43 protein-coding genes and 1 pseudogene (1 of these 44 running past the window's edge) are annotated in these 48,166 nt (G+C 69.7%); 23 read left to right on the top strand and 21 right to left on the bottom strand.

Annotated features, from left to right (window positions below; all coding sequences use genetic code 11):
• Together acs and ML01_RS14550 are read right to left on the bottom strand one after the other, a co-directional pair.
• On the bottom strand, positions 1–978 hold the 5' portion of the coding sequence (acs, locus tag ML01_RS14545) for an acetate--CoA ligase (protein WP_058556126.1). It extends 969 nt beyond the left edge of the window; the window shows 978 of its 1,947 coding nt (coding positions 1–978); its start codon is at positions 976–978; its stop codon lies off the left edge, out of view.
• Between the two features lie 147 nt (positions 979–1,125).
• Positions 1,126–2,196, bottom strand: a complete 1,071-nt coding sequence (locus ML01_RS14550; RefSeq protein ID WP_058556127.1) for a hypothetical protein — start codon at positions 2,194–2,196, stop codon at positions 1,126–1,128.
• A 179-nt stretch (positions 2,197–2,375) separates the two neighbouring features.
• Here ML01_RS14550 and gltX point away from each other — a divergent pair, with 179 nt between their 5' ends.
• The 8 genes from gltX (at position 2,376) to ML01_RS14585 (ending at position 11,531) form a co-directional block, all read left to right on the top strand.
• Positions 2,376–3,791 (top strand): glutamate--tRNA ligase, encoded by a 1,416-nt coding sequence (gltX, locus tag ML01_RS14555; protein WP_058556128.1) that lies wholly within the window; start codon positions 2,376–2,378, stop codon positions 3,789–3,791.
• Between the two features lie 113 nt (positions 3,792–3,904).
• Complete coding sequence (locus ML01_RS14560) at positions 3,905–4,864, top strand: MoxR family ATPase (RefSeq protein ID WP_305825881.1); 960 nt, start codon at positions 3,905–3,907, stop codon at positions 4,862–4,864.
• Positions 4,865–5,325: 461 nt separating this feature from the next.
• A complete protein-coding gene (locus tag ML01_RS14565; protein WP_058556129.1) occupies positions 5,326–6,297 on the top strand; it encodes a DUF58 domain-containing protein in 972 nt (323 codons plus the stop codon).
• The gene (locus ML01_RS14570; protein WP_058556130.1) at positions 6,294–6,809 is read left to right on the top strand and encodes a DUF4381 domain-containing protein; all 516 of its coding nucleotides are present in this window, start codon (positions 6,294–6,296) and stop codon (positions 6,807–6,809) included. Before ML01_RS14565 ends, ML01_RS14570 begins: the two co-directional genes overlap by 4 nt.
• Positions 6,803–7,864, top strand: coding sequence for a VWA domain-containing protein (locus tag ML01_RS14575; RefSeq protein WP_058556131.1), 1,062 nt, complete (start codon positions 6,803–6,805; stop codon positions 7,862–7,864). The genes ML01_RS14570 and ML01_RS14575 overlap by 7 nt, the downstream gene beginning before the upstream one ends.
• Complete coding sequence (locus ML01_RS14580; RefSeq protein WP_058556132.1) at positions 7,854–9,611, top strand: VWA domain-containing protein; 1,758 nt, start codon at positions 7,854–7,856, stop codon at positions 9,609–9,611. The genes ML01_RS14575 and ML01_RS14580 overlap by 11 nt, the downstream gene beginning before the upstream one ends.
• A gap of 182 nt (positions 9,612–9,793) precedes the next feature.
• The gene (locus ML01_RS29990) at positions 9,794–9,943 is read left to right on the top strand and encodes a hypothetical protein (RefSeq protein WP_173865180.1); all 150 of its coding nucleotides are present in this window, start codon (positions 9,794–9,796) and stop codon (positions 9,941–9,943) included.
• Positions 9,944–10,091: 148 nt separating this feature from the next.
• Entirely contained in the window at positions 10,092–11,531 is a 1,440-nt protein-coding gene (locus tag ML01_RS14585; protein ID WP_058556133.1) for a BatD family protein, read from the top strand.
• A gap of 251 nt (positions 11,532–11,782) precedes the next feature.
• On the opposite strand, the gene ML01_RS14590 is transcribed toward ML01_RS14585, so the two are convergent.
• On the bottom strand, positions 11,783–12,238 hold the full coding sequence (locus ML01_RS14590; RefSeq protein ID WP_371258217.1) for a DUF882 domain-containing protein: 456 nt from the start codon (positions 12,236–12,238) through the stop codon (positions 11,783–11,785).
• Positions 12,239–12,610: 372 nt separating this feature from the next.
• Between ML01_RS14590 and ML01_RS14595 the strand changes: the two genes are divergently transcribed.
• Positions 12,611–13,318: a transglycosylase SLT domain-containing protein gene (locus tag ML01_RS14595; protein WP_058556135.1), complete on the top strand. Its 708-nt coding sequence runs from the start codon at positions 12,611–12,613 to the stop codon at positions 13,316–13,318.
• Positions 13,319–13,559: 241 nt separating this feature from the next.
• Here the strand turns inward: ML01_RS14595 and ML01_RS14600 are convergent, their stop codons facing one another.
• Positions 13,560–15,890: a DUF1631 domain-containing protein gene (locus ML01_RS14600; RefSeq protein ID WP_058556136.1), complete on the bottom strand. Its 2,331-nt coding sequence runs from the start codon at positions 15,888–15,890 to the stop codon at positions 13,560–13,562.
• Positions 15,891–15,958: 68 nt separating this feature from the next.
• The gene (locus ML01_RS14605) at positions 15,959–16,177 is read right to left on the bottom strand and encodes a hypothetical protein (RefSeq protein ID WP_058556137.1); all 219 of its coding nucleotides are present in this window, start codon (positions 16,175–16,177) and stop codon (positions 15,959–15,961) included.
• Positions 16,178–16,720: 543 nt separating this feature from the next.
• Here ML01_RS14605 and sat point away from each other — a divergent pair.
• Positions 16,721–17,911, top strand: coding sequence for a sulfate adenylyltransferase (sat, locus tag ML01_RS14610; protein ID WP_058556167.1), 1,191 nt, complete (start codon positions 16,721–16,723; stop codon positions 17,909–17,911).
• A 216-nt stretch (positions 17,912–18,127) separates the two neighbouring features.
• Positions 18,128–19,627 (top strand): DASS family sodium-coupled anion symporter, encoded by a 1,500-nt coding sequence (locus tag ML01_RS14615; protein ID WP_058556138.1) that lies wholly within the window; start codon positions 18,128–18,130, stop codon positions 19,625–19,627.
• 81 nt (positions 19,628–19,708) lie between these two features.
• On the opposite strand, the gene ML01_RS14620 is transcribed toward ML01_RS14615, so the two are convergent.
• From ML01_RS14620 to ML01_RS14640, 5 genes are all read right to left on the bottom strand, one after another.
• A complete protein-coding gene (locus ML01_RS14620; protein WP_058556139.1) occupies positions 19,709–20,905 on the bottom strand; it encodes a class I SAM-dependent rRNA methyltransferase in 1,197 nt (398 codons plus the stop codon).
• Between the two features lie 107 nt (positions 20,906–21,012).
• Entirely contained in the window at positions 21,013–23,199 is a 2,187-nt protein-coding gene (locus ML01_RS14625; protein ID WP_058556140.1) for a GNAT family N-acetyltransferase, read from the bottom strand.
• Between the two features lie 54 nt (positions 23,200–23,253).
• Entirely contained in the window at positions 23,254–23,634 is a 381-nt protein-coding gene (locus ML01_RS14630) for a type II toxin-antitoxin system VapC family toxin (protein ID WP_058556141.1), read from the bottom strand.
• Complete coding sequence (locus ML01_RS14635; protein WP_058556142.1) at positions 23,631–23,900, bottom strand: AbrB/MazE/SpoVT family DNA-binding domain-containing protein; 270 nt, start codon at positions 23,898–23,900, stop codon at positions 23,631–23,633. Before ML01_RS14635 ends, ML01_RS14630 begins: the two co-directional genes overlap by 4 nt.
• A 224-nt stretch (positions 23,901–24,124) precedes the next feature.
• Entirely contained in the window at positions 24,125–24,685 is a 561-nt protein-coding gene (locus tag ML01_RS14640) for a hypothetical protein (RefSeq protein ID WP_058556143.1), read from the bottom strand.
• A 327-nt stretch (positions 24,686–25,012) separates the two neighbouring features.
• Between ML01_RS14640 and ML01_RS14645 the strand changes: the two genes are divergently transcribed.
• Both ML01_RS14645 and ML01_RS28810 read left to right on the top strand, forming a co-directional pair.
• Positions 25,013–25,246, top strand: a complete 234-nt coding sequence (locus ML01_RS14645; RefSeq protein ID WP_082674302.1) for a ribbon-helix-helix protein, CopG family — start codon at positions 25,013–25,015, stop codon at positions 25,244–25,246.
• A 145-nt stretch (positions 25,247–25,391) separates the two neighbouring features.
• On the top strand, positions 25,392–26,606 hold the full coding sequence (locus ML01_RS28810; RefSeq protein WP_156427733.1) for a hypothetical protein: 1,215 nt from the start codon (positions 25,392–25,394) through the stop codon (positions 26,604–26,606).
• A gap of 79 nt (positions 26,607–26,685) precedes the next feature.
• Here the strand turns inward: ML01_RS28810 and ML01_RS27405 are convergent, their stop codons facing one another.
• Positions 26,686–27,114 carry a type II toxin-antitoxin system VapC family toxin gene (locus ML01_RS27405; RefSeq protein WP_216819188.1) on the bottom strand — a complete coding sequence of 143 codons (429 nt, stop codon included), beginning with the start codon at positions 27,112–27,114 and terminating at the stop codon, positions 26,686–26,688.
• Positions 27,111–27,362, bottom strand: a complete 252-nt coding sequence (locus ML01_RS14655; protein WP_058556145.1) for a hypothetical protein — start codon at positions 27,360–27,362, stop codon at positions 27,111–27,113. Before ML01_RS14655 ends, ML01_RS27405 begins: the two co-directional genes overlap by 4 nt.
• Before the next feature lie 215 nt (positions 27,363–27,577).
• Here ML01_RS14655 and ML01_RS14660 point away from each other — a divergent pair, with 215 nt between their 5' ends.
• Both ML01_RS14660 and ML01_RS14665 read left to right on the top strand, forming a co-directional pair.
• A complete protein-coding gene (locus tag ML01_RS14660) occupies positions 27,578–27,787 on the top strand; it encodes a hypothetical protein (protein WP_058556146.1) in 210 nt (69 codons plus the stop codon).
• A gap of 26 nt (positions 27,788–27,813) precedes the next feature.
• Positions 27,814–28,098 (top strand): type II toxin-antitoxin system PemK/MazF family toxin, encoded by a 285-nt coding sequence (locus ML01_RS14665; protein ID WP_058556147.1) that lies wholly within the window; start codon positions 27,814–27,816, stop codon positions 28,096–28,098.
• A gap of 52 nt (positions 28,099–28,150) precedes the next feature.
• On the opposite strand, the gene ML01_RS14670 is transcribed toward ML01_RS14665, so the two are convergent.
• Positions 28,151–30,382, bottom strand: a complete 2,232-nt coding sequence (locus tag ML01_RS14670) for a xanthine dehydrogenase family protein molybdopterin-binding subunit (RefSeq protein WP_058556169.1) — start codon at positions 30,380–30,382, stop codon at positions 28,151–28,153.
• 17 nt (positions 30,383–30,399) lie between these two features.
• Complete coding sequence (locus ML01_RS14675; protein WP_058556148.1) at positions 30,400–30,867, bottom strand: (2Fe-2S)-binding protein; 468 nt, start codon at positions 30,865–30,867, stop codon at positions 30,400–30,402.
• A gap of 427 nt (positions 30,868–31,294) precedes the next feature.
• Here ML01_RS14675 and ML01_RS14680 point away from each other — a divergent pair, with 427 nt between their 5' ends.
• Entirely contained in the window at positions 31,295–31,519 is a 225-nt protein-coding gene (locus ML01_RS14680; RefSeq protein ID WP_058556149.1) for a DUF2061 domain-containing protein, read from the top strand.
• A gap of 256 nt (positions 31,520–31,775) precedes the next feature.
• Here ML01_RS14680 and ML01_RS14685 read toward each other — a convergent pair whose 3' ends face one another.
• Positions 31,776–32,696 (bottom strand): alpha/beta fold hydrolase, encoded by a 921-nt coding sequence (locus ML01_RS14685; RefSeq protein ID WP_058556150.1) that lies wholly within the window; start codon positions 32,694–32,696, stop codon positions 31,776–31,778.
• A 34-nt stretch (positions 32,697–32,730) separates the two neighbouring features.
• Positions 32,731–34,179, bottom strand: coding sequence for a pyruvate kinase (gene pyk / locus ML01_RS14690; RefSeq protein WP_058556151.1), 1,449 nt, complete (start codon positions 34,177–34,179; stop codon positions 32,731–32,733).
• A 257-nt stretch (positions 34,180–34,436) separates the two neighbouring features.
• On the opposite strand from pyk, the gene ML01_RS14695 reads away from it, so the two are divergent.
• Positions 34,437–35,192, top strand: a complete 756-nt coding sequence (locus ML01_RS14695) for a 20S proteasome subunit A/B (RefSeq protein ID WP_058556152.1) — start codon at positions 34,437–34,439, stop codon at positions 35,190–35,192.
• A 30-nt stretch (positions 35,193–35,222) separates the two neighbouring features.
• Positions 35,223–35,372, top strand: a pseudogene (locus tag ML01_RS31390) (Cys-every-fifth RiPP peptide CefA); the annotation flags it as partial.
• 21 nt (positions 35,373–35,393) lie between these two features.
• On the opposite strand, the gene ML01_RS14700 reads toward ML01_RS31390, so the two are convergent.
• The 4 genes from ML01_RS14700 to ML01_RS14715 form a co-directional block, all read right to left on the bottom strand.
• A complete protein-coding gene (locus tag ML01_RS14700; RefSeq protein WP_058556153.1) occupies positions 35,394–36,026 on the bottom strand; it encodes a flavin reductase family protein in 633 nt (210 codons plus the stop codon).
• 52 nt (positions 36,027–36,078) lie between these two features.
• The gene (locus ML01_RS14705) at positions 36,079–36,504 is read right to left on the bottom strand and encodes a universal stress protein (protein WP_058556154.1); all 426 of its coding nucleotides are present in this window, start codon (positions 36,502–36,504) and stop codon (positions 36,079–36,081) included.
• 131 nt (positions 36,505–36,635) lie between these two features.
• Positions 36,636–37,388, bottom strand: a complete 753-nt coding sequence (locus ML01_RS14710; RefSeq protein ID WP_058556155.1) for a TerC family protein — start codon at positions 37,386–37,388, stop codon at positions 36,636–36,638.
• Positions 37,389–37,448: 60 nt separating this feature from the next.
• Positions 37,449–38,051, bottom strand: a complete 603-nt coding sequence (locus tag ML01_RS14715; protein ID WP_058556156.1) for a hypothetical protein — start codon at positions 38,049–38,051, stop codon at positions 37,449–37,451.
• 227 nt (positions 38,052–38,278) lie between these two features.
• Here ML01_RS14715 and ML01_RS14720 point away from each other — a divergent pair, with 227 nt between their 5' ends.
• Positions 38,279–39,175, top strand: a complete 897-nt coding sequence (locus tag ML01_RS14720; protein WP_058556157.1) for an EcsC family protein — start codon at positions 38,279–38,281, stop codon at positions 39,173–39,175.
• Entirely contained in the window at positions 39,172–39,678 is a 507-nt protein-coding gene (locus tag ML01_RS14725) for an invasion associated locus B family protein (protein ID WP_058556158.1), read from the top strand. Before ML01_RS14720 ends, ML01_RS14725 begins: the two co-directional genes overlap by 4 nt.
• Before the next feature lie 248 nt (positions 39,679–39,926).
• Here the strand turns inward: ML01_RS14725 and ML01_RS14730 are convergent, their stop codons facing one another.
• Positions 39,927–41,885, bottom strand: coding sequence for a serine/threonine-protein kinase (locus tag ML01_RS14730; protein WP_058556159.1), 1,959 nt, complete (start codon positions 41,883–41,885; stop codon positions 39,927–39,929).
• 343 nt (positions 41,886–42,228) lie between these two features.
• On the opposite strand from ML01_RS14730, the gene ML01_RS14735 reads away from it, so the two are divergent.
• The 3 genes from ML01_RS14735 to ML01_RS14745 form a co-directional block, all read left to right on the top strand.
• Positions 42,229–43,128 (top strand): OmpA family protein, encoded by a 900-nt coding sequence (locus tag ML01_RS14735; protein ID WP_058556160.1) that lies wholly within the window; start codon positions 42,229–42,231, stop codon positions 43,126–43,128.
• A 239-nt stretch (positions 43,129–43,367) separates the two neighbouring features.
• Positions 43,368–45,197, top strand: coding sequence for a ShlB/FhaC/HecB family hemolysin secretion/activation protein (locus tag ML01_RS14740; protein ID WP_082674304.1), 1,830 nt, complete (start codon positions 43,368–43,370; stop codon positions 45,195–45,197).
• Positions 45,198–45,296: 99 nt separating this feature from the next.
• On the top strand, positions 45,297–48,166 hold a 2,870-nt coding region (locus ML01_RS14745; RefSeq protein WP_156427734.1), incomplete at its 3' end, for a filamentous hemagglutinin N-terminal domain-containing protein.

The following is a 48,166-nucleotide window of genomic DNA, read 5'->3' on the forward strand; positions in this document are numbered from 1 at the left end:
CGAGATGGCGCCGTTGGCGAGCGGGCCATAGACGATGTAGGTGTGGCCCGTGACCCAGCCCACGTCGGCGGTGCACCAGTACACCTCGCCGTCCTGGTAGTCGAAGGTGTACTTGTGCGTCATGGCGGCGAACACGAGATAGCCGCCGGTGGTGTGCAGCACACCCTTCGGCTTGCCGGTGGAGCCGGAGGTATACAGGATGAACAGCGGGTCCTCCGCGTCCATGGGCTCGGGCTCGCAGGTGTCGTCGGCGGCGGCGACGGCCTCGTGATACCAGATGTCGCGGCCCTCGGTCCAGGCGATGTCGCCGCCGGTGCGCTTGACGACGATGCAGGTGTCGATGCTCGGGCACTCGGCGAGCGCCTGGTCCACATTCTTCTTGAGCGGCACGTTGCGTCCGCCGCGCACGCTTTCATCGGACGTGATGACGAGCCGGCACGCGGAGTCCTGGATGCGGTCGCGCAGCGAGTCCGGCGAGAAGCCGCCAAAGACGATGGAATGCACCGCGCCGATGCGGGTGCAGGCCAGCATGGCGACGGCCGCCTCCGGGATCATCGGCAGGTAGATGCAGACGCGGTCGCCCTTCTGCACGCCGCGGGCCTTCATGGCGTTCGCGAGCTTGCACACCTCGGCGTGCAACTGGCGATAGGTGATGTGCTTGTCCTCTTCGGGATTGTCGCCTTCCCAGATGATGGCGGTCTGATCGCCCCGGGTGTCCAGATGGCGATCCAGGCAGTTGTAGGACACATTGAGCTTGCCGCCCTCGAACCATCGGATGTGCAGGTCGTCGGCGTCGAAGCTGTAGTCCATGACCCGGTCCCATTTCTTGAACCAGGTGACGAACTTGTCCGCGTACTCAGCCCAGAAGCCCTCGGGGTCGTCCACCGAGCGTTTGTACATGGCGCGATAGCGCTCATCGTCGATGTGTGCCTTGGCGGCAATGTCTGCGGGGACTTCATAGATCTTGACGTCGGACATAGTGAGCTCCTCTTAGTGTTATCCCCGGGGTGGCCGGAGACGACAAGGCGGCATCCGGGGTTATGTAAACGGCAGAGTCTAAACCCAAGCCCCAGAGCCCGCTACCGGGGCTCGGGGGCTTGCGGGGGCTTGCCGGCTTGGTGCAGATCAGGCGGCGACTGTGCCGCCGGGGCGCTGCGCCTCCCGCGGCGGAAACAGAAAGCCGCCCAGGACGAGCAGCAGCACCCCGGTGAGCGAGATCCAGTACCAGCCCGCGAAGCCCGCGTCGCCGAAGCGGTAGACGGCACCCGCGCTCAGCATGACGCCGTCCTCAAAGGGCACGATCCAGCTCACGCCGAAACTGAGGCCATCGTCGGGCCCGGCGACCGGCTCCGCGTAGGCGGCGGCGCTGACGCCGGCGTCATCCTCCACCAGATCGACCCGGTAAAGCCCATCGTCGCTGCCGATCCAGAGCCGCTCGCGGCCGTTGCGGGCCGGCTCCAGATGCAGCGATAGCATCCGGCTCCGCTCCAGCCCCACATCGAGGGGTTGCCAGGGCTGCATCGGCGCTGCCTGCCAATGCAGGCCCTGACTGCTGCCGGCGACGAGCCGGCCGCGCTCGGTGATGACGAAGCTGAACACGTTGGCCTCCGGCGGCAGCCCGTCGCTATTCGGCGCCCAGGTGGCGAGGTCCGCGACGGCGGCGGTGAAGACGCCCTGGTTCACAGTGCCCGCATGCAAATACTCGGCGGCGTCCGCGGTCTGCGGCTCCAGCCGGTAGACATAGATGCCGGGGAGCTGGCGCTGCCAATTGCCGCCGCGCTCCACCAGCAAGCCGTCGGCCGTGGCCACCACCAGGCCGGCCGCGGTGGCGGCCTCGTCGCTGACCCGCTCGGTCACCGCCGGCAGACCCGAGGGACCGTTCACCAGCCCGCCCGCGGTGCCGATGGGGCCTTCGCTCGGGTCGCCGGACAGGTCCGCCTCCAGCGACGTCACGGGGTGCCCGCCCAGATCGATGTCCACGCGCTGCCAGACGCCGTCCGTCAGCCGCCACAGCTCGCCCTTGCCCGTGCCGGCGAGGATGCTGCCGTCGTCGGCGCGGGCGAGGTCGGTGACGTGGCCGATGCGCGGCGGGTCGTTCGGAACCAGGCGCTCGCCGCCGGGCAGGAGCGGGCCGGCGACGATGGCGATGAGCCCGGCGGCGATCAGGGCCAGGGCAAGCGGGCGATTGGACTGCATGCTCGAATCCTCAGTGGCTTGATGTTTCGTCTGGAGTTTCGTCTGGAGTTTGGTCTGGTATTTGGTCTGGTTATCGTCGAGGTCGGGTGGCCGCGCCCGACGCCGGCCGCGCCGGGCAAGCGGGCCACCCTCTGCTAGAATGCCGCGTCACATTATCCGCTGCCGAAGAACCCACGCCGATGACCGTCCGCACCCGCTTTGCCCCGTCGCCGACCGGCTTTCTGCACGTGGGAGGGGCGCGGACCGCGCTGTTCTGCTACCTGTTTGCGCGCCGCCACGGCGGCGAGTTCATCCTGCGCATCGAGGACACCGACCTGGAGCGCTCCACCGCGGAGTCCGTCAACGCGATCCTGGAGGGCATGGCCTGGCTCGGGCTCGACTACGACGAGGGTCCGTTTTATCAGACCCAGCGTTTCGAGCGGTACAACGCCGTCATCGACGAGCTGTTGGACAAGGGCCTGGCCTACCGCTGCGACTGCCCCAAGGAGCGCCTGGACCGCGTCCGCGACATGCAGATGGCGGCCAAGATCAAGCCGCGCTACGACGGCCACTGCCGCGGCCGCCACGTGGACCCGGCAGCGCCGCACGTGGTGCGCTTCAGCAACCCCGCGGACGGCGCCGTGGTGGTTGACGACATGATCCGCGGGCGCATCCCCTTTGCCAACGACGAGCTGGATGATCTGATTATCCGCCGCAGCGACGGCTCGCCGACCTACAACCTGACCGTCGTCGTCGATGATGCGGACATGGGCATCACGCACGTGATCCGCGGCGACGATCACGTCAACAACACCCCAAGGCAGATGAACATCCTCGCCGCCCTGGGCAAGGCGCCGCCGCGCTATGCGCACGTGCCCATGATTCTCGGTGCCGACGGCGCGCGGCTCTCCAAGCGCCATGGCGCGGTCAGCGTCATCGCCTACCGCGACCAGGGCTATCTGCCGGAGGCGCTGATCAATTATCTGGTGCGCCTGGGCTGGTCCCATGGTGATCAGGAGGTCTTCTCGCTGGACGAGCTGATTGAGGTGTTCGACATCACCGATGTCAACAAGGCCGCGTCCGCGTTCAACAGCGACAAGCTCGACTGGCTGAACCAGCACTACATCCAGCACGCCGACCCCAAGCGCATTGCGCGGCTCCTGAGCCCGCATTTGGGGCACATCGACATCGACCCGAGCACCGGCCCGGACCCCGTGGACGTGGTGCAGGCGCAGGCGGCGCGGGCCAAGACGCTGGTGGAGCTCGCTGAGATCAGCGCCTTCTGCTGGCGCGACTTCGACGACTACGAGCCCGCCGCGGCCAAGAAGCACCTGCGCGCCGCGGCCCACGAGCCGCTCGCACGCGCGCGTGCCGAGCTCGACATGCTGGCGCTGGAGGACTGGACCGACGCGGGGCTGCATCGTGTCATCGAGCGCGTGTCCGAAGCGCTCGGTCTCAACATGGGCAAGGTGGCGCAGCCGCTGCGGGTGGCCGTCGTCGGCCGCGCCGCGTCGCCCGGCATCGACGTCACGCTGCGCTTGGTCGGCAAGGAAGCGACGCTGCGGCGCATCGACCGCGCGCTGGACTACATCGCCGCCCGGGCGCCTGAGGCCTAGCGCGCGTATTCTCCGCCGCCGCCCGCATCTGCGCGGCCGAGTCAAGCCAACCGCGAATCCGAGCCATGCCCGACACGCAGCGAGCGGCCCTCCGCGACAACGCCCCCGAGGACTTGGTCCACGCCGAGCTCATGGCGTTGCGCCGGCGCATGGGCGCGCAGATCCTGGGCCAGCAGACCCTCGTGGACAGGCTCCTGGTGGCGCTGCTGGCCGACGGGCACCTGCTCGTGGAGGGCGCCCCGGGGCTCGCCAAGACCAGCGCCATCAAGGCGCTCGCGGCCGGTATCGAGGCGGACTTCCACCGCGTCCAGTTCACGCCGGACCTGCTCCCGGCGGACCTCACCGGCACCGAGATCTATCGCCCCGCGGACGGCTCCTTCCGCTTCGACCGCGGGCCGATCTTCCACAACCTGGTGCTCGCCGACGAGGTCAACCGCGCCCCGGCCAAGGTGCAGTCGGCGCTGCTGGAGGCGATGGGCGAGCGGCAGGTGACCGTTGGCCGCGAAACCTTCGAGCTGCCGCAGTTGTTCCTGGTGATGGCGACGCAGAATCCCATTGAGCAGGAGGGCACCTATCCGCTGCCGGAGGCCCAGCTCGACCGCTTTCTGCTGCACGTGCGCGTGGGCTATCCGGACATCGCCACCGAGAAGGCCATCCTCGCCCTCAACCGCGCCGCCGCGCTGGCCGACGGCGAGGCCCCGCCCGGGCGCCGCGTCAGCGAGGCGCAGGTGCTGGAAGCCAGGCGCAGCGCGCTTGGCGTCTACATGGCGCCGCAACTGGAGGACTATCTGGTCCATCTGGTCATGGCCACGCGCGAGCCGGGCCGCTACAGCGCCGCCCTGGAGGGCTGGCTCCGGTTCGGGGCGAGCCCGCGTGCGACGCTTGCCCTCGACCGCTCCGCCCGCGCCTTGGCGTGGCTGGACGGGCGTGACTTCGTGACGCCGGAGGACGTGCAGGAGCTGGCGCCGGACTGCCTGCGCCACCGCCTGTTGCTCGACTACGAGGCCGAGGCCGAGGGGCGCCGCGTGGACGATTTCCTGGACCTGCTGCTGGCCCGGGTGCCGGTGCCCTGAGGCGGCCGGTGCCTGCGCGTCCGCCGGCACCACGCCCTAGATTGCTTGACGGCGCCTAATGTTTAGCAGATGAGTCAAGTTGCACGACGACATGGCGGTGGCAGGCGAAAGGGCCGAGGGCCGAGGGCCAAGGTCGGCCTCCTTGGCCCTTGGCCCTTGGCCCTCGGCCCTCGGCCCTTGGCCCTTGGTTCAATGCGCCAACGAGCGCGCGGCGCAAAACGTTCCGTGCCCTGGTTGGTCTGAGGCTCTGCCTCGCTAGATTGCTTGACGGCACGGAATGTTTAGCAAATGAGTCACATTTCACGGCGACAAGGCGCTTGCAGGCAAAAGGGCCGAGGGCCGAGGGCCAAGGGAAACCTCCTTGGCCCTTGGCCCTCGGCCCTTTGGTTCACTTGCCGCAACGAGCGGACGGCGCAAGACGCTCCGTGCCCTGCTTGGTCTGACGCCCTGCCTCGCTAGTCATGCCTGCCGACGCATCGCCCGACGCTGTGCCGACCGCCGCTGCCCCCACCGACGCCGCCGACGGTGTCGCGAGCCTCTCGCTCAAGCGCCTCATCGCCTGCCGGGCGGAGGCGCGGCGCCTCGGCCTTGCGACTCGGGGCCGGGCCTTGGCGACGCGCGCCGGCACTCACCTGTCGCCGTTTCGCGGCCCGGGCATCGACTACGACGAGTCCCGCGTCTATGTGCCGGGGGACGACCCGCGCACGATGGACTGGCGGGTCACGGCCCGCGTTGGGCGGGCGCACGTGAAGCTCTTTCGCGAGGAGCGCGAGCAGCCGCTCTGGCTGCTCGTGGATCAGCGTGCGGCCATGCGCTTTGCGACCCGGGTCGCGTTCAAGTCGGTGGTCGCAGCGCGTGCCGCCGCGCTGCTCGGCTGGGCGGGCGTCGAGCGCGGCGAGCGCGTCGGCGGGCTGGTGTTCGACGAGCAGGCGCATACCGAGCGTCGCCCGGCGCCAAGGCAGGCGCCGCTGCTCGGCCTGCTGGGGGCGCTGGCGGGGCCCGCGACGGCGCCTGGCACCGGAGGCGGCTACGCTCGCCTTGGTGATGCCGTGGAGCGCCTGCTCAGCCTGTCCCCGGACGGCGGCTTGGCCTTCGTCATCAGCGACTTCGCCGACGCCGACGTGGACGACACCTGGCTTGCCCGGCTTACCCGGCGCTGCGAGGTCGCGCTGGTGGCGGTGCATGACCCCATCGAAGAGACGGCCCCGCCGGCCGGCCGCTACCCGGTGCTCGGCGTCGGCGGGCGTCGCACCCTCGATACGCACAGCGCCGGCCGGCGCGCCTGGTATGAGCGCGGCTTCCAGCACCGGCGGCAGCGGCTCGCGGACCTGGCGCGGCGGCGCGGTGCGCATCTGCTGGCACTGCGCACGGACTGGGCCGTCGGGCCCGCGCTCGCACGCGGGCTCGGACAGCCAATGGGGCGGACCGGATGAACGCCGACCCACTGGCCGGGCTGCGCGATTACCACCTGCCGGAGCCGCTCCACTGGTGGCCGCCGGCGCCGGGCTGGTGGCTCGTCGCGCTGCTCGCCGGCGTCGGGCTCGCACTCTGGTGGCGGCGGCAGCGGCGGCGCCGGCAACGGACGGCGGCGTCCGCTCTGGCGCTCGCGGAGCTTGCGCAGCTTCGCTCGCGCTGGCAGGCGGACGGCAACGATCTCGCGTTCCTGCGCGGCCTGTCCGCGCTGTTGCGGCGCTATGTGCTGGCGCGCTACCCGGCCGATGCCGCCGCCGGCCTCACCGGTGCGGCCTGGATCGACTATCTGCGGCGCAAGTGCGCGGACGCCCCGGCGGCACTGCGTGAGGGCCTGGCGGGTAACCTGGGGGAAGCGCTGACGGAGTCGGCTTACCGGCCCGCGGCGGCGGTTGATGCCGCGGCACTTGCGGATGCCGCGGCGGCGCTGTTTCGCCACGGCGCGGCGGCGGGCAAGGGCAGCGCGCCATGCTGACGCTGGCCTGGCCCTGGGTGCTCGCCGCGCTGGCGCTGCCGCTGGTGCTGCGCTGGCTGTTGCCGCCGGCGCGCCGGGTGCAGGGCCGCGCGCTGCGCTTGCCGGCGAACGCGGCGCTGGCGGCCCTCGCCGCCCTGCCCGAGGTGCGGCTGCGGCGGCTGCGGCTACTCGTGGCCGTGGCCGCCTGGTTGCTGCTCGTGCTCGCCGCGGCGCGCCCGCAGTGGCTGGGGGAGCCCGCGGCGCTGCCCATGTCCGGCCGCGACCTGATGCTGGTGGTGGACGTCTCCGGCAGCATGGAGCAGCCGGATTTCGAGCTGGCCGGGCAGCCGGCGAGCCGACTCGCGGTGGTCAAGCAGGCGGCAAGGGCCTTCATTGAGCGCCGGGCGCAGGATCGCCTCGGGCTCATCCTGTTTGCGAGCGCGCCCTACGTGCAGACGCCGCTGACCTACGACCGCAACGCCGTGGTGCAGATGCTGGAGGAGGCCGTCGTGGGCCTCGCCGGCCGGGATACGGCTATCGGCGATGCCATCGGGCTCGCCGTGAAGCGGCTGCGGGCGGAGCCGCCGGGCAACCGCGTCATCGTGCTGCTGACGGACGGCGACAACAGCGTCGGCCGGCTGACGCCGCTGCAGGCGGCGGGCCTGGCCGCCCGCGCCGGCGTGCGCATCTACAGCATCGGGCTTGGCGGCGTCGAGGGCGCTTCGGTCGGCGGCTACCGATTGCGGCAGGCGGGCGATGATCTGAATCCGGAGCTGCTGCGCGCCGTCGCAAGCCTGACCGGCGGGCGCTATTTCGCCGCCGCCGATGCGCGGGAGCTGGCGGCAGCCTACGCGGCGCTGGACCGTCTGGAGCCGAGCGTCCGGGCGTTGCAGACCTATCGGCCCGCACGGGACCTGTACCCGCTGCCGGCGGCGCTGGCGCTCGGCCTCTGCCTGCTGCTGGCGCTGCCCCATCTGCATCTGCATCTGCCGCCGCCGGTGCGGGCGCGGCTCGGCGGCCATCCCGAAGCCGCCGACGCGGGCGTGGCCGCTGTGGAGTCCCGCGATGCCCGTTGATCCGCACTGGCTGCGGCCCGGCTGGCTCTGGCTGCTGCCGCTGCTGGCCCTGGTGATCTGGCTGATCCTGCGCCGGCAGCGCCAGGAGCGGCGCTGGGAGGACCTGGTCGACGCACCGCTGCGCGAGCTGGTGCTGACGCCGGGCGCCGGTGCCCGGCCGCGCGTGCTGCTGGCGCTGGTGGCCGTCGGCTGGCTGCTGGTGGCGGCTGCCCTGGCCGGACCGGCCTGGCAGCTCGCGAGCCGGCCGGTGTTTCGCATCGAGCACCCGCGCGTGCTGTTGCTCGATCTGTCCGCGAGCATGCAGGCGCAGGACATCGCGCCCTCGCGCCTCGCGCGGGCGCGGTTCGAGGTCATGGATCTGCTGCGCGGCACCGACGAGGGGCAGTTCGCGCTCATCGCCTTCGGCGCCGAGCCCTTTCTGATCGCGCCGCTGACGACGGACGCCGGCACCATTGTCGAGCAGGTGCCGCTGCTCGCGCCCGAGGTACTGCCGGTGACCGGCGAGCGGCGGACCGACCTCGCCCTCGACATGGCCGGCGTGCTGCTGCGACGCAGCGCCGCCACGGGCGGCGACGTCCTGCTCGTGACCGACGGCGTCAGCACACTGGCCGAGACAGTGGCCGCGGCCGGCGCGCTGCGCGCCGCCGGGCATCGGGTCTCGGTGCTTGCGCTGTCGACGCACCCGGATTTCGCCGCGGTGGCCGCGGCCGGCGGCGGCATCGTCGTGACCTCGCGTGCCGATGACCTGGATACGGCGCGGCTGCTCGCGCTGCAGGATGAGCGGCGCATCGACGCCGCCGGCAGGCAGGTCAGCGTGGAGCGGCAATGGCGCGACGACGGGCCCTGGCTCCTGCTGCTGGCGCTGCCGTTGGCGGCGCTCGCGTTCCGGCGCGGCTGGCTCGGCGTGCTGCCGTTGGCGTTGCTGCTGACGCCGCCGCCGGCGGCCGCTTCGCCCTGGGCCGAGCTGTGGCTGCGCCCGGAGCAGCGCGCGCTGCGGGCGGCGGCGGCGGGTGAGCTCGAGCGGGCGCTCGCGGGCATGGATGACGCGCGCTGGCGGGCGGCGCTGCGCTATCGGGGCGGTGACTATGCCGGGGCGCTGGATGACCTGAGCGGGCTCACCGGCGCCGAGGCCCATTACAACCGCGGCAACGCGCTGGCGAGGCTCGGCCGCTACGACGCGGCGCTGGCGGAGTATGACGCGGCCCTGGCGCTCGTACCCGAGCACGCCGACGCGGAGCACAACCGGCGCCTGTTGCTCGGCCTGATGCGCGAGCCCGTGCCCGCCCGCCTTCAAGGCGGCGCGGACAACGACGCTATGCAGGGCGCGGAGCCCGGCGCGGGCGCTGCCGAGACGGACGCCGGCGAGTCGGGGCAAGCGGGTGCGGAGGCAGGGACGAGTGATCCGTCGGCCTTGGACGGCGGTGGCGCCAGCGCGGGCTCGCCCGGCGCCGACGGGCCGGCCGGCGCGGCACCAGCGCCGAGCGTGTTGCCCGAGGCATCGCAGCAGCGGGACGGCGCCGCCGCCACCGCCGCGGACAGCGCCGGGTCATCCGGCGCGCTCGGCGAGCCCGTCGGCGGCCGGGGCCTCAGCGGCGACACCGAGGACCCTGGCGCCGACGCCGAGCTGCCGTCCGCCGATGCCGTCGCCGACGGCTATCTGCTGCAACAGGTCCCGGACGACCCCGGCCGCCTGCTGCGCGAACGTCTGATGCTCCAGTACCTGCGCCGCCATGGCGAATTGCACTAAATTGCTTGACGGCGCCTAATGGTTAGTAGACGAGCCAAGTTTCGCGACGCCACGGCGCTTGCAGGCAAAAGGGCCGAGGGAGCCGCCCCCTCGGCCCTTGGTTCACCTGCGCCGATGAGTCAAGTTTCGACGGGGCGTCGGACTGGCGAGGCGCGTCGGGATCGAAATCGAAATCGAACCGAGTGCCGACCGATCCCGATCCCGATCCCGATCCCGATCCCGATCCCGATCCCGATCCCGGATCGATCCCGATCCCGATCCTGATCCCGATTTCGATAGCGATTTCGATGGCGATGAGCACGACTCGTCGGTCTGAGGCGAAGCCTCGATAGATTGCTTGATGGCGCCGACTGTTTGCAGATGAGTCACGTTTCACGACGACACGGCGCTTGTAGGCAAAAGGGCCGAGGGCCGAGGGCCGAGGGAGCCCGCCTCGGCCCTCGGCCGGTGGCCCTCGGTTCTCCTGCGGCGACGACCGGATTGCGAAAGAAAGCGCTCCGCGCCCTGGGCGGTCTGAGGCTCTGTCTGCCGCTGCTCCTCGCGCTGGCGCTCGGGCTGTTGCTCGGCATCGGCGGGCTGCATGCCGCCGATGTGCCGGCGGACGACGTCCTGCTGGAGGTCAGCGCCGACACGAGCGCGCCCTATGTGCAGTCCCGGCTGCGCTACCGCGTGCGCGTCCTCGCGCGGGTGCCGCTGCGGGGTGCGACGCTGACGGAGCCCGCGGGGGAGGGCGCGCTGATCCAGCGGCTGGGCCAGGAGCAGCGCTCCGAGAGCCTGCGCAACGGCCGCGAGTACCGCGTCATCGAGCGGCTCTACAGCGTGGTGCCGCAGCGCTCGGGTGAGCTCACCATCGTGGCGCCGACGCTCTCTGCCGCCGTTCCGCTGCGGGCGCTCAAGGGCGCGGCGCAGAGCGACGCGCTGATCGAGCGGCGCACCGTCATCTCCCGCACGGCACCCGATCTGGTGCTGCGGGTGCGACCGCCCCCGGCGGGTGCCGAGGTGCCCTGGCTGCCCGCGGAGTCCGTTTCGGTGACGCAGACCTGGTCTCCGGAGGCGGCCGAGGTGCGGGTCGGGGAGCCGGTGACGCGGCGCACCGTCATCGACGCCACCGGCGTGGGCGCCGCGGCGCTGACGTTGCCGGCGCCGCCTTCGGTGGACGGCCTTCGGGTGTATCCGGAGCCGGCGCAGACCGAGGTCCGGCAGGTGGGCGACGACCTCGCACTGACGACGGTCTTGACCGAGACGCTGGTGCCCACCCTGCCCGGAATTTTGCGGGTGCCGGAGCTGCGCATCCCGTGGTGGAGCCTGGGGGCCGATGCATCGCGGCAGGCAGCGGTGCCGGCGCGGGATCTTGTTGTCGTCGGCGCCGGCGCCGCGCAGGACGCGGTCACTACGCGGGCGACGACGTGGCGGGAACGGTTTCTGGCCCGGGCGGGTGCCGACGTCTGGTCGCCGCATGCGCTGGCGGCGCTGCTTGGGCTCGGCTGGCTCGTGACGCTGTTGCTCTGGCGGCGGGAACGCCGCCACGGCGCGGCAGCCCCGACCCGGGTGCAGGCCGCGCCACCCGCGCTGAGCCGCGCCGACCTGTCGCGGCGGTTTCGGCTCGCCTGCGAGCGCGACGATGCCCGAGAGGCGCGGCGGCAGCTCGTTGCCTGGGCGTCCGTGCGGCAAGGGGCACGCGCCGAGCGGCCCGACGTGGCGGCGGCGTTGCGGGATGCCGGGGCCGGGGACGACGCGCTCGCGACGCTGCGGGAGCTGGACCGCTGCGTCTACGGTGCGGCCAGTGACGCAGCGGCGAGCCGGTGGCGGGGCGGCGCAACGCTGCGGCTCATCGCGCCGCTGCTCGATGCGGTGCCGCAGCAGCCGGGGCCGGTCCCGCCGGGGCTGCCGCCGCTGTTCCCGGAGTCTGCGCACCGATGACGCTAGATTGCTCGGCGGCGCGAAAGGCTTGCAGATGAGCAAAAGGGCCGAGGGCCGAGGGCCGAGGGCGAAGGGCCAAGGGCGAAGGGCCAAGGGCCAAGGGCGAAGGGCCAAGGAAGCCGGGGTGACGCTTACCGGCGGCGACGCGCGCCGCGCAAACGCAAAGGGCGCGCCAGCATCGCTGGCGCGCCCTTGTCTGTTTTCGGCGCTGTACGGATGACAGCGTCGATGCCCTCTGCCAGCGGTCTGGGCTAGGCGCCCCAGCGGCGCACGCGGCCGGTGTCGAGGTGGACGAAGTCCGAGCGCGGATAGTAGCCGACGCCGCCGCGGCTCAGGGTCAGTGCGGCATCCCGAATGTTGCGGGTCGGCATTTCCGTCAGGCGGACATCAATGGCCTGCCCGGTCGTGTGCAGGCTCTGCCGGGCGACCCCCGACGAGGCGCGGCGCAGCATGGCGTTGGTGCGCGGTGAGCGGAAGCCGCTGATGATCTCGAAGGTGCCGTCGTCGTGGCCGAGACCCAGCTTCACGTCGTGCAGCAGATCGAACAGGCGCGGATCGATGGCCGTCTCGTCGCCCGTGCGGAAGTCCCGCAAGAAATGATTCAGGCGTTGCAGCGCGCTGCGCTGGTAGTTGTCGCCGATCCGATAGGCGACGCTGATGCGTTCATCCGTGTGCAAATGATGCAGCGAGAGCGTGCGGACCTGCATGTCCGCGGTACGACGGGCCCAGACTGGCGCTGATGCAACAGCTAAGCCTGCGCCGAGGAAATAACGGCGATTCATTGAGATTCCCCCGATTTTGCGATTTATTGTGCAAACCGATTATAGCCGCGAAGGTACAATTTGCAATGTCTTGGCAGCGAAAAGTGGATCTTGGATGCTATTGCTGAGCCAAGCTGTGACGAGTACATCGCAAGTGATTATTCAGCAAGATAAAAAGGCAGATACGAAGGTTATTCGCTGCTATACTCTGTTGCGGATTCGCAACTATACCTAAGCGGCTCAGGGGTATCCCGTATGCGTGCTGTCGCCAATACCGGAACGACTGCCGGTGTCCGCTCCGGGCGGCGCCGCTTGCGGATGTGGTCCGCGGCCTGGGTCATTGCCGGCGCCGTTGCGTGGCCCTGTTCCGCGGACGTGTTCAAGTACGTCGACAAGGACGGCAACGTCTACTTTTCCGATGAGCCGCTGTCGGGCTCGCACCTGAGGCTGGAGTGGAAACGCACGTCGAAGCGCCTGGTGGCGGAGAACAAGGAGCAGTCGGCGGCGCTCCGGCAGCGCCAGGAAGAGGCCATGGCGCGGGTGGAGGCCAAGCTCAATGTCGGCTCCTTGAGCGTCACCGCCGCGCGCCCCGCGGCGCCGGTGAGCGGCTCAATGTCGGTTCGGCGCGCCCGCTACCAGGACCTGATCGAGGCCAATGCCGCGCGCTACAACCTGAGCCCGGCGCTGCTGCATGCCGTGATACGCACCGAGTCCGCTTACCAGGCGAACGCGCAGTCGCACGCCGGCGCGTGCGGGCTGATGCAGTTGATGCCGGGTACGGCCGCGCGCTTTCGCGTGAGCAACATCTGGGATCCGGCCGAGAACATCCGCGGCGGCTCGGCCTATCTGCGCTTCCTGCTGGATCACTTCGACGGCGACCTGCGCCTGGCGCTCGCCGGCTATAACGCGGGCGAGGGCGCGGTCAAGAAATTCAATAACCAGATTCCTCCCTATCGGGAGACGCAGAACTATGTGCGCAAGGTGCTGCGGCACCTCGCGGCCGAGCGGCTGGCACATCGCTCCTGAGCACGAGCGCCCGCATCGGGCCTGCCGCCGCGGGCTCCGTCGTAGCCAGGGCTTCCAGCCCTGGTGGCGTCAGGCCAGGATGTGGCCTGACTGCGCAGGCGGCAGGTGCGTTGATCGGCGTTGCGATCAAGACGGGGGCGGTTGCCAGTCGGGTTCGATCCCGATCTCGATTTCGATACCGATCCCTGGTCGTTGTTGAACCGGTTCCTTATGGCGGTGGCGGCAGCGTGACGGTGGGATCCTAGCCCGCGTCGGTGGACGCCGCGGCATCGCCCGGCGTTTCTCGGCCGGTCGGCGGCGTAGCGTTGCCGGTGGGGTTCGGTGCGGCGGCAACGGCGCCGGCAGCATCGGCCGCGCCAATCTCGTCTTGGTTCAGGGCCTTGCGGATGGAGACGAGCGCCCGCTCGATGAACGGATGCTGCTGCTTGGGGATCACGCGCGCCTGGCCCGACAAGACCTCGCGGGCGAGCTCGCGCAGCGTCTTCACCTCGGCCTGCATGCCGGCTCGGTCTACGAACATGCAGGTGGACGTGAGCAGGCTCATCCAGGACAGCTTGACGCGCTTCGGTTGGGGGCTTGAGGCGTCCTTGAGTTCGAACCAGGTCCCGAACTTGGTTTTGCGCAGGCGCTCGATCATCGCGCGCTCTTCGTCGTCAAGATCGGTCTCGTCGCTGTCGTCGACGATGGCGCGCATGTAGCTCGCGGTGGATGGCCCCTCGACGCCGGCCTCGCGGCTGCTGCTGTCCTCGTCGCCGCGGTTGCGCCACGCGCGCGGGTCGTCCAGCAGCGCATTGACGCGCTCCAGCACGGCGTAATTGTGGCTGCCCAGGGTACGCATGGCGTCTTGAATGCGCGCGCGCAGCCCCGGCAGGCCGGGCAGGCGTCGCTCCAGGGCGGCGTCGCCCAGGTTCGGCTCGAGCAGCTCGACGAGCTGCCGTGCAACGTCGACGGCGTCGGCCCAGGCCTCGGTCTGCTCGGGGTTGTCGTTGCGCAGTTGGATGAAGGCGAGGTAATCGAGCCAGTTCTGGCGCAGGAACAACAGCAACGGCCGCGGCAGCTCGCGACCCTGCGTCAGCCCCTGGACTTCCTTGGCCGCGCACTGGCGAGCGAGCTGCAAACGCTCACGCCCCCGCGCGGCCTCGGTGGTGCGCCGCTCCATGGTGTCGGTGCGCTTGCGCTGCTCGGCGACGATCCCGTCGAAGTAGTCCAGCAGCTCATCGAACAGCGCGACGTCGTCGCTGAACTCCTGCAACACCCGATCGACGATGCGCTGGATGTGCGGATAGATGCCGCGGTTCGGGTGCGTTTCTTCCATCCACAGGCTGCCGGCCTCGACCATCTCGTTGAGCAGGCGGCGGGCGGGATGCTCGCTGTTGGTCAATAGGCGCCGATCGATCAGCGCGAGCTTGAGATACGGCGTGTGCAGATGGCTGATCAGCGCCTTCGCTGAGTTGGGCAGCACCGGGTCGTTCAGCATGTACTCGAACAGCAGGCCGATGAGATCGATGAGCCCCGCATCCACCGGCGCCAGCTTGTCGCGGTCCAGGGCGTCGAGCACCTGCTCGCGCTCGTTCTCCAACGCCTCCTTGACGCGGCCGACGAAGCGCTCGTCGAGCTGCATCTCGCCGCTGCCGCCGGCGCCCGGCGGCGGCGCCGTCGCGTTGCGCTCTTGCGGCAGCTTGTCGAACGCCGAGATCACCTGTGACCTGCTCACCGGCGCCTGGGCCGGGCCGGCGGCCTTGCTGCCCGGACGGCGCCGCGCCATCAGATCGATGATGTCGTCGAACAGCTCCCCGCCCAAAGAGGCCGTGTCTTCCGCGCGGCCGTCGCCTGGCTCGCGGGTCCCGCCGCGCTCTTCCTGCTCCGCGCGCTCGCGGATCTCGCGCTCGCGCGCCTTCTTGACGCTGACGGGCTTGATGTGTGGCAGCACGCCGTCGTCGCGCAGCAGCTCGTTCATCTGGTGGTAGATGCGCTGCACGTCGCGCATCAGGACGCGGTCGAACAGGGCGTAAAGCACGATCTTGACCTTGACGTCCACATCGATCGGACGCATCGCGGCGCGCATCGCGTGTACCAGTTGGTGCGGGCCGCCAACGATCTCGGAGTCCTTGATCTTCTTGCCGTCACTGATGACGGCGAGCCGCTGGCTCAGCGCGTACAGCTCCGGAAAGCAGTTTGCGTTGGCCTTGATAATGATGTTCTCGCAGGCGACGGACTCCTCCATGTCGTCCGGAGCGATCAGCGACAGCTCGGCGACGGCCTTCGTGCCCGCCTGCCCATGCGTCTGCGGCGCCGCATCGCCAAGCGCCGTGAAACCGCGCGCGACCTCCTCGACGAAGGTCCGGATCAGCGCATTGCGCCCGTGGTTGATGTGCGACATGGCCTCGAAGAAACGGCCCTGCACGGTATTGGACTCCGCCCGCTCCGCGAAGTCCAAGAGCGCCTCGCCGGCCTGGTCCAGCAGCACGACGATGCGCTGGCCGCAGTACTCCAGCAACGGGCCGCGGCAGCGCGCCAGCGCGGCCGCGTACTGGGCTGCTTTGGCGGGCTGGCTGCTGGCTGCTGGCGTCATGGGTGGACGTGCCGGGCGTGGCTCGACGCGGTGGCGAAGCGGGCGGGCCGTTGCTGCGGCGGAGCCTGTCAGTCTTCGCCGATCACGCGCGCATCGCGCGGTGTCGACAACAGCCGCTCCGCCTCACCCTGTTGGCTCGCGAAGATGAGCCGGTAGTCGCCATCGTCTTCTGCGGCCCGTTCCCCGCGCAGGTTGCGCACGAGGGTGCGTGCCTCTTGGTAGCGGTCCTTCGTGTCGATGTAGGTCAGCTCCAGCTTCGGAGAGACGCGGTAGACGAAATACGGCATGGCTATAACCTCGGGCGAAGGAACAGGCCGGCGCGCACGCTGTGGCTTGGCTCACCCCGCAAAGCGCGACGGTGCGTTTGGCGACGCGCCAAGGCACCCGTCGCATACCGACGACGAATCTGCTCGGCTTTTCGCAGAATCACCACCGAAAAGCAAGGCGCGACGGTTTGCGGGCCGGATTCCCGACAGCGCGGACAACTTCGTTACTACCCCGGTCCTGCCCAAGAATCTGCTAGCCCCGCCATAGGAAAATCCTGGGAAATCCATTATTGCGCTTATGGTAAGGTCCGGGGCGATTTTCCTTGGTGGCTCGCGGGTGCAGACTCGCCAAAGCCGGCGCTGCGGCGACGATGTCCTCGGCACATCGCCCCGATCCGGCGAATAACCAGCCGCTCGATGGCCAAGCTGCCGCGTCCCGCTGCCGGGCTCGCCGTTGCCCGGGTGCCGCCGCCGGCCTGCGGCGTCCGCCGGGCCGCGCAGCAGCCGGGTCCATCAGATGCCACCGGCGTCGGCGTCGTCCATCGACAACACTTGAGGCAAAGCATGATCAAACCCGTTGGCTCCGAAGAACTCAAGCCACTATTTGTATACGATCCCGAGCGCCACCATGCGCTGATGCACGAGGCGCAGGGGTTGCCCGCGATCACCATCAGCTCCCAGGCGGCGGGCAACGCCGTGATGATGGGCGGCGGCTACTTCTCGCCGCTCACCGGCTTCATGAGCGTGGCCGACGCCGTGAGCGTGGCCGAGGGCATGCGGACCACCGACGGCATGTTCTTCCCCGTGCCCGTTCTGTGCCTGGTGGCGGACGTGGCGGCCATCGGCGACGCGCGGCGCATCGCGCTGCGCGACCCGAATATGGAAGGCGAGCCGGTGCTCGCGATCATGGACGTCGACGCCATCGAGGAGGTGTCGGAGGAGCAGATGGCACTGCTGACCGAGCGCGTCTACGGCACGCTGGACGGCGAGCATCCCGGCGTGGCCGCCTTCAACGGCCAGGGCCGCATCGCCCTGTCCGGCAGCATCGAGGTGCTGCACTTCTCGTACTTCCAGGACGACTTCCCGGACACCTTCCGCACCGCGGTGGAGATCCGGCACGAGATCGCCGAGCGCGGCTGGCAGCGCGTGGTGGCCTTCCAGACCCGCAACCCGATGCACCTCGCCCACGAGGAGCTCTGCCACATGGCCATGGAGCGCCTGGAGTGCGACGGCCTGGTCATCCACATGCTGCTCGGCAAGCTCAAGCCCGGCGACATCCCCGCACCTGTGCGCGACGCGGCCATCCGCAAGATGGTGGAGCTGTACTTCCCGCCCAACAGCGCCATGGTTACCGGCTACGGCTTCGACATGCTCTACGCCGGCCCGCGCGAGGCGGTGCTGCACGCCTACTTCCGCCAGAACATGGGCGCGACGCACTTCATCATCGGCCGCGATCACGCCGGCGTCGGCGACTACTACGGCCCCTTCGATGCGCAGACCATCTTCGACACCGAGGTGCCTGAGAACGCGCTCGACATCGAGATCTTCCGCGCCGACCACACCGCGTACTCCAAGAAGCTCAACAAGGTGGTAATGATGTCCGAGGCGCCGGACCACACCAAGGAGGACTTCGTGCTGCTCTCCGGCACCAAGGTGCGCGAGATGCTCGGCCAGGGCATCGCCCCGCCGCCGGAATTCAGCCGGCCGGAGGTGGCGAAGATCCTGATGGACTACTACCAGTCGCTGGACGCCTGAGCCGGGGCTGGGGGCCGAGGGCCGAGGGCCGAGGGAGCCCGCCTCGGCCCTCGGGGCTTGGTTCGACAACGGGTGGGTTGCGCGAGGCTGCGCAATCCGCCTTCGAGTTCGATCCCGATTTCGATTTCGATTTCGGGTCCGACGAACGGGTGGCGGAGCTTGGGTGGCGGAGATGAGGTGGATCAGTTGTTGTTGAACGGTTCCTAAGGGGTGGGCATGCCGCGTGTCAGCATCGCGGAGATCGGGCTGCTGCTCGGTCCCATGCTTGGGCTCGGCGTCTGGCTGCTGCTGGTCCCCGACGTCGCCGGGCTGTCGCCCGCGGGTCGCGCGACGGCTGCCGTTGCCGTCTGGATGGCCGCATGGTGGCTCACCGAGGCCGTTCCGCTGGCGGCAACGGCCCTGCTGCCGGTGGTGCTGTTCCCGTTGCTCGGCATTGCGGACATGCGCGCGGCGACGGCGCCCTATGCCAACCCGCTGATCTTTCTCTTCCTCGGCGGCTTTCTGCTCGGCCTGGCGGTGCAGCGCTTCGGGCTGCACCGGCGCATTGCGCTGTGGATTCTGCTGCGGGTCGGCACCAGCCCGCGCGCCCTCGTGGGCGGTTTCATGCTGGTCTCGGCGCTGCTCAGCATGTGGATCAGCAACACCGCGACGGCCATCGTCATGCTGCCCATCGGTGTCAGCGTGCTGCAGCTCCTGTCGGAGCAGGGCGGGGCCGACGGTGACGCCCACGCTGTGCCCAGGGGCGACTTCGGCACGGCGTTGGTGCTCGGCATCGCCTATGCTTGCTCCATCGGCGGCACCGCGACCCTGGTGGGCACCCCGCCGAACCTGGTGCTGGCGGCCTACGTGGGCGAGCACTACGGCATGGACATCGGCATGGTCCGCTGGCTCGGCATCGGGCTGCCGCTGGTGGCCGTGCTGCTGCCGCTGACCTGGTTGTACCTCACGCGCATCGCCTTCTCGCTGCCGGCCACCCGCCTAGCGCACGGACGAGCGGTGCTGGCGGGCGAGCTTGCCCGCCTGGGCCCCATGAGCGCCGGGGAGCGGGTCACCGCCGCCGTCTTCGGGCTGACCGCCGCCGGCTGGCTGCTGCGCCCGCAGCTCGCGGCCTGGACCGGCCTGTCCGGCCTGACGGACGCCGGCATCGCCATGCTCGGGGCGCTCTTGCTATTCACGCTGCCGGCGGGACCGCGGCCGGCTCCGGGCCAGCCCCGGCCGCGGGCCTTGGATTGGGAGACCGCCAAGGCCGTACCCTGGCAGATCCTGATTCTGTTCGGCGGCGGGTTGAGCTTGGCCGCGAGCATCGCGGCGAATGGCGTGGACGGTTGGATCGGCGGCGGGCTGGAGGGCCTGGCCGGGCTGCCGGTCTGGGTGCTGACGCTCACGGTCACGGCGATGGTGGTGCTGCTGACCGAGATCACCAGCAACACGGCGGTGACGACGACGCTCATGCCGGTGCTCGCGGCCACCGCCGCGGCGACCGGCGCGCCCCCGGGCATCCTGCTCACCGCCGCGGCGCTGGCCGCCAGTTGCGCCTTCATGCTGCCGGTGGCCACGCCGCCGAATGCCATCGTGTTCGCGTCCGGTCACGTCACAATCGGGCAGATGGCGCGCGCCGGGCTCGGGCTGAACCTGCTCGCGGTGGTGGTCGTGACGGCGGTTGTGATGATTGGCGGGCGCCTGGATTGTTTGGGGGCTGTAAACGCTTGCGGATGAGCGGTAGGGCCGAGGGCCAAGGGCCAAGGGAGCCTTCCTCGGCCCTCGGCCCTTGGCCCTCGGCCCTTCAGCTCCGCCGCGCTAGCCGCCCGGCAGCACCCGCAAGAACAGCGTCTTGAGATACGCCGTTTCCGGGATCGCCGGGTGCACCGGGTGATCCGGCCCTTGGCCGGCGGCGAGCAGTAACTGCACGTCCTGCTCGTTGCGGCGGGCGGCGGCCTGCACCGTGCGCAGGAAGGCGTCGCGGCTCATGTGGAAGGAGCAGCTTGAGGTGATGAGCAGACCGCCCGGCGCGAGCAGGCCCAGGCCCAGTCGGTTCAGGCGCTCGTAGGCCAGCGTGCCGTCGCGCTCGTCCTTGCGGCGCTTGATGAAGGCGGGCGGGTCCAGGATGACGCGCTCAAAGCGCGCGCCGTCGTCCTTCAGCGCCCGCAGCACCTCGAAGGCGTCGCCGTGCAGCGTGCCGATGCGCTCGCCGAGCCCGTTGCGCTCGGCGTTGGCGGCCACCTGTTGCAGCGCGCTCTCGGCGCCGTCGACGAACGTCACCTGCTCGGCGCCGTCCGCCGCCGCCCGGAGCCCCCAGGCGCCGAGATAGCAGCAGACGTCCAGCACCCGCTGTGCCGGGCCGAAGCGCCGCTGCGCGAGCCGGTTGTCGGCCTGGTCGAAGAACCAGCCGGTCTTCTGGCCGCTGGCCGGGGTCACGGCAAAGGCGAGCCCGCCCTCGTCGAGCGCGATCTCGCCGGGGTCGTCGCCGAGCATCCACTCGATGCCCTGCGTCAGCCCCTCCAGCTCGCGTACCGCGGTGTCGTTGCGCAGCACGATGTGGGTCGGGCGCAGCACCTGCTCCAGCGCCTCGATGACCAGCGGCCGCAGGCGCTCCATGCCGGCGGTGGTGAGCTGCACGGCGAGCAGGTCGCCGTAGCGGTCGACGACGAGGCCGGGCAGGCCGTCGCCCTCGCCGTGCACCAACCGGTAGAAGGGACGATCGAAGAGCTGCTCGCGCAGCGCGAGCGCGGCGTGGATGCGCTGCACCAAGAGCGTCGCGCCGATGGGCTCCGCGTGGCGGCGGCTGACGATCCGCGCGCAGATGAGCGAGCGCGGGTTCGCATAGCCGTGGCCGAGCCAGCGCCCGCGCTGCGCGATGACCTCGACGGGCGCGCCCGGCTCCAGGTCCTTGAGCGGTGTCGCGTCCGTGTCCACCTCGTTGCTGTAGACCCAGGTGTGGCCGGCCAGCAGGCGGCGTTCCTGGTCCTTCTTGAGACGCAGTGGGACGGGTTTCATGTGGGCTCTCCTCACGCTGGCCTGGGCTCGGGGTAACCCGCGAGCTTAGCCCGAAAAGGGCACCGCTGCCGATCCGGGCCGGCCAATTCGGTGGGATTGCGCCGGGGTCAGTCCGGCGGAGGTGACACTCCGTGCTCGCTCGGTGGCAGCAAGGCCGCGACACCCCGGCGCAGCGCGCCGAGCACCGCCGCCTCGCCATCCAAGCCCAGCCGCCCGGCGCAGGCGCCGGGCGCGTGGTGCTGGAGCCCGCAGAGGATCAGCGCGTCGCGGCCGGTGGGTTCCAGCGCGCCGCGCGCGAGTGCCCGCGGCAGCGTCAGCAGCAGGAGCCGATGCAGGTCGGGGCGCGTCGCGTCCAGGCCGCGGTTGCCGTGGGCGAAGGCGCGGAGCGCGCGGTGCTCGTCCGTCGCGAGCGCCGCGCCTGTCACCGACGCATCGCTGAGCAGCGCCGCCACCACCGCCGGCTCCAGCCCGCGCAGCGGCCCCGCCAGCAGCACCGCGAGCCGCGGCAGCAGACGCCGTCGGCCGGTGTCGACGAGCGCGCTGCCCGCCGCCGTCAGCGCCTTCAGCATCACCGCCGCGTGCACGCCGCTGGCGGCATTGCGCCGGCTGCCGATGTGCACCGGCGCCAGGCCCGCACTGCGCCAGAAGGCGATCAGCGCCGGCGTGGCGCCGAAGCTGGCGCCGAGCAGGTCGGCGCCGTCCGCGGCGGCCAGCTTCGCAATGGCGGCCACCAGCCGCCGGCCGAGCCCGCGCCGGCGCGCCGCCGGATGCACGGCGATGCGCAGGATGCGCCGGCAGCCGAGCCCCGGCGCGTCGAACAGCCCGGCGTGCGCCGACAGCGTCTGCGCCAGCAAATGCCCGTGCGGGCGGCGGTGGCCGGCGAAGATCGGCTCCAGCAGCGCCTCGGGCAGCTTGCCTTCCCGGCCCGTGACGGCCACGGCCAGCACCACATCGCCGGCGCGGAGCCAATGCACGGCAATGTCCGGCGCATCGAGGAGCTGGCGCAGGTCCGACGGGCGCGTCTGGTAGTGGCCGAGCACCAACAGCCCGAAGGCCTGGCGCAGCCGCGGCTCGTCGTGCGCGAGCTCATCGCGGTCCGGCGTCTCGAAGGCCGATGCGACGCCCGCGGCCAGCTCGGCAGCGATCTCCGCATCCGCGGCCGGCTCCGCATCCAGCAGCAGCGCGCGGTTCAGCAGCGCCTCCAGCGGGTCGTCCGCGGCCCAGCGGACGGGCTCGCGGAGCTTGAGCGCCCGCCAGCTCGGCGCGAGACGGTCCAGCACGGCGCGAAAGCGCACCTCGAAGCCGCGCCCGGTGCCCTCATAGCCGTGCACCGTCGTCGCGAAGACGATGCGCGGGTAGTGCCCGAGCAGCGCCTCCAGCAGCGGCGCCGGGATGGCCGCGGCCTCGTCGATGAGCAGCAGGTCCGCGGGCGGGCGCTCGGCGAGCAGGGCATCGGGCGGCCGGAAACAGAGCGCCGGCTCGCCCGCGTGCCGGAGCACGGCCAGGGCGGCGGCGCGGCGCGGTGCCGTGAGCAGGATGGTCGCAGCGCCAGAAGCCCAGAGCCGCGCCGCCGCGAGCCCCATGGCCGCGGACTTGCCGCGACCGCGGTCCGCGGTGATGACCAACGGGCGGTGCGCGCGGCCCCGGGCGGTGGCAACGATGGCGTCGATGGCGGCGGCCTGCTCGGCGGTGGCGGGTTTCAGCAGGGTCGGGTCCGGCGGGTCGGCGTCGTCGTGCCGCGACGCGCTCGCGCGCTCCCGTAGGTCGGGCCGAGGAACGAGGCCCGGCGGCTCGCCCGCCGTCATCGTCGGCCCGTCGATGCGCACCACGGCATCGCTCGCCGCCAGCAGCCGACGCAGCCGCCGGATTAGCCGCCCCTTCACATCGGCGGTGCCGTGCGGAAAGCCGGCGAAGCGTGCAGCGGCGGGGTCGGCCCGATGGGGCCATGCCGCCGCTGGCGGCGTCAGCAGCACCAGCAGCCCACCGCCCCGCAGCGTGCCGGCGGCGGCGCCCAGGGCGTCGAGATCGAGCCCGGCCCAGGCGTCGACAATAAGCAGCTCACACTCGCCGCCGAGCCCGGCGGTGCGGCGGTTCGGGTCGGCCGGTCGGCCGCGGCTGCCGAGCCAGGTCGTGCGCAGCCTCGGCGCCGTGGCGGCGATGTCGCGCGCGACGGCAAGCGTCCAAGCTGCATCGCCGGCGAGCCAAAGCAGGCGGCGCTGGTCGCCGACGCGGGTGTTCCTAGGCCGCTGCCCGACAAGGAGCCAATCGGGCGCGGCGATCGGTGCCTCCGCCATCACGCGGCGAAGGCAGGGCTGGTCGGATTGCGGCTTGCCAACCGTGCGGACACGTCAGAGCAGCACCACACCATCGTCCGCCGCGAGTCGCGCGAAGCGTCGGTCGAGGGTGTACAGCGGCGTCTCGGCAACGCCGGCCAGATGCAACGCGTCGGCAAAATCGAAACCGCGCTCATAACGCTCCAAGGTCAAGGCAATGAGGCCGGGTTGGTCGACACGGACGCTTGGCAGGCCGAGCACCTGCCGAAAGGCGAGCAGAATCGCAGGGCGCGCGAGGTCGTAGGCCGCGCGCAGCACCCATTCCATTTCCAGTAGCACCGTATGCGGCACATAAACGATGTCGGCGCCGGCGAGCAGGTCCGCCGCGCGGCGGGCTTGCTCGGCGTCATCGTTGGTCACGTAGCGAACGAGCACGTTTGTATCGACGGCGATCATGCCTCTTGATCCTCGCGCCAGCGCCGCCGCAGCTCCGCGTCGATGGCCGCATCCATCTCATCGACGGACTTGGCCGGCCCCACGTAGCCGGTGCAGCCGAGTCCGTCCTCGACCCTGGTTGGTGCAAACGGCTTCGCCGGACGCAGCACCAGCGCATCGCCGCGTTCCTCGACGATCAGCTCCGTGCCCGCTGCCCAGCCGTGGCGAGCCCGCAGCTCGCTGGGGATGACGATCTGGCCCTTGGTGGAGAGGCGAACAATGTCCATCGAGCACCCAGGGTAAGACGAGGTAAGCTGGATGCTAGCGCTTTGGTCTAGGGCGCGCAAACCGTCAAGGTTACTGCGACAGCGGCGGCATTCGGCCGGAATTCGACGGTTGGGAGGACGAGGGCAATGGACGTGGAGCCAGAGCGGGGGCAGGTAAAGCCCGCGGGTTCCGGGTCGCCGCGGCGCCCCGCGCTGAGCGCGCAGAGCCGGGCGACCATTACCAGCTAGGCGTCAGCGGTGCGCGGGCGAAGACGCCAGCCGATCAGGCCGCCGACGCCGAGCAGCGCCAGCGTGCCGGGTATCGGCACGGCGGCGATGTTGAAGCTCGCCGCCCCATCTGTCGTGTCCGAGATGGTGAGCGTGCCCAGGCTGGTCTCGGCGGGCGAGGATAGATTAGCCAACTGGGTTCCGAGGATGGTGCGCGGCGTCACCAGATCGCTGGCGTCGGGCGGTGCCGTGAGGGCGCCGAATCCCTCGCCGTTCAATGTCGCGTCAAGCGCGATGAAACCGCTAAAGGAAGCGTCGACGCCCATGACGCTGTAGTCGGTCGAGCCGACCGCCCATTGCGCTCCGGACGGGTCCAGCAAGGTTGCTGTCCAGGAGCTGCCGCCGTCGATAATCGTGATCACGGGAACCAGATAGTTGTAAACGACGGGAAGGGTTCCGTTGGCGAGTCCAGTTTGCACCGTCCCGGCATAGGCGGTGCCCGTGATGGTCCAGGACGCATCGGTGAAGCTGTTGCCGCCGATGCTCCCGGTGATGACGCCGCCGGTGGCGGTGTACACCAGGGCGGCTGTTGCCTAGCCGGCGAACAGGGTGGCGCAGACCAGCAAGAGCCCCAGCGCGGAGCCCTTGAACCTGAGCGCGTAGGACGAGCCGCTGGCGAGAACGGGCTGCGCGTTATGGGGGTTCATTGGCGGATACCTCAGTAAATCGCCGGATTGACGCGAGGCGAATTCTAACCGAGCAGTGAGTGCAGCGGAACTCGTGATAGCTCTCGTGCCGAGGCTCCGCCTCGGCATGCCTCTTCGCGGCTCTGCCGCGGAGCCGGCTTGACCGTTTGGCGAGTGGAGTGTTCGACTGTGGCCTCATGTCCAACATTCAGGCCCGTCATGAAGGCAGTACAGGTTTCGATGGACGAGGAGCTTTTGCAACGCCTCGACGCTGATCCGGAGGTGCAGCGGGATGGGCGCTCGGCCGTCTTGCGGCGTGCCGCGGAAGCCTACCTGCAACAGCGCCGTGCGCAGCGTATCGCCGATGCCTATCGCCGGGGCTATGGGCAAGCGGCCGGGATCGGCGAGGAATTCGACGGCTGGGAGGAAGAGGCGCAATGGCCCGCGGACTGAGCAGAGGACAGGTTTGGATGTACCGCTTCCGTGCGCCCGACAAGCGTCGCCCCGTGCTGATTTTGTCCCGAGATGAAGCCATAGAAAACGTGGTCTGTCCCTGTTTTTCCCCCCTGTTTTTCCCCCAATATGGGAGGCGTTGAGAATGAATGTACTATTCCTTGATAAGGAAAGAGTAGTAAGAAAGCATTATGAGTCCTTTCTGAAGGAGGGCCGTTTGCGGTCCGACTGGCAACCGATTTTCCTGCGCCAGCTCGATGGTTCCGCTCCTCCTCATGAATGGATTGATGAGGTTTTTTGCAGGGTAATACAGGCCGAAGCAATTGTCTGTTTTGGCGATTACTCGATCATTCTTCAATTTGGTGATCGCGCGGAAGATCTTGTTGATACACTAATCAGGAAAGCGCGGAATGGCGTGCCATTCTTCCTGCAATTGGTGCGATTTACTGAGAATGAAGGCGTTCTGTTCAATGGGCGCGGCGCCGGTGAAAGCCTGAGAAGCCTGTTCAAGGCGTTTGATTTCAGTGCGACCAGAATCAAAGTCGATATGACGCTTACCCACACTCTGTACAATAAATCTACTTCGCTTGGTTATTTCCGAAAAACAGACGGTGCGTTACGTGATCCGCATCTCTTTAAGGGTGTTGATCAGGTTTTGGTATCGCAGCCTAGCTTGATCAACTTCGCGGGTGAAGCTTTCCCGATTATTGATGCCTCCGAAGCGGTAAACAGATTTGTCGATGATGGTGATTGGCTGACTCAATCTTTGGAAGGAACTCTTCCGGCTGTTGGGATTGTTCGTCAGCCTAGCGATGAATATCAGCTTATACTCAGCGGTAGTTACTTTGGCGATCCGACGGAGACCTTATCCGGACGAAACCCAGGAATCGATGAGAATCGCCAGTTCGCCGTTAACGTCATAACAGCCCTATCGGGCGCTGCGAAGACCTCGGCCAATATCCAACAAAGATGTTATTTTATCTTCAATCGCTTAGAACGTTCTCTGGGAAAGCTGATTTTAGATGTGATACCGCAAGATGATTTGTGGCGCTGCATGAACCCCAGGACGCGCGATGCGTTGACGGTGGGCGGCCAAATGCGCTACGAGAAAGCGGACTTCGGTCATCTTTGTCATATAGTGAAAGAGAACTGGGTGCAATTCAGATGCCGATTTAACGGCATGGAAAAGCAGGACGTCTTGGATTTATTGTTCGGAGTGGCAAAAGGCGCCAGGCGCCTTTTGGCTCATCCACATCGAGCGGAGCAAAGCAGTATTCGCTTTACCGACGAAGATGAAGCCGTATTGCAACGAGCGCTACGAATTATCGAGCGAGCATTCGGCGCTCAGAGCGTAACGTAAAAAGGGGCAGGGAAACCGACTACTCGCCGACATTGAGCCCTTCCTCGGCGCTGTTCACCTCGGCGGACACGTTCGACGCTTAGGTATCAAGAGGCAGGACTGGTCCGATGCCAAATTGCCGAAAATGCTCGTCGAACGCGAAGGCTGTTGTGATGGAAAGGCGTTCCATGACAATACGACTGGTGCAGTCAGTGAAGCTCCAGCCTTTGTCAGAGAATTGCCGGAAGGTTTGCCAAGCCTGCTGGATATCTTCGAGTGTCATCCAGTGTAGATCAGCCAGCGACCCGTCAAGGAGTGCCGCGCCCACGCGCAGCGCGCGTTCGCGCTCGCCGCGTACGAGAAGCAGCGTCAGCAGCTCATCGAGTACATAGTCGGTCGTGACCAGCGGTCGCCCATTTTGTCGCAGCCATTGAGCCGCCCTAGCGTGGTCGCGGTCGGTCGGCACGAAGGCGGCAAACCACGCGCCCGTGTCGACGAAGACAGCCTGTGGGCGGCGCAGAACGGTCACCGATGGTCGCCGTAGAGCACGCGGTCATGTTCCCGATTCGAGAATCCATCGGCGGGAGATCGGCTCGGGAGATTGTCCATCTCGTCCAAGAGGCGCTCCACAGCGGTCCTGTTCGGTGTCGTCAGCTCCGGGGCGCGCTCAAGTTCAGGGTCGCGCAGTGACCTCGCGATGACCTCGATCAGGCGCACCCGTTCCGCCTTTGGTAGGCGTCGCACGGCATCTTCGATCTCGGTGATGTCTGCGTCCATCGCTGTGCCCTGCAAGCTGGAGTCGGGTTGATGCCGCTATCCTGCGTGACGGATCGGCCCTGTGCAAGTCGCTCACCGTCGCCCGCGATCGCCCGGATCAGGGTACTCGACGAACGTAGGGCAGTTTCTTCGTCTCGCTATGCCGTTGGGTGAAGCCATAGCCAGCCGAGTATGCCCAGCGCAATGGCAGCAAGAAGTAGACCGGCCGAGAGCCAGTGCAGGAGCTTCTGCAACGCCTCGACGCTGATCCGGAGGTGCAGCGGGATGGGCGCTCGGCCGTCTTGCGGCGCGCCGCGGAAGCCTACCTGCAACAGCGCCGTGCGCAGCGTATCGCCGATGCCTATCGCCGGGGCTATGGGCAGGCGGCCGGGATCGGCGAGGAATTCGACGGCTGGGAGGAAGAGGCGCAATGGCCCGCGGACTGAGCCGAGGACAGGTTTGGATGTAGCGCTTGCGTGCGCCCGACAAGCGTCGCCCCGTGCTGATTCCGTCCCGCGATGAAGCCATTCCGTGGCTCCATACTGTGACTGTGGCGCCCATCACCTCCACCATTCGCGGCCTGCCGAGCGAGGTTGTGATCGGACAGGAAGCCGGGCTGAAGCACGAGTCTGCCGTCAATCTCGATCACCTGCAGACCGTCGAGCAGGCGTCGTTGGAGACGTTCCTCGGATCATTGAGCGGACAGCAGCAGGCTCGGATTTGCGAGGCGTTGGCCGTCGCGTTGGCTTGCGATTGATGCGCTCGTGCCGCGCGTCCCTTGCGCCGGCGCGCGCAGGCCGCTCCGCAAACTAGCCCGCGACCCGCAACGGCAGCGCATAGAGCCGCCGCCCGGTCGCCGCCGCCAGCGCGTTGGCCACGGCCGGGGCGATGACGGGCGTGGCCGGCTCGCCGACGCCGGTGGACGGCTCGGTGGACGGCACGATGTGCACCTCGACGCTCGGCATCTTGTCGATGCGCAGCACCAAATAGTCGTGGAAGTTGGATTGCTGCACGAGGCCGTCCTGCAGCGTGATCTCGGACATCAGCGCCGCGGACAGCCCGAAGCCCATGCCGCCTTCCATCTGCGCGACCACCACGTCCGGGTTCACGACGGTGCCGCAGTCCACGGCAATCACCACGCGGTCCACGCTGTAGCCGCCGGCGCCGTCGAGCGTCACCTCCGCCACCATGGCCACGTAGCTGCCGAAGGACTTGTGCACGGCGATGCCGCGCCCGCGCCCGTCGGCCAGCGGCTCGCCGTACCAGTCGCCTTGCTCGGCGGCGAGCTTCAGCACGCCGCGCTCGCGGGGGCTCGCGTCCATCAGCGCGAGCCGGAAGTCCACCGGGTCCCGGCCCGCCGCGGCGGCGAGCTCGTCCATCATGCATTCCACCGCGAAGGCCGTGTGCGTGGAGCCGACGGCGCGCCACCACTGCACCGGCACGGGCAGGGCGGGCGAGTGCAGGTCGACGGCCTGATTGGGGATGGCGTAGGGCAGCTCTTTGGCGCCTTCCACCGAGGTCTGGTCCACCTCGTCCACCACCAGCATCGGCTCGAAGGCGGTGCCGGCCATGATGGACTGGCCGACGATGCGGTGCTGCCAGGCCACCGGCCGGCCCGCGGCATCAAGGCCCGCCCGCAGCTTGTGCAGAAAGAGCGGCCGATACCAGCCGGCGCGCATGTCGTCCTCGCGGGTCCAGATGAGCTTGACGGGCCGCTCGCCGCCGGCGGCCTTGAAGATGTGCGCCGCCTCGACGAGGTAGTCCGACTGCGGATTCGCGCGCCGGCCGAAGGAGCCGCCGGCGTAGAGCATCTCGATGCGCACCCGCGCCGGCGGCAGCCCGAGCACGCCGGCAACGGCCTGTTGGTCGATGGTCTGGAACTGCTCGCCGTTGATAACGCGCACGCCCCGGGTGCCGTCCGGGCCGGCGGCGTCCGGCGCGATGACGCAGTCCATGGTTTCCATGGCTGCATGGGCGAGGTAGGGCACGCGGTACTCGGCGTCGATGACGCGGGCGGCGCCCGCGAGCGCCTGCTCCGCGTCGCCAATGCGCATGGCGGGCAGGCCCGGCTGTTCGGCGAGCTTGCGATAGTCCGCCAGGATCTCCTCGGAGCCCTGCTTGAAGGCGTTGGCCTCGTCCCAGTCGATCTTCAGCGCGTCGCGGCCCTGCTTGGCCGACCAGAAGTCCTGTGCGAGCACGGCGACGCCGGTCGGCACCTGTACCACCAGCTCGACGCCGGGGATGGCCCGGGCGGCGTTGTCGTCGTAGGCCCGCACCGTGGCGCCGAAGCGCGGCGGGTGCGCGATGCAGGCCGTCAGCATGTTCGGCAGCCGGATGTCTTGCGTGAACTGCGCGACGCCGGTGCACTTGGGCAAGCTGTCCTTGCGCGGCAGGAAGGCCTTGCCGATGAGCTTGAAGTCGGCCGGGGCCTTGAGCTTGGGCGCCTCCGGCACTGGCTGGTCGGCGGCGGCCTCGGCCAGCTCGCCGAAGCTGGCCTGCCGGCCGCTCGCGGCATGGCTCACGACGCCGTCGCTGAGCGTGATCTCGGCCGCCGGCACCTGCCAGCGCTCGGCGGCGGCGCCCACGAGCATGGCGCGGGCCGCGGCGCCGGCCTTGCGCATCTGCTCGTAGGCATTGGCGATGGCCGTGCTGCCGCCGGTGCCCTGCACCTGGCCCCAGAACAGGTTGTTGTAGCGCTCGGCATCCACCGGCGCGCCCTCGGGCTGCACCTGCTCCCAGCGGGCGTCCAGCTCCTCGGCCACCAGCGTGCAGAGGCCGGTGTAGGTGCCCTGGCCCATCTCCAGGTGCTTGCAGATGACGGTGACGCCGTCGTCGCTGCCGATGCGCACGAAGGCGTTGGGCGCGAAGTCCCCGACGGCCGCGTGCTCGCCGCCCGCCATGCCGGGGCCGGCGATGCGCTGCGGGCTCGCCGTTTGGGCGCGCCCGGGCAGCCAGACGCCGAGCGTGAGCCCGGCGACGGCGCCGGTGGCGGTCTTGAGGAAGCCGCGGCGGCTCAGGTTGACGATGGTGTGGTTGCTCATGGTCGTCTCCTGCGGCATCACGCCAGCGCCTCGGCGGCCTTGTGGATGGCCTTGCGGATGCGCGCGTAGGTCGCGCAGCGGCAGATGTTGCCGGCCATGTCGGTGTCGATGGCGGCGTCATCCGGCCGCGGGTCGGCGGCCAACAGCGCCGCCGCCTGCATGATCTGCCCTGATTGGCAGAAGCCGCACTGGACCACGTCCAGATCCAGCCAGGCCTGCTGCACCGCGGTGCCGGTCTTGCCCAGCGGGCCGCCGGCGACGCCCTCGATGGTCGTGATCTCCTGGCCCACGGCGGCGCTCACGGGCAGCGAGCACGAACGCACGGCGGCGGTGCCGAGATGCACGGTGCAGGCGCCGCACTGGCCGATGCCGCAGCCGTACTTGGTGCCGGTCAGGCCGACATGCTCGCGCAGCGCCCACAAGAGCGGCATCTGCGGGTCGATGTTCAGGCGGTGTGTCTCGCCGTTGACGCGAAGCTCGATCATCGCGGGGTGACCTCCGGGCGGCGGGGAAGGGTCGGTTAGGAACCGTTAAAAAACAACTGGAACACACTCATCTCCAACACGCGCATGCTGCCAGCCGTCCGTCGAAATCGAAATCGGGATCGAAATCGGGATCGGGATCGGGACCGAAATCGGGATCGGGATCGAAACCGCGCTTAGGCCGAGGGCCGAGGGCCGAGGAGCGCGCCTTCCCGGGCTGGGTTGGCGCCGGCGCCGTCTCGCCAATGTCGGCGCGGCGCCCGCAATGCCAAGTCTGCGGGCTGCCGGCTGCGGCTGACGATCTAGTTTGACGATGATGAAATTCTGCGTGATTGTCAGCAGCGATGGATCTCTTCGTCAGAAACGTCTGGCAAAGCAAATGCGAACCACTATCATCGTCACCAAGCCAGACACCTCTCGGAGCAGACCCATGACCAAGACCATCAGCTTCGCCATCATGCACTTCGGCGTCGCCTTCGGCGTCACCTATGCCATCACCGGCGACGTGCTCATCGGCAGTGCCGTCGCCCTCGTCGAGCCCGCCGTCAACACCGTCGGCTACTACTTTCACGAGAAGGTGTGGGAGCGGTTGCGCCGGACGCCCGGCACGCCGCAGGGTCACATCGACAGCGCCGCCACGGCACTTGCGGCCTAGGGCGGCGGGGCCTCAGACCGAGGAGAGGGCCGAGGGCCGAGGGGGGCGCCCTTGGGCCTCGGCCCTAGATTGCTTGCCGGCGCAGAATGTCTGCGGATGAGTCAAGCTTCGACGGGGCGTCGGACTGGCGAGGCGCGTCCGGGGTGCGTCGGGATCGAAATCGAACCGAGTGCCAACCGATCCCGATCCCGATCCCGATCCCGATAGCGATGTCGATAGCGATGAGCACGACTCGTCGGTCTGACGCGAGGGCTCGCTAGCGCGAGCTCTGCCCCAGCAGCTCCTCCAAGATCTGCTGCGCGTAGCGAATCGGCACGGAGTAATGCCCCTCCCCCGGCAGCTCCACCAAGTCTGCATCCGGCAATTGCGCCGCGAGCCAGCGCGCGTGCTCGATGGGCACGGTGCCGTCCGCCTGCCCATGCCAGATGCGGATTGGCGCGTGGATCTGTCCGAAGTCGATGCCCCAGTCGTGCGTGTAAAGCGCGAGATCCCGCCGCGCGCCCGGCGCGCCGCGCTGCATCGCGTCGGCAATGGTGCGGTTCAGGATCGCGGCGGTGTCGCCCGCGGCGAGCACGCCCAAGTCCGCGGGCGGTGCGCCGATGTGCCGAAAGCGCTCCACCAGGTCCGGCCAGTGCGCGAGCACCGCCGTTGTCGGGCCGCCGTAGACTAGGCTCGCGAGCCACGCCGGCTGGCGACCCACGAGCAGGCTGGTGCGGGCGGCCGGGTTCATCTGCTGCAATTGGTCGTCGCGGTAGATGGCGCCGAGCGGGCAGACCAGCGTGCAGCCGGCGAGCTGGCCCGGCAACCGCTCCGGCAGGAAGCGCGCGCAGGCGAGCGCATAGGGTCCGCCGCCGGAGACGCCGATGACGGCGAAGCGTTTCAGTGCAAGCGCCGTCGCCAGTGCGGCGCAGTCGTTCGCCCAGTCCGCGAGCTGTCGCTCCGGGGCGTCGTCGGAGTCGCCGTAGCCCGGCCGGTCCGGCGCGATAATGCGCGCACCGGCGGCGAGCGCGTCCGCGTGCATCAGCCCGGCCTCGCGCCGGGAGCTTGGAAAGCCATGGAAGTACAACACCGGGGCGCCGTCCGGGGCGCCGTATTCGGCATAGGCTAGGCGGCGGCCGTCCGGCAGCCGCAGGTCGTGTGGGCCGTCGTCGGGCGGCCCGGGTGCTGTGTCGGTCATGTGTTCACTGTGGGGCTCGATCGGGCTCCGCGCATCAGACGCAGTCCTGCGCCCGCGCGCCGTCCAGCTCAATGATCTCGAGTCGGTGGTTGCCGCAGGGGTATTCATCGGACGGACCTTGGGTCAGCAGCACCAGACCCGTGTCGACGCAGTGCTCGGCGAGCCAGCCGCGCACGAACGGCGTCCAGTCCGCAAGGTCCTCCGTCACCTGCTCCGCGTGCACGCCGTAGCTGAAGCAGAGCTGCTGCGCCGTATCGGCGTTGGGCGTGAAGGCCACCAGCGGACACGGCAGCCGGAAGCGCGCGATACGCCGGGCGGTGTTGCCGCTGCGGGTCGGCGCCGCCACCAGCCGCGGCGCACCGCGCTCCGCGGTGTGGTAGACGCTCCGAGCAATGAGGTCCTCGGCGCGGCGGCTGCCGTCGCCGGCGTAGGCGCCGACGCGCTCCGCCTGCTGGCGCAGGTTGCGCTCGGGCTCGATGGCGGCGGCGATGGCGGCCAGCATCTCCACCGACTCTACCGGGAAACGGCCCATCGCCGACTCCGCCGACAGCATGACGCAATCGGTGCCGCCGAGGATGGCGTTGGCGACGTCGGTGGCCTCGGCCCGCGTCGGCCGGCGCAGCGTGACCATGGACTCCAGCATCTGCGTGGCGGTGATGACGGGCTTGCCGGCACGGTTCGCCAGCTCCGTGATGCGCCGCTGCGCCACGGCGATGGTCTCGATGGGGATCTCCACACCCAAGTCGCCGCGCGCCACCATGATGCCGTCGGCGGCGGTGAGAATCGCCTCCAAGTTCTCCAGCGCATCGGCGCGCTCGATCTTGGCGATGACGAAGGGCGCGTAGTCGAGCGCCCGGGCGGCCTCGCGCACCGCGTCGATGTCGTGCGCGTTGGCGACGAAGGACTGGCTCACGGCATCGATGCGGTGCTCCGCCGCGAAGCCGAGCCAGGCGCGGTCGTCCTCCGTAAAGGCGCTGATGCCGAGATCGATGCCGGGCAGGTTCAGCCCCTTGCGCGAGCGCAGCTCCCCGCCCGCGCGCACGTTGCAGATCACATCGTTGCCCTGCACCTCCACGACCTTGAGCAGGATGAAGCCGTCGTTCAGGAACAGCCGGTCCCCCGGGCGCACCGCTGACGGCAGCCCCGGAAAGCTCACGCTGACCCGCGCGACGGTGCCGACGCACTCGTCCGTCGTCAGCGTGATGAGCTGGTCGCGAATCAGCTCCACCGGCTCCTCGCCTAAGTCGCCGATGCGCATCTTGGGCCCGGGCAGGTCGCCCATGATGGCGACGCGCCGGCTCGTCGCCGCTGCGGCGTCGCGGATGCGCGCGATCAGTCGGGCGTGGTAGCCCGGGTCGCCGTGGGAGAAGTTGAGTCGGGCCACGTCGAGTCCGGCGACGATGAGCCGGCGCAGCATCTCCGGCTCGTCAGACGCCGGGCCGATGGTCGCAACGATCTTGGTTTTGTGGGGGCGGTACAGCATTGCTCGTGGTCCTGGTGAACGCGGCGGCAACGGCGCCGCTCGCGGATGTCGCGATGGTAGCGGACGCGGCGGGTGCGGGTGCGTTGCGGTCTTGTGACGGGGCAGAGTGCGGGGCTTGCACAGCGTCTCGTGATCGACGCCCCCTCGCCGCCGGGTCGCGCTGGTCGTAAGCTGATGCGCCGCCCAAGCCGGCGCTCCGGCCGGCCGCGAGCGCCCTTCCACCTTCCACCGCACCGGGTGCGACCCGGCAGGCTGCCATGACCTATTGCCTCGGAATCGCTGTCGAAGCCGGCCTGGTGCTGGCGTCGGACTCCCGCACCAACGCCGGCATCGACTACGTCACCAGCTTCAGCAAGCTGCATGTGCTGACGCCGGCCCCGGACCGGCTGTTCGTGCTCCTGTCCGCCGGCAATCTCGCGACCACGCAGGAGGTCATGAACCGCATCCGCCGCGACCTGGATCAGCCGCCGGCAGGCGTTCACCTCGGCAACGCCGGCTACCTGTTCGAGGCCGCGGCCTATGTCGGGCGCGTCAGCCTCGGCGTGCAGCACGACCACGGCCCGGCCCTGGCGGAGAGCGGCGTCAGCGCGCAAACCACGCTGATTCTGGGCGGGCAGATCGCCGGCCAGCCGCCGGGCCTGTACATGATCTATCCGCAAGGCAATTACTTCGCCGCCTCGCCCGAGACGCCGTACCTGCAGATCGGCGAGAACAAGTACGGCAAGCCCGCGCTCGATCGCATCGTGCGGCCGGACATGTCGCTGGAGGACGCCGCGCGCCTGTGCCTGGTGTCGCTCGACGCCACCTCGCGCTCCAACGTCACCGTCGGCCCGCCGTTCGAGCTGGTGATCTGCCCGCGCGACCGCATGGCGCTGTCGCACCGGCTCAAGCTGACCGCGGACACGCCACTGCTCGCCGAGATCTCGCGGAGCTGGAACGCGGGCCTGCGCGCCGCCTTCGAGGGGCTGCCGCGGTTCGACTGGGAGGTGCCGAGCGCGCCCGTCGGCGGATAGGACAACCGTCCAAAAACAACGGATGCCTGCTTAACGGATGCCTGCTTAACGGATGCCTGCTTAATGGATGCCTGCTTAATGGATGCCTGCTTAATGGATGCCTGCTTAATGGATGCCTGCTTAATGGATGCCTGCTTCGGGTTCCGCCGCGCTGGCCCGATTCGGGCGAGCGCCCCGTGACCTCGTCGGCCTTGGGTCTGGTCAGCCGCGCACCGCGGCTCGCCATGCATCGATGGCAGCGGCGTCGATGCCGCCATCGCGCGCGTACAGCCGATCCAGCTCCGCGCGCTTGTCGGGCGGGGCCAGGTCCATGAGCCTGCCGGCGGTGAGCGGGTTGCCGTCGGCGAGCACGCCGCCGCCGGTGACCTCGGCGAGGTAGACGGTCCGGTCGCCGGTGTCCATGCGCTTCTCGACCCGGCAGTCGAGCCAGGCGAGGAGGCCTTCGACGCGCGGGTTGCCCAGGGGGGTGCGCAGGTCCGGCAGGCCGGCGTACTTGTCGGTGTCCTTGCCGGTCGCGAGGCCGAAGCGCCAGACGAGCCCCAGCGCGCTCTCGGGCAGCAGGGCCACGGCGAAGCGGTCGCTGGCCTCGATCATGCGCCAGGTGTGGTGCTGGCGGGCGATGCCGGTCACCATGCGCGGGCGGTCGCCGACGATGGCGGCGCGCGCCACGAAGGTGGCGATGCAGCCGCCGCAACGGCTGCCGGGCGCGGCGGTCTCGGCCGCGGTGACCAGCCAGAGCGGCGGGTCGTAGAGGTGGTAGACGGCGCGCACCGCGGCGGCGGTGTCAGCGTCCAGGGGCTGTGCGCTTGCGGCTTTGGGGGCGGGCTCGGACATGGTCTGGACGGCTGTGGCTGGCGGCTCTGCACGCATGTGCGATGGTGCGCCCTTACTTGACCAGCGCCACCGGGATTTTCAACCGCCGGATCACGTTCTGCGCCACGGAGCCCATGAGCAATTGTGTCATGCCGGAGCGCCCGTGGGTGCCCATGACGACCCGGTCGAACTTCTGCTCCTTCGCGAACCGCGCGATGCTCTGCGCCGCATGGCCCACCAGCACGTGCCACTGGTAGCTGACGCCGGCGGCGTCCAGGCGCGCCCGGTAGGGTTTAAGCACGGCCAGGCCCTCATCGCGGTGATAGGCGGCGATGTCGTCGTCGGAGACGAACATCCGCGCATGGCCGGAGTCGATGGCCAACTGCACGTTGACCAGATGCAGGTCCAGCGGCACCTCGCCGCGGGCCATGTCCAGCACGTAGTCCAGGGCGCGGTCGGAGAACTCCGAGCCGTCTACCGGCAACAGCACCTTGGTCATTCTACCTGCCTCTGCTTGTGCGCCTGACGAGTGATGGGAACCGTTCAAAACAACTGATAGACATCCCTCTCCGCCGCCCGATCGACCGATGTCGGCTTCCGCCGTACTGACCCGGGTGTCGGGTGCTGCGGTTACTTTCGGGTATTCACTTTGTTCGCATCGCCTGGGTGCCGGCCGCCGGCGACCTGCTCCAACGGCCCGGGTGGAGTGCGCCGGGCACGCCGGGTGCCGACGATGAACACGCCGAGCGCGCCGGCCGCCGCGCTCACGTAGTGCAGCCCATGCGGCAGCGCTTGAAACAACGGGGCCAGCACGACGTCGGTGACGATCATTTTGCCGGCGATCCAGCCGAGCAGGGCGCCGCCCAGCGTGATGATGACCGGGAAGCGGTCCATCAGCAGCAGCACGAGCTTGCTGCCCCAGACGATGATCGGGATGCTGACCAGGATGCCGAAGGTGACGAGCAGCATGTCGCCGTTCGCGGCGCCGGCCACGGCGATGACGTTGTCTAGGCTCATCACCGCGTCGGCGATGACGATGGTCTTGATGGCGCCGAACAGGTGCTGCGGTGCGTCCACGCCTTCCGCGCTGACCTCGGGCTCCGGCTGCATCAGCTTAACGCCGATCCAGAACAGCAGGAGCGCGCCGACGATCTTCAGGAACGGCAGCGCCAGCAGTTGCAGCGCAAAGAAGATCAGCGCCAGGCGCAGCGCAATGGCCCCGAGCACGCCCCACAGGATGCCCTTGTTGCGCTGCTCCGCGGGCAGCCGCCGACAGGCGAGCGCAATGACCACGGCGTTGTCGCCGCCGAGCAGGATGTCGATGGCGATGATCTGCGCCACGGACAGCCAGAAGCCGCCATCGGCCAGCGCGACCTCATGCATGGCGAGGTCGCGCCCCGCCGTCGCGGCGCGGCGTCCGTGCCGGGCGCGCGTGCAGTGCCATCAGGCCGGCGCCAGCGCTGCGGCACCCTCGGCGCTGTCGGCGTCGGGCTGTGCCGCGTAGAAGCGCGTCGCCGCGAGCCCGATGAGTCGGGTCACCGCGGCCATGGACAGCGCGCCGGTGCCGACGGTCATCCAGGGGGCCGGATTCCAGCGGGCCAGCAACTGCGGCGCTGTCCCGCCGGCGCCGGTGGCGGCGACGACGGCGAGCATCTCCGGCACGCGCGCCAGGTCGTCGATGTCGTGGCCGTAGACGCAGGCGATTTCGAGGATCAGGTACAGGTGCATGCGGGCCAGCATCGACGCGGCGCCGACGACGCCGGCGTACTTGAGCAATTGGCCCGCCGCCGGAAACAGGACCGGCAGATACAGCAGCGCGCCGCCGGCGGCGGCCAGCCCGGTCTTGGCGTCCACCAGCCGGCGGGCGCGCCGGCGGAGATCATCGTCGGGAAACTGCTCCTCGAGCATGCGCACGGTGCGGCGGATCTCGTTCTTGCGCAGGCGCAGAAAGAAGTAAAAGAGCTCCTCCGTGGCCAGCGACTGGCGCCGGCCGAGGGAGCGCGCCGGTGCGGCGCGGGGCGCCTTGGATGTCGGGCCGTCGTTCATCGGGATGGGCGGGCGGGTTGCTGCAGAAGTGATCCAGAATAGCGCAAGGGGCGCCGAGCGACGGAATATGACAGTTGCGTGACAGGGCGTAAAGGCGGGCGCGCCGGTGCGTGCGCCGGCTTGGTCGGCGAGCCGGCCAGCGTCTGCCGCGGGTCCAGCAGCCGCCGCCGGCTATCGCCGCGGAGCGACACTGCGCGCCCCGGTGCGGTTTCGCCTAAGCTTGGCGTATGAACAACATCTCCGATACCCAAGCAACCGTGGACCAGCATGACCCGGCCGCCCGCGCGCTGGTGGCCGAAGGGCTGCCGCGCCACGCCGCGCGCGAGCTCGCGTGGTCCTACGAGCGCCTGGAGCACCCGTCGCTGGCCGCGCGCCTCAGTGACGCGCTGGCGTCGCCCTTCGAGCAGGCCATGAAGCTCTTGCCGCGGCGCTGGAAGCAGCAGCTCGACCGCAGCGTCGAGGCCAATATGTACCGGACGCTCAAGATCGCGATGGGCTCCATGGACTACCGCGCGCCGGTGCCGTCCAGCGACGTGATGCACCGCGTGCTGGTGGCCGGTACCGGTGCCGTCGGCGGCTTCTTCGGGCCGCTCACGGTGCTGGCGGAGCTGCCGGTGGCCACGGCGTTGATGATGCGCTCCATTGCCGACATCGCGCGCAGCGAGGGCGAGGACGTGATGGGCAGCCGCGAGGCGCGCCTCGCCTGCGTGCAGGTGTTCGCGCTCGGCGGGCGCACCAAGGACGACGACGAGGCGGAGGTGGGCTACTACGGTATGCGCATCACGCTCGGTCTGCACTTCGAGAACATCCTCAACGTCGCGGCCAAGCTGGACGGGCCGCAGATTCCGGCCGCGATCCAGCTCGCCCGCGCCATTGCCGCGCGCTTCGGCGTCATCGTCTCGGACAAGCTCGCGGCGCAACTGGTGCCGGTGGCGGGGGCGCTCAGCGCCGCGGCGCTGAATCTGATCTTCATGCAGCACTACCAGGACGTGGCTCGGGGCCATTTCGTCGTGCGCCGGCTGGAGCGCGAGTACGGCGCCCATGTCATCCGCAACGCCTACAGCCTGATCCGCGAGCAGGATCGGCTCGGCACCCGGCAGTTCAGCCCCGTCGAAGGCTGGTGAGCGGGATTGCGCGCCGCATCGCCCTCTGCGTGGGGCTCGTGCCTGCGCTGCTGCTCCCGGCGGCCATGGCCGGCGCCGAGGACGCCGGTGTGCAGGCGTTTCGCGACTGGGCGCTGCGCTGTCCGACGGGCGCCGGCTGCTCGCTGGAGCAGCGCATCTTCACGCCCGGCGCCGCAACGCCCCTGATGCTCCTGTCGTTGCAGCGCGCGGGCGGCGAGCGCCGCCTGATGGCGGCCGTGCGGGTGCCGCTCAACGTGGTTTTGCCCGAGGGGCTCGCGATCGCCGTGGATGGCGATGCGCCGCAGAAGGTGCCCTTCCACCACTGCCGAGAGGAAGGCTGCTTCGCGATCTTTCCGGTGCCGGAGCGCCTGGGCCGGCGCCTGCGTGCCGGTACCACGGCGCTGCTGACGGTGCAGTTGCTCGACGGCAACCGGCTCAGCCTGCCGGCGTCGCTGATGGGGGTGACCGCGGGGCTCAGGGCGCTCGGCGACGCGGGTCAGTGAAGATTCAAAAATAACCGCTACACTCGTCGCGGCGGAACCCGACGTTGGGCGATGGCTATCGCTATCGCTATCGCTATCGACGGTGAGCGACATTGCACGACCCAAGGGTTTCGCGCTTCGACGCAGCTTGAGCCGAATGCGGTTGGGCGGGAGGATTTCGATCCCGATCCCGATCCCGATCCCGATTTCGACGATCGGCTGGCGGAACGTGGGTGTCGGGGGTGGGGCCGTTGTTTTTGAGCGGTTTCTCAGGGCGCGACGTGAATCACCCTGGATGATGTGCTGCACGCGCCGGCCGCTTCCGGTGCTGTCAGCGCCGCGCGCAGCCGGGGCAGGAACACATCGGTGCCCGCGGTCTCGGCCAGCCTGCCGGGCAGCTCGACGCCGCCGTGGCACCAGACCGCGAGGATCAGGTCCGCGCCCGCCGGGCCGCCGACGTCGAATCCCGTCTCCCGGGCTGCCTCGCCCCGATACAGGAGCTTTGCGAAGCTGTCCGGGAAGGCCATGACCTCATCCGCGGCGCTGACGAAAAACAGATGCAGCCGCCCCGAGCCCTCGTCCCGATTCCTCACGTCCACGGCAAAGGGATCGCCGATGCGATAGCGGCCGTCGGCATGGTTGGTGCTGATGCTCGGGGCGTGCTCGGCGCCGAACGGACGGATCGTGCTGAGCGTGGCGCACACCGGCGGCGACAGGACTTCCAGCGTCGCGAGATCGACGCGGATGGACGGGATTTGCCGGAGCGCATCGCGCAGCGCAATCAGGGTGTCGCGGCTGCCCACGTAGCCCGCCATTGCAAACTCCCGCGCGCCCGTCTCCGTGAGCCGGATGCGGGCGCAGTCGAGGGTGCGAATGGCCGCGGCGATGCTGTCTTTCGCCGACGGCAGCGCGGGTGCCGGCGCCGGCGTTGCCGGGGTGTCGGGCGGCTGCGGCGTCGGCTCGGGCGTCGTCGGCTGCGACGCAGGCGGGGACGCGATTGGCGTGCTCGGGGGCTCGCGCTCCGCCGCGGCGGGCTCAGCCGGCAGGGTTTGCTGCGCGGGAGCGGTGGCCACCACCGCGGGCTGGTCGTCGGCAGCCGCGCGCGAGGCGTCATCGTCCGCCGACGGCGCCGGCCCCCGGGGCAGCCAGAGCCACAGCCCGGCCGCGATCGCCAGCACCAGCACCAGCGCAAGCCCGCCCAGCACCGCGATGAGTCCGCGGCGGCGCGGTGCCGGCGGCGTTGCGCCGGCCGCGGCCGCCGTGGCGGTGATGGACTGCCCGCTCGCGACGGTGGCGTCGGCAGCCGCCGGTGGTGGTGGGGTCGTGCCTGGCTCGCCGGGCCGCAGTATCACGGTGGCATCGGTGGCCGACGCCTCGAACAGCCGCCGCCATTCCGCCACGCTCTGCGGGCGCTGGTGATGGTCGGGCTCTAGCGCGCGGTCGAGCGCCGTCAAGAAGGTCTGGCTGTAGACGCCTGCCAGCTCCCGCGTGAGCCAGCGTCGGCGCTCGCCGAAGGCCACCGGCTTGTCGCCAAGCAGCACGAAGAACATCGACGCGGCCAGCGCGTAGATGTCGGTGAAGGGGCCGTACTCGCCCCAGGCCTGCTCCGGCGGCGCGAAGCCCGGCGTCTGCACGATGAAGCGCGACTGCGCCGCGCCGGCCACGTCGCGCCGTGCCGCGCCGAAGTCGATCAGCACCGGTGAGCCGTCCGGGCGCAGCAGCAGGTTGTTCGGCTTGATGTCGCGGTGCAGCACGTGCGCGTCGTGCACGCGCCCCAGGCCGTCGAGCAGCGCCAACAGCAGCGTGCGCAGCCGCTCCTCAGACCAGCGCAGCTCGGGCGTCAGGATGGCATCGAGCGGCTTGCCCTCCTCCCAGCGCATCGAGAAATAGACCGTGTCGTTGGCCTCGAAGACCAACTCCACCTTGATGATGTTCGGGTGCGGCTCCGGGTCCGCCAGCGCGCGCAGCGTGCGCGCCTCTTTGCGGAACTGCTCCAGCGACCACTGGAAGGCGTCGACGTGATCCTTGAGGGGCTCGACATGCCCGTCCTCGCGTCGGCGCGCTAGCTGGGCAGGCAAGAACTCCTTGATCGCCACCGTGCCGCCGATCTCCAGCAGCGTGGCCCGGTAGACGATGCCGAAGGCACCGGAGCCGAGCTTTTCGACGATCTCGTAGCCGAACAGCTTGGTGCCGGGGGGCAGGGCGGGAGCGGAATTACGGGTGTCCATGCAGGCTCGACGACTCCGGACTAGGTCCGGCCACGCCCGGCCGGGCGTGGCCGCCACGATATCCCGCGCAGGCCCGGCGCGGGTTCGGGTGCTCTGGGTTGCTCTGGGGGCTCTGGGCGCGGCGCCGATGTCGGGCTGACCCCCGGGCGCAGCAGCAGGGTTCCGCCGCAAGGCGCCATGGTGCAACAACGGCGGTTTCAACGAAAATGGTAAATACTTCCTTTGAGGTATTGCTTGCCGATGGCATACAATTCCTGACGAATGACTGGCACAAGGCGTTCCGCGGCCTTGACGCTGCACCACGCGTGCCGGCTGCACATCAACTTTACATGGAGCGTGCGCCATGAAACGACTGATCATTACGCTCGGTTGCCTGCTGTTGACCATCGGGGGTTTCCTCGGCACCGCCGCCTCGGCGCAGTCCTACCTGGACCGCAACGCGAGCCCCACGGATATCAAGCGCGCCTTGCAAGGCACGCGTTCCATCAGCCGGCGGGCACCGACCAGTGCGCCGGCGCCACGGCGCTCCGCCGGCGCGTCCGCGGGCACCCCGACCGGCTCCGGCAAGACCGCCGTGCGTCGCGCGGCCGCGGGTGCCGCCGTTGCCACGGGCGCTGTCGCGGCCCAGCCGCTGCCGCCGTCCGAGGGCGACCTCGAAGAGGGGCCGGCGTCGTTCCGCATTCAGTTTGCGTTCGGCTCCGCGGAGCTGCATCCCGACGCCATCCCGCTGCTCGACAAGCTCGGCGAGGCGCTCACGTCGGATGATCTGCGCGACTGGACCTTCGTCGTCGAGGGTCACACCGACGCCACCGGCGACGACCAGTTCAACCTCAGCCTGTCGCAGCAGCGCGCGGATGCCGTGCGCGACTATCTGGTTGCCAAGCACGGCATCGAAGCCGAGCGGCTGCCCACCCGCGGCTATGGCCCGAGCCAGCCCTTCGACCCGGACCGCCCGGCCGCCGCCATCAACCGCCGCGTGACCTTTGCTGCACCGGAAGGCGAAGCCGACGACGCGGTGGCGTCCCTGACCCCGGCGTCTGCGGATGCCGAGCCGGCCGAGGTCGAGGATGTGCCGGCTGCGGCCGCCGCCGAGCCCGCGGCGGACGAGCTCGTCATCGATACCTTCATCGAGACCGGCCCCGCGCCTGGCGAAGAACCGCCTCCCGCCGACGCGGCGCCGGCCGCGGCGCCCGAGGAAGCCGATCCGGCCACGCCGGCCGAGCAGACCACCGGCGCCTCCTGAGGCGCTGATGCAACGCGGGGCAGGATGCCCCGCGACCGCTCAAGCGCCTGAGCGCATGAGCATGGATGGAAGCGAAAACCGTGTTTTGCTCTCGTCGTCTTTTCCTGAGCAGGCTTTCGCTTAGTGTCGCCGAACTTAGTAACGCCGAAGCAGGCCCTGGAAGGCCTTCTACGCGCTCCCTGACACCGGAAAGAGGCTGATTCGCGGACGCCAGGCGCCGCAGGCCAAGGAGACAATACGTGCCCTTGTCGACGCACTGCCCCCGACGCATCGAGATCGAACGTTTCCAGATAGGCCGCCCACGGCATCGGCCCCCGCGCCGGACGGGCTGGCGCGCGGCCGTCATCATCGCGACGGTGCTGCTGCCGCCAGCCGTCGTCGGCCAGCCCGGCGGCGCCAACCTGCCGCCGGACCTGCGCGTGCAGCTCGGCGCCGGCCTGCCCGGCAGTGCCGAGCCGGATGTGCGCTTGCGCACGGTGGAGGGCAACCGCCCGGACCTGCCGCCGGCCCTGCCCGAGGTGCCCTTCGGCTTCGAGTCCGTCGCCCCCGCCGGCGCCGAGCAGGTGCGCTTCGAGCTGGGCTACATCGACTTGGACGGCGTCACGGCCTATCCGCTCGCTGCGCTGCAGCGCGGCATCGAGGGCCGCTACGGCCGCACCGTGACCCTGGCTCAGGTCTACGACATCGCCGCCGAGCTGCAACGCCGCTACCGCGAGGACGGCTGGTTTCTGGCCCGGGTGCTGGTGCCGCCGCAGCGCATCGAGGGCGGGCGGCTGCGCTTCGAGGTGCTGGAAGGGCACATCAGCGACATCGAGCTCCAGGGCGATATCGGCCCCTCGGAGCGGCTGGTGCGGGCCTACCTGGCCAAGGTCACCGCCGAGCGCCCGCTCAAGCTCGCCACGCTGGAGCGCGCGCTGCTGCTGGCCAAGGACATCCCCGGCATCGACGTGAAGGGCATCCTGCAGCCCGCGGACGATGTGGTGGGCGCGGCCCGGCTCATCGTCGTCGCGAGCCGGCAGCGGTTCTCCGGGCTCGCGCTCGTGGACAACATCGGCAGCAGCTTCACCGGCGAATGGGAGCTCGCCGCCCGCGTCGCCGCCAATGCCCACACGGCGCTCGGCGAGGAGATCGGCATCACCGGCCTCGTCAGCGACCCCGCGAACAACGCCTTCGCCGATCAGAACAACCAGAAGGTCGGCATGGTCAACGGCTCCGTGCGGGTCGGCGATCTGGGCAGCTACGTGTCGGCCCTGGTTTCCTACGGCGACTCAAACCCCGGCGGCATCATTGAGGAGTTCGCCTACCAGTCGAAGAAGCTCCTGGTGTCGTTTCGGGTCGTGCACCCGATCATCCGGGCCCGGGCGCGCAACCTGTTCGCCGACATCGGCTTCGACTACATCGACAGCGACACGGACGTGTTCGAGGACGTGCCCTTCGTCGAGGACCGGCTGCGGGTGCTCACCGCCTCGCTCGCCTTCGACTTCCGCGACCGCTTCCGCGGCTCCAGCTATCTGGGGCTCGGCCTGCGCCACGGGCTCGACGCCTTCGACGCCACGCCGGCCGAGGACCCGTTCGCCTCGCGCTTCGACGCCGACGGCAGCTTCACGACCGTGCAGTTCACCGCCTCCCGCCTCCAGGCCATCACCGACCGCTGGGGCCTGTACGTGCTGACCTCGGCGCAGTACGCCTTCGATCGCGTGCTGTCCGACGAGGAGTTCGATGTCGGCGGCATCGACTTCGGCCGCGGCTACAACCCGAAGGAGCTCTCCGGCGACGACGGCATCGGCCTGACGGCGGAGCTGCAGTACACCCGCCCGTCGCAGCGCGACTGGCTGGAGCGCTGGCAGGCCTTCGCCTTCTACGACTTCGGCTACGTGCGCCAGCAGGCGAACGACCTCTTGCCGTCGGCCTCCGCCTCGCTCGCCTCGGCCGGCGCCGGCGTGCGCACCTGGTTTGCGCGTGACCTGTCGCTGGAGCTGCAGGTGGCGCAGCCGCTCACACGCAACAGCCAGCGCGCGGACGACACGCGAGACACCCAGTTGCTCGTGCGCGCCATCGCACGCTTTTAGTCGCAGCCGGAAGCAGCGGGGCACCGCCTGCCCCGCACGGACGATTGCTCGAAAGATCTTTATGGCGCCGCGCCAGGGCGCCCGACCGGGAGACGCATCATGGGACGCATCATGGGACGCCAGCAGGGCTCGAAGTCACACGCCACAGCGCTCGGCACCCGGTTGCCGCGCATCCTCGGCGCAGCCGCGCTGACCACGCTGATGCTGGCCTTGGGCCGCGGCGTCTACGCCAACCCGCACGGCGGCGAGGTGGTGCGCGGGCGCGCAAGCATCGCCACCGACCCCGGCCGCGTCACCATCGAGCAGCACAGCGGCAAGGCCGTCATCAACTGGAACGGCTTCAGCATCGAGGGCGGCGAGGTCACGGAGTTCCGCCAGCCCGGCAAGGAGTCCATCGCGCTGAACCGCGTCGTCGGCCCCGACAGCTCCCGCATCAACGGCGAGCTCCGCGCCAACGGCAACGTCTGGCTCGTCAACCAAAACGGCGTCATGGTCGGCCCCGGCGGCAAGGTCAAGGCGCAGGGCTTCCTCGCCACCACCACCGACATCGACAACGACGCCTTCATGGACGGGCGCTACAACTTCGACCGGCCGAGCAGCAACCCCAACGCGAAGGTCATCAACCAGGGCCGCATCTCGCTCGGCCAGCGCGGCCTCGGCGCCCTGGTGGCGCCGCATGCGCGCAACGACGGCATCATCGAAGGGCAGATGTCCAACGTCGTCGTCGGCGGCGCCGAGACCTTCTCGCTCGACGTCTATGGCGACGGGCTGATCGAGTTCGACATTACCGGCAAGGTGGAGCGCCGCCCGGACGGCGTCCACGCACTCGCCGAGAACACCGGCGAGATCATCGTCGACGGCGGCAACGTGCTCATCACCGCCGACGCTGCCGCCGGCATCATCGAGGACGTCGTCAACGTCGCCGGCCGCGTGCAGGCCCGCAGCTTCACCGACCGCACCGGCGCCATCGTCATCGACGGCGGCGACCAGGGCCGCGTGCGCGTGTCGGGCGAGCTGGACGCCACCGGCGCCGTCGCCGGCAGCCGCGGCGGCAGCATCGACGTGCGCGGTCGCGACCTGCTGCTCACCGGCACCGCGCGGCTCGACGCCTCCGGCCCCGCCGGCGGCGGCGACATCCGCGTCGGCCGCGACGGGCGCAACGGCACCCGCGCCAGCCGCGAGCTGGTCATCGAGCCCGGCGCCAGCCTCAGCGCCGACGCCACCGACAGCGGCAACGGCGGCAGCATCTGGGCGCTCGCCGGCACCCGCGCCGACATCGGCGGGCGCTTCAGCGCCCGCGGCGGCGTCAACGGCGGCAACGGCGGTTTCATCGAGACCTCGGCGGCGGAGGTCCGCATCGACCCGGCGGCGAGCTTCAGCGCGCCGGCAAGGCATGCGGGCGGGGTGGCCGGGACTTGGCTGCTGGATCCGACGGACATCACCGTCGATGCCACAGTTGCCGGGCAAATCGTCACTGCGTTGCAAGGCGGCAGCAACGTGACGGTCGATACCGACGCGCCGGCCAGCCCCGATACGGTGGATGCGGACGGGAATCCGGCGCCCACCGGCGATGCCGGCAACATCACCGTCACCGCGAGCATCCAGCCCGATCTCACCACTGATGGGGGCGTGCAGGACGTGCTGCTGACCCTCAACGCCACGCGCAACATCGCTATTCAAGCTGGAGTGGCCATCGGCGTTGCGAATTCGGACACTGGCGACCGGCTCTCCGTGACCTTGAGCGCCGGCAGGGGCGCCGACGATCTCGGCGGCGTGACGCTCGCCGGCGACATCAACCTCGTTCCCGTCGCCGGCGACGGCACCGCCGGGACTGTTGCTATCGAAGCCGACGAGAGCGTGAGTCTCGTCGGAACCCTCACCGCCGCCGATGCGACGATCGAAAGCCGCTTCGGCGCCATCGACGGCGGCGGCCTGGTGATGGTCCAAGCGGTCGACCTGAGCGCCGGCGATCTGATCAACGTCATCAGTGCGGCACAGGCCATCGGCGCCGAGAGCGCCACCGGCGGCATCACCATCGCCAACGCCCTGGCCGCGGACGTCACCGTCACCGGCCTGCGCGCGCTCGGCACCGGCGGCATCGACTTCGACCAAGCGGGCGGCGGCAGCCTGGAGATTCAGGCCGCGAGCACCGCCGACGGCGGCATCGACATCGCCAATGCCAACCCCGGCGCGAGTCCCGGCGCCGAGCTGACGATCAGCGGCCCGGTCACCGCCGACGGCGCCGATGCCGACATCGCCCTCGCCACCACCGGCAGCGGCGACATCGCGCTCGAAGGCACCGTCACCGCCGAAGACGACGAGATCGCCGTCAGCGCCGCGGGCGCCATCGACGGCCCGACCGATCCCGCGCATGCGCTCGTGGCGCAGCGCGTCGAGCTCGACGCCGGCCTGGGCATCGGTGCCGCCACGGCGGTGCAGACCCGCGCCGAAGCACTCAATGCCGACGCCGTCAACGGCGCCATCGACCTCGACAACACCCTCGCCGACGCGGTGACGGTCGAGCAGTTGCGCAGCCGCAGCGGAGATCGCATCGACTTCGACCAAAGCGGCGGCGACGTCACCTTCAACGACGTCGAGACCGCGGGCACGGCGACCTTGGGCGCGGACGCGAGCATCGTCGTCGTCGGCAGCGGCATCAGCGCCGGCACCGCCAACCTCGCCGCCGGCGGCAGCCTCACCGGCGGCGTGATCGCCGCCGGCCTAGCCGACCTCGACGCGGGTGGCGAGATCAACGTCACCACCGCGGCGCGGACCATGATCGTCGACAGCGCCACCGGCGGCATCCGCATCGTCAACACCCTGGCCGAGGACGTCACCGTCACCGCGCTGCGCGCGCTCGGCACCGGCGGCATCGACTTCGACCAAGCGGGCGGCGGCAGCCTGGAGATTCAGGCCGCCAGCACCGCCGACGGCGGCATCGACATCGCCAACTCCGACCCGACCGCGGG

It is taken from the genome of Thiohalocapsa sp. ML1, assembly GCF_001469165.1.
GTDB lineage: Bacteria > Pseudomonadota > Gammaproteobacteria > Chromatiales > Chromatiaceae > Thiohalocapsa.

Excerpts from the sequence above, each read along its gene's own strand:
- ML01_RS14550 (WP_058556127.1), bottom strand. The coding sequence starts at position 2,196 with ATGCAGTCCAATCGCCCGCTTGCCCTGGCCCTGATCGCCGCCGGGCTC.
- gltX (WP_058556128.1), top strand. The coding sequence starts at position 2,376 with ATGACCGTCCGCACCCGCTTTGCCCCGTCGCCGACCGGCTTTCTGCAC.
- ML01_RS14565 (WP_058556129.1), top strand. The coding sequence starts at position 5,326 with ATGCCTGCCGACGCATCGCCCGACGCTGTGCCGACCGCCGCTGCCCCC.
- ML01_RS14570 (WP_058556130.1), top strand. The coding sequence starts at position 6,294 with ATGAACGCCGACCCACTGGCCGGGCTGCGCGATTACCACCTGCCGGAG.
- ML01_RS14575 (WP_058556131.1), top strand. The coding sequence starts at position 6,803 with ATGCTGACGCTGGCCTGGCCCTGGGTGCTCGCCGCGCTGGCGCTGCCG.
- ML01_RS14580 (WP_058556132.1), top strand. The coding sequence starts at position 7,854 with ATGCCCGTTGATCCGCACTGGCTGCGGCCCGGCTGGCTCTGGCTGCTG.
- ML01_RS14590 (WP_371258217.1), bottom strand. The coding sequence starts at position 12,238 with ATGCAGGTCCGCACGCTCTCGCTGCATCATTTGCACACGGATGAACGC.
- ML01_RS14595 (WP_058556135.1), top strand. The coding sequence starts at position 12,611 with ATGTGGTCCGCGGCCTGGGTCATTGCCGGCGCCGTTGCGTGGCCCTGT.
- ML01_RS14600 (WP_058556136.1), bottom strand. The coding sequence starts at position 15,890 with ATGACGCCAGCAGCCAGCAGCCAGCCCGCCAAAGCAGCCCAGTACGCG.
- ML01_RS14605 (WP_058556137.1), bottom strand. The coding sequence starts at position 16,177 with ATGCCGTATTTCGTCTACCGCGTCTCTCCGAAGCTGGAGCTGACCTAC.
- sat (WP_058556167.1), top strand. The coding sequence starts at position 16,721 with ATGATCAAACCCGTTGGCTCCGAAGAACTCAAGCCACTATTTGTATAC.
- ML01_RS14615 (WP_058556138.1), top strand. The coding sequence starts at position 18,128 with ATGCCGCGTGTCAGCATCGCGGAGATCGGGCTGCTGCTCGGTCCCATG.
- ML01_RS14620 (WP_058556139.1), bottom strand. The coding sequence starts at position 20,905 with ATGAAACCCGTCCCACTGCGTCTCAAGAAGGACCAGGAACGCCGCCTG.
- ML01_RS14625 (WP_058556140.1), bottom strand. The coding sequence starts at position 23,199 with ATGGCGGAGGCACCGATCGCCGCGCCCGATTGGCTCCTTGTCGGGCAG.
- ML01_RS14630 (WP_058556141.1), bottom strand. The coding sequence starts at position 23,634 with ATGATCGCCGTCGATACAAACGTGCTCGTTCGCTACGTGACCAACGAT.
- ML01_RS14635 (WP_058556142.1), bottom strand. The coding sequence starts at position 23,900 with ATGGACATTGTTCGCCTCTCCACCAAGGGCCAGATCGTCATCCCCAGC.
- ML01_RS14645 (WP_082674302.1), top strand. The coding sequence starts at position 25,013 with ATGAAGGCAGTACAGGTTTCGATGGACGAGGAGCTTTTGCAACGCCTC.
- ML01_RS28810 (WP_156427733.1), top strand. The coding sequence starts at position 25,392 with ATGAATGTACTATTCCTTGATAAGGAAAGAGTAGTAAGAAAGCATTAT.
- ML01_RS14655 (WP_058556145.1), bottom strand. The coding sequence starts at position 27,362 with ATGGACGCAGACATCACCGAGATCGAAGATGCCGTGCGACGCCTACCA.
- ML01_RS14670 (WP_058556169.1), bottom strand. The coding sequence starts at position 30,382 with ATGAGCAACCACACCATCGTCAACCTGAGCCGCCGCGGCTTCCTCAAG.
- ML01_RS14675 (WP_058556148.1), bottom strand. The coding sequence starts at position 30,867 with ATGATCGAGCTTCGCGTCAACGGCGAGACACACCGCCTGAACATCGAC.
- ML01_RS14680 (WP_058556149.1), top strand. The coding sequence starts at position 31,295 with ATGACCAAGACCATCAGCTTCGCCATCATGCACTTCGGCGTCGCCTTC.
- ML01_RS14685 (WP_058556150.1), bottom strand. The coding sequence starts at position 32,696 with ATGACCGACACAGCACCCGGGCCGCCCGACGACGGCCCACACGACCTG.
- pyk (WP_058556151.1), bottom strand. The coding sequence starts at position 34,179 with ATGCTGTACCGCCCCCACAAAACCAAGATCGTTGCGACCATCGGCCCG.
- ML01_RS14695 (WP_058556152.1), top strand. The coding sequence starts at position 34,437 with ATGACCTATTGCCTCGGAATCGCTGTCGAAGCCGGCCTGGTGCTGGCG.
- ML01_RS14700 (WP_058556153.1), bottom strand. The coding sequence starts at position 36,026 with ATGTCCGAGCCCGCCCCCAAAGCCGCAAGCGCACAGCCCCTGGACGCT.
- ML01_RS14705 (WP_058556154.1), bottom strand. The coding sequence starts at position 36,504 with ATGACCAAGGTGCTGTTGCCGGTAGACGGCTCGGAGTTCTCCGACCGC.
- ML01_RS14710 (WP_058556155.1), bottom strand. The coding sequence starts at position 37,388 with ATGCATGAGGTCGCGCTGGCCGATGGCGGCTTCTGGCTGTCCGTGGCG.
- ML01_RS14715 (WP_058556156.1), bottom strand. The coding sequence starts at position 38,051 with ATGAACGACGGCCCGACATCCAAGGCGCCCCGCGCCGCACCGGCGCGC.
- ML01_RS14720 (WP_058556157.1), top strand. The coding sequence starts at position 38,279 with ATGAACAACATCTCCGATACCCAAGCAACCGTGGACCAGCATGACCCG.
- ML01_RS14730 (WP_058556159.1), bottom strand. The coding sequence starts at position 41,885 with ATGGACACCCGTAATTCCGCTCCCGCCCTGCCCCCCGGCACCAAGCTG.
- ML01_RS14735 (WP_058556160.1), top strand. The coding sequence starts at position 42,229 with ATGAAACGACTGATCATTACGCTCGGTTGCCTGCTGTTGACCATCGGG.